Source organism: Algibacter lectus (genome assembly GCF_900112395.1).
Lineage (GTDB): Bacteria > Bacteroidota > Bacteroidia > Flavobacteriales > Flavobacteriaceae > Algibacter > Algibacter lectus.
The window spans coordinates 576,715-634,385 of the sequence record NZ_FOLN01000002.1 but is presented as its reverse complement, the minus strand read 5'-3'; the positions used below and the strand labels follow the sequence as shown (position 1 = coordinate 634,385).

51 protein-coding genes and 1 pseudogene (2 of these 52 only partly in view) are annotated in these 57,671 nt (G+C 33.3%); 31 read left to right on the top strand and 21 right to left on the bottom strand.

Features of this window, described 5'->3' with window-relative positions:
- Positions 1–656, bottom strand: partial view of an MFS transporter gene (locus tag BM246_RS05755; protein ID WP_042494705.1) — the 5' portion only. 529 nt of this gene lie to the left of the window's left edge; 656 of the gene's 1,185 nt are visible here — the first part of the coding sequence; it begins with the start codon at positions 654–656; its stop codon lies off the left edge, out of view.
- 274 nt (positions 657–930) lie between these two features.
- Here BM246_RS05755 and BM246_RS05750 point away from each other — a divergent pair, with 274 nt between their 5' ends.
- Both BM246_RS05750 and ettA read left to right on the top strand, forming a co-directional pair.
- Entirely contained in the window at positions 931–1,113 is a 183-nt protein-coding gene (locus BM246_RS05750; protein ID WP_042494706.1) for a CAL67264 family membrane protein, read from the top strand.
- Positions 1,114–1,174: 61 nt separating this feature from the next.
- Positions 1,175–2,866, top strand: a complete 1,692-nt coding sequence (ettA, locus tag BM246_RS05745; protein ID WP_074936405.1) for an energy-dependent translational throttle protein EttA — start codon at positions 1,175–1,177, stop codon at positions 2,864–2,866.
- Between the two features lie 375 nt (positions 2,867–3,241).
- Here the strand turns inward: ettA and BM246_RS05740 are convergent, their stop codons facing one another.
- On the bottom strand, positions 3,242–3,439 hold the full coding sequence (locus BM246_RS05740; RefSeq protein WP_231961824.1) for a hypothetical protein: 198 nt from the start codon (positions 3,437–3,439) through the stop codon (positions 3,242–3,244).
- 372 nt (positions 3,440–3,811) lie between these two features.
- Between BM246_RS05740 and BM246_RS05735 the strand changes: the two genes are divergently transcribed.
- The 14 genes and pseudogenes from BM246_RS05735 (at position 3,812) to BM246_RS05675 (ending at position 16,022) form a co-directional block, all read left to right on the top strand.
- Positions 3,812–5,155: a coiled-coil domain-containing protein gene (locus BM246_RS05735; protein ID WP_042503782.1), complete on the top strand. Its 1,344-nt coding sequence runs from the start codon at positions 3,812–3,814 to the stop codon at positions 5,153–5,155.
- 213 nt (positions 5,156–5,368) lie between these two features.
- Positions 5,369–5,836, top strand: a complete 468-nt coding sequence (locus tag BM246_RS05730; RefSeq protein ID WP_074936401.1) for a hypothetical protein — start codon at positions 5,369–5,371, stop codon at positions 5,834–5,836.
- Positions 5,837–5,870: 34 nt separating this feature from the next.
- The gene (locus tag BM246_RS05725) at positions 5,871–6,935 is read left to right on the top strand and encodes a hypothetical protein (protein ID WP_074936399.1); all 1,065 of its coding nucleotides are present in this window, start codon (positions 5,871–5,873) and stop codon (positions 6,933–6,935) included.
- 91 nt (positions 6,936–7,026) lie between these two features.
- A complete protein-coding gene (locus tag BM246_RS05720) occupies positions 7,027–7,278 on the top strand; it encodes a four helix bundle protein (protein ID WP_317042974.1) in 252 nt (83 codons plus the stop codon).
- Positions 7,272–7,385, top strand: a pseudogene (locus tag BM246_RS20205) (four helix bundle protein); the annotation flags it as partial. The gene BM246_RS05720 and the pseudogene BM246_RS20205, both read left to right, overlap by 7 nt.
- A gap of 113 nt (positions 7,386–7,498) precedes the next feature.
- On the top strand, positions 7,499–9,460 hold the full coding sequence (locus BM246_RS05715; protein WP_074936397.1) for an AAA family ATPase: 1,962 nt from the start codon (positions 7,499–7,501) through the stop codon (positions 9,458–9,460).
- On the top strand, positions 9,450–10,037 hold the full coding sequence (locus BM246_RS05710) for an NUDIX domain-containing protein (RefSeq protein ID WP_074936395.1): 588 nt from the start codon (positions 9,450–9,452) through the stop codon (positions 10,035–10,037). The genes BM246_RS05715 and BM246_RS05710 overlap by 11 nt, the downstream gene beginning before the upstream one ends.
- Before the next feature lie 42 nt (positions 10,038–10,079).
- A complete protein-coding gene (locus tag BM246_RS05705; protein ID WP_074936392.1) occupies positions 10,080–10,541 on the top strand; it encodes a lipocalin-like domain-containing protein in 462 nt (153 codons plus the stop codon).
- Positions 10,542–10,627: 86 nt separating this feature from the next.
- On the top strand, positions 10,628–11,863 hold the full coding sequence (locus BM246_RS05700) for a DUF6638 family protein (RefSeq protein ID WP_074936390.1): 1,236 nt from the start codon (positions 10,628–10,630) through the stop codon (positions 11,861–11,863).
- Between the two features lie 82 nt (positions 11,864–11,945).
- Complete coding sequence (locus tag BM246_RS05695; protein ID WP_042503789.1) at positions 11,946–12,461, top strand: hypothetical protein; 516 nt, start codon at positions 11,946–11,948, stop codon at positions 12,459–12,461.
- A 50-nt stretch (positions 12,462–12,511) separates the two neighbouring features.
- Positions 12,512–12,925: a hypothetical protein gene (locus tag BM246_RS05690; protein WP_074936388.1), complete on the top strand. Its 414-nt coding sequence runs from the start codon at positions 12,512–12,514 to the stop codon at positions 12,923–12,925.
- A 57-nt stretch (positions 12,926–12,982) separates the two neighbouring features.
- Positions 12,983–14,698 carry a hypothetical protein gene (locus tag BM246_RS05685; protein ID WP_074936385.1) on the top strand — a complete coding sequence of 572 codons (1,716 nt, stop codon included), beginning with the start codon at positions 12,983–12,985 and terminating at the stop codon, positions 14,696–14,698.
- Between the two features lie 100 nt (positions 14,699–14,798).
- Positions 14,799–15,293 carry a hypothetical protein gene (locus tag BM246_RS05680; RefSeq protein ID WP_042494715.1) on the top strand — a complete coding sequence of 165 codons (495 nt, stop codon included), beginning with the start codon at positions 14,799–14,801 and terminating at the stop codon, positions 15,291–15,293.
- A 300-nt stretch (positions 15,294–15,593) separates the two neighbouring features.
- The gene (locus tag BM246_RS05675) at positions 15,594–16,022 is read left to right on the top strand and encodes an FKBP-type peptidyl-prolyl cis-trans isomerase (protein ID WP_074936382.1); all 429 of its coding nucleotides are present in this window, start codon (positions 15,594–15,596) and stop codon (positions 16,020–16,022) included.
- 289 nt (positions 16,023–16,311) lie between these two features.
- Here the strand turns inward: BM246_RS05675 and BM246_RS05670 are convergent, their stop codons facing one another.
- The 4 genes from BM246_RS05670 to BM246_RS19930 all read right to left on the bottom strand — a co-directional run bounded on the left by BM246_RS05670 (position 16,312) and on the right by BM246_RS19930 (position 23,158).
- Positions 16,312–17,505: a sensor histidine kinase gene (locus BM246_RS05670; protein ID WP_074936379.1), complete on the bottom strand. Its 1,194-nt coding sequence runs from the start codon at positions 17,503–17,505 to the stop codon at positions 16,312–16,314.
- Positions 17,506–17,672: 167 nt separating this feature from the next.
- The gene (locus BM246_RS05665; RefSeq protein ID WP_074936377.1) at positions 17,673–18,458 is read right to left on the bottom strand and encodes a TIGR02757 family protein; all 786 of its coding nucleotides are present in this window, start codon (positions 18,456–18,458) and stop codon (positions 17,673–17,675) included.
- Positions 18,459–18,726: 268 nt separating this feature from the next.
- Positions 18,727–21,849 (bottom strand): LamG-like jellyroll fold domain-containing protein, encoded by a 3,123-nt coding sequence (locus BM246_RS05660; RefSeq protein WP_074936375.1) that lies wholly within the window; start codon positions 21,847–21,849, stop codon positions 18,727–18,729.
- 232 nt (positions 21,850–22,081) lie between these two features.
- Complete coding sequence (locus BM246_RS19930; RefSeq protein ID WP_175489781.1) at positions 22,082–23,158, bottom strand: helix-turn-helix transcriptional regulator; 1,077 nt, start codon at positions 23,156–23,158, stop codon at positions 22,082–22,084.
- 137 nt (positions 23,159–23,295) lie between these two features.
- On the opposite strand from BM246_RS19930, the gene BM246_RS05650 reads away from it, so the two are divergent.
- Complete coding sequence (locus tag BM246_RS05650; protein WP_074936373.1) at positions 23,296–24,462, top strand: MFS transporter; 1,167 nt, start codon at positions 23,296–23,298, stop codon at positions 24,460–24,462.
- Here BM246_RS05650 and BM246_RS05645 read toward each other — a convergent pair.
- The gene (locus BM246_RS05645) at positions 24,459–25,121 is read right to left on the bottom strand and encodes an ABC transporter ATP-binding protein (protein WP_074936371.1); all 663 of its coding nucleotides are present in this window, start codon (positions 25,119–25,121) and stop codon (positions 24,459–24,461) included. The two genes, BM246_RS05650 and BM246_RS05645, sit on opposite strands and share 4 nt — an antisense overlap.
- Before the next feature lie 121 nt (positions 25,122–25,242).
- On the opposite strand from BM246_RS05645, the gene folE reads away from it, so the two are divergent.
- The 6 genes from folE (at position 25,243) to BM246_RS05620 (ending at position 29,694) form a co-directional block, all read left to right on the top strand.
- On the top strand, positions 25,243–25,830 hold the full coding sequence (gene folE / locus BM246_RS05640; protein ID WP_042494719.1) for a GTP cyclohydrolase I FolE: 588 nt from the start codon (positions 25,243–25,245) through the stop codon (positions 25,828–25,830).
- A gap of 56 nt (positions 25,831–25,886) precedes the next feature.
- Positions 25,887–26,165, top strand: coding sequence for a hypothetical protein (locus BM246_RS05635; RefSeq protein WP_074936369.1), 279 nt, complete (start codon positions 25,887–25,889; stop codon positions 26,163–26,165).
- Between the two features lie 199 nt (positions 26,166–26,364).
- A complete protein-coding gene (gene lpdA / locus BM246_RS05630) occupies positions 26,365–27,765 on the top strand; it encodes a dihydrolipoyl dehydrogenase (protein WP_074936367.1) in 1,401 nt (466 codons plus the stop codon).
- 335 nt (positions 27,766–28,100) lie between these two features.
- On the top strand, positions 28,101–28,685 hold the full coding sequence (locus BM246_RS05625; RefSeq protein WP_042494722.1) for an RNA polymerase sigma factor: 585 nt from the start codon (positions 28,101–28,103) through the stop codon (positions 28,683–28,685).
- The gene (locus BM246_RS19925; RefSeq protein WP_162857631.1) at positions 28,685–28,855 is read left to right on the top strand and encodes a hypothetical protein; all 171 of its coding nucleotides are present in this window, start codon (positions 28,685–28,687) and stop codon (positions 28,853–28,855) included. Before BM246_RS05625 ends, BM246_RS19925 begins: the two co-directional genes overlap by 1 nt.
- A 23-nt stretch (positions 28,856–28,878) precedes the next feature.
- The gene (locus BM246_RS05620) at positions 28,879–29,694 is read left to right on the top strand and encodes a mechanosensitive ion channel family protein (protein ID WP_074936365.1); all 816 of its coding nucleotides are present in this window, start codon (positions 28,879–28,881) and stop codon (positions 29,692–29,694) included.
- 162 nt (positions 29,695–29,856) lie between these two features.
- On the opposite strand, the gene BM246_RS05615 is transcribed toward BM246_RS05620, so the two are convergent.
- Complete coding sequence (locus tag BM246_RS05615) at positions 29,857–31,278, bottom strand: L-serine ammonia-lyase (protein WP_074936363.1); 1,422 nt, start codon at positions 31,276–31,278, stop codon at positions 29,857–29,859.
- Between the two features lie 420 nt (positions 31,279–31,698).
- Between BM246_RS05615 and dnaK the strand changes: the two genes are divergently transcribed.
- The 4 genes from dnaK to BM246_RS05590 all read left to right on the top strand — a co-directional run bounded on the left by dnaK (position 31,699) and on the right by BM246_RS05590 (position 36,673).
- Entirely contained in the window at positions 31,699–33,597 is a 1,899-nt protein-coding gene (dnaK, locus tag BM246_RS05605; protein WP_042494724.1) for a molecular chaperone DnaK, read from the top strand.
- A 165-nt stretch (positions 33,598–33,762) separates the two neighbouring features.
- Positions 33,763–34,272 (top strand): lipocalin family protein, encoded by a 510-nt coding sequence (locus BM246_RS05600; RefSeq protein WP_175489780.1) that lies wholly within the window; start codon positions 33,763–33,765, stop codon positions 34,270–34,272.
- A gap of 144 nt (positions 34,273–34,416) precedes the next feature.
- Positions 34,417–35,646, top strand: a complete 1,230-nt coding sequence (locus tag BM246_RS05595; RefSeq protein ID WP_074936356.1) for a class I SAM-dependent rRNA methyltransferase — start codon at positions 34,417–34,419, stop codon at positions 35,644–35,646.
- A gap of 79 nt (positions 35,647–35,725) precedes the next feature.
- Positions 35,726–36,673 (top strand): NAD(P)H-dependent flavin oxidoreductase, encoded by a 948-nt coding sequence (locus BM246_RS05590; protein WP_074936354.1) that lies wholly within the window; start codon positions 35,726–35,728, stop codon positions 36,671–36,673.
- A gap of 29 nt (positions 36,674–36,702) precedes the next feature.
- Here BM246_RS05590 and BM246_RS05585 read toward each other — a convergent pair whose 3' ends face one another.
- Both BM246_RS05585 and BM246_RS05580 read right to left on the bottom strand, forming a co-directional pair.
- Positions 36,703–37,830 carry a hypothetical protein gene (locus BM246_RS05585; RefSeq protein ID WP_074936352.1) on the bottom strand — a complete coding sequence of 376 codons (1,128 nt, stop codon included), beginning with the start codon at positions 37,828–37,830 and terminating at the stop codon, positions 36,703–36,705.
- A gap of 30 nt (positions 37,831–37,860) precedes the next feature.
- Complete coding sequence (locus tag BM246_RS05580) at positions 37,861–39,429, bottom strand: hypothetical protein (RefSeq protein ID WP_074936350.1); 1,569 nt, start codon at positions 39,427–39,429, stop codon at positions 37,861–37,863.
- 467 nt (positions 39,430–39,896) lie between these two features.
- Here BM246_RS05580 and BM246_RS05575 point away from each other — a divergent pair, with 467 nt between their 5' ends.
- Positions 39,897–41,657, top strand: a complete 1,761-nt coding sequence (locus tag BM246_RS05575) for a serine hydrolase (protein ID WP_074936347.1) — start codon at positions 39,897–39,899, stop codon at positions 41,655–41,657.
- Between the two features lie 143 nt (positions 41,658–41,800).
- Complete coding sequence (locus BM246_RS05570) at positions 41,801–42,787, top strand: aldo/keto reductase (RefSeq protein ID WP_074936344.1); 987 nt, start codon at positions 41,801–41,803, stop codon at positions 42,785–42,787.
- 417 nt (positions 42,788–43,204) lie between these two features.
- On the opposite strand, the gene uvrA is transcribed toward BM246_RS05570, so the two are convergent.
- A complete protein-coding gene (gene uvrA / locus BM246_RS05565) occupies positions 43,205–45,988 on the bottom strand; it encodes an excinuclease ABC subunit UvrA (protein WP_074936342.1) in 2,784 nt (927 codons plus the stop codon).
- Between the two features lie 234 nt (positions 45,989–46,222).
- Here uvrA and BM246_RS05560 point away from each other — a divergent pair, with 234 nt between their 5' ends.
- Positions 46,223–46,807: an RNA polymerase sigma factor gene (locus BM246_RS05560; protein WP_042495324.1), complete on the top strand. Its 585-nt coding sequence runs from the start codon at positions 46,223–46,225 to the stop codon at positions 46,805–46,807.
- 237 nt (positions 46,808–47,044) lie between these two features.
- Here the strand turns inward: BM246_RS05560 and BM246_RS05555 are convergent, their stop codons facing one another.
- From BM246_RS05555 to BM246_RS05525, 7 genes are all read right to left on the bottom strand, one after another.
- A complete protein-coding gene (locus BM246_RS05555) occupies positions 47,045–47,914 on the bottom strand; it encodes a hypothetical protein (protein ID WP_074936339.1) in 870 nt (289 codons plus the stop codon).
- Entirely contained in the window at positions 47,915–48,625 is a 711-nt protein-coding gene (locus BM246_RS05550; RefSeq protein WP_074936337.1) for a hypothetical protein, read from the bottom strand. It abuts the gene before it with no gap.
- Between the two features lie 84 nt (positions 48,626–48,709).
- Positions 48,710–50,275, bottom strand: coding sequence for a hypothetical protein (locus BM246_RS05545; protein WP_074936334.1), 1,566 nt, complete (start codon positions 50,273–50,275; stop codon positions 48,710–48,712).
- A gap of 30 nt (positions 50,276–50,305) precedes the next feature.
- Complete coding sequence (locus BM246_RS05540; protein WP_042494735.1) at positions 50,306–51,034, bottom strand: DUF6048 family protein; 729 nt, start codon at positions 51,032–51,034, stop codon at positions 50,306–50,308.
- Positions 51,000–51,551, bottom strand: coding sequence for a DUF6452 family protein (locus BM246_RS05535; protein ID WP_133965619.1), 552 nt, complete (start codon positions 51,549–51,551; stop codon positions 51,000–51,002). The genes BM246_RS05540 and BM246_RS05535 overlap by 35 nt, the downstream gene beginning before the upstream one ends.
- Positions 51,552–51,607: 56 nt before the next feature.
- The gene (gene rlmD, locus BM246_RS05530) at positions 51,608–53,020 is read right to left on the bottom strand and encodes a 23S rRNA (uracil(1939)-C(5))-methyltransferase RlmD (RefSeq protein ID WP_074936332.1); all 1,413 of its coding nucleotides are present in this window, start codon (positions 53,018–53,020) and stop codon (positions 51,608–51,610) included.
- Between the two features lie 221 nt (positions 53,021–53,241).
- Positions 53,242–54,411 carry a mechanosensitive ion channel gene (locus BM246_RS05525; protein ID WP_042503821.1) on the bottom strand — a complete coding sequence of 390 codons (1,170 nt, stop codon included), beginning with the start codon at positions 54,409–54,411 and terminating at the stop codon, positions 53,242–53,244.
- Positions 54,412–54,625: 214 nt separating this feature from the next.
- Here BM246_RS05525 and rocD point away from each other — a divergent pair, with 214 nt between their 5' ends.
- Positions 54,626–55,906 (top strand): ornithine--oxo-acid transaminase, encoded by a 1,281-nt coding sequence (gene rocD / locus BM246_RS05520; RefSeq protein WP_074936330.1) that lies wholly within the window; start codon positions 54,626–54,628, stop codon positions 55,904–55,906.
- Positions 55,907–55,979: 73 nt separating this feature from the next.
- On the opposite strand, the gene BM246_RS05515 is transcribed toward rocD, so the two are convergent.
- From BM246_RS05515 to BM246_RS05505, 3 genes are all read right to left on the bottom strand, one after another.
- The gene (locus BM246_RS05515) at positions 55,980–56,306 is read right to left on the bottom strand and encodes a CCC motif membrane protein (protein WP_042503824.1); all 327 of its coding nucleotides are present in this window, start codon (positions 56,304–56,306) and stop codon (positions 55,980–55,982) included.
- A gap of 9 nt (positions 56,307–56,315) precedes the next feature.
- Positions 56,316–56,600, bottom strand: a complete 285-nt coding sequence (locus BM246_RS05510) for a DUF2752 domain-containing protein (RefSeq protein ID WP_074936328.1) — start codon at positions 56,598–56,600, stop codon at positions 56,316–56,318.
- Positions 56,601–56,704: 104 nt separating this feature from the next.
- A protein-coding gene (locus BM246_RS05505; RefSeq protein WP_074936326.1) for a T9SS type A sorting domain-containing protein crosses the window boundary here: on the bottom strand, positions 56,705–57,671 show its 3' portion. The gene runs 872 nt beyond the window's last position; 967 of the gene's 1,839 nt are visible here — the last part of the coding sequence; the start codon falls outside the window, past its right edge; it ends in the stop codon at positions 56,705–56,707.

The window sequence follows — 57,671 nt, the reverse complement described above, 5'->3', positions numbered from 1 at the left end:
TACCAAGCAAAGAAGCCTCCAGTACCTATGGTTGTTAGTAATATAATAAGCCATAGTTCTAAACGCTTAAAGATTTTAAACTCTTTAATAAAACTATTTTCTGAAGATTGTTTTAAAGTAGGCATCCAAAATTTAACTGCTAAAACAGCCAAAACACCAACAATACCAACCATTAAAAAAGAAACATTCCAGTTAAAATGCTTACCTAAATACGTTCCTAACGGAACTCCTAATAAGTTCGCAAAGGTTAAACCACTAAACATTATGGCGATGCCTTGTGCTTCCTTTCCTTTTTTAGATAATTTCCCGGCAACTACAGCTCCAATTCCAAAGAATGCACCATGTGGTAAGCCTGATAAAAAACGTAAGACTATAAAAGAATTATATCCAGTTGCGAAAGATGATAAGGTGTTAAATGCTGTAAACCATAGCATTAAAAGCAATAGCACTTTGTGTGCCGGCCATTTGCTACCTAAACCGGTAAGTGTTGGCGCACCAACAACTACACCTAAAGCATAAGCCGAAATAAAATGTCCGGCCATAGGGATACTAATATCAAAAGAGGTTGCTATATCGGGTAATATACCCATAATTACAAATTCGGTAAGGCCAATTCCGAATCCGCCAATAGCTAAAGAAAGTAGGGCTTTGTTCATTCAATTAGATTTTAATCAACTGCAAAAATAGGAGTTACAAGCGGTGTTGATTATGGTTTTATTATTAAATAAAAGTTAATTGAGAAGTGTTTAATATAATTGGTGAAAAGTGATTAAAAGAATAAGAAAGGCGTTCGTGTTTTGCTTTATTCTTATATTTCTAATTCATACATGAATAAGTAATCTTTAAAAAATATAATGAATAGAACTTTAGTTTTACTGGTAAAAATCCGATATTTGCCTTTAGACTAACCATCAATACAAGAGAAAGAATATGGCAATGAATAAAAACACGGTTTTAGCTTGGGCTACAATCATAATGATTTTCGTAGGATTAGGTTTAATAGCATTAGGCGCTTTTCGATATGATGATGTTGCTGGCTGGGGTTTTGCAGCTGTAGGTTTCGGCTTTTTTGCTGTGGCTTGGGTGTTTAACGCGCTAAAAGGACGTGTTTAAATTTAGAATTTAAACACAATAATTAAAATCTTAAACCATTTTAAATAGATAATTACAAAAAATGAGTGACGATAAAAAAATAATATTTTCAATGTCTGGTTTAACCAAGACATTTCCGGGTGCAAATACACCTGTATTAAAAAACATTTATTTAAGTTTCTTTTACGGAGCTAAAATTGGAATTTTAGGTCTTAACGGATCGGGGAAATCGACTTTGTTAAAAATTATCGCCGGTGTCGATAAAAACTATCAAGGTGATGTTACGTTTCTTCAAGATTATTCAGTTGGGTATTTAGAACAAGAACCACAATTAGATGATGATAAAACTGTAATAGAAGTTGTGCGTGAAGGTGCTGCCGAAACGGTTGCTATTCTTGATGAGTACAACAAAATTAATGATCAGTTTGGTTTAGAAGAAGTATATTCTGATGCTGATAAAATGGAGAAATTGATGAACCGCCAAGCGGAACTTCAAGACCAAATCGATGCGTCTAACGCTTGGGAATTAGATACTAAATTAGAAATTGCTATGGATGCGTTACGTACTCCAGACGGCGATAAAAAAATTGGTGTATTATCGGGTGGAGAAAAGCGTCGTGTAGCATTATGTCGTTTACTTTTACAAGAACCAGATGTATTACTTTTAGATGAGCCTACCAACCACTTAGATGCAGAATCTGTACATTGGTTAGAGCATCATTTGGCACAATATAAGGGTACTGTAATTGCTGTAACGCACGATAGATACTTTTTGGATAACGTAGCAGGTTGGATTTTAGAACTAGATAGAGGTGAAGGTATTCCATGGAAAGGAAACTACTCATCTTGGTTAGATCAAAAATCTAAACGTATGGCTCAAGAAAGCAAAACAGCTTCTAAACGTCAAAAAACGTTAGAACGTGAGCTAGAATGGGTACGTCAAGGAGCAAAAGGGCGCCAAACGAAGCAGAAAGCGCGTTTAAATAATTACGACAAATTAATGAGTCAAGATCAAAAACAACTTGACGAAAAATTAGAAATATACATCCCGAACGGACCTCGTTTAGGTACCAATGTTATCGAAGCTTCTGGTGTTGCCAAAGGTTACGATGATAAGTTGTTGTATGATAATTTAAACTTCAACCTACCTCAAGCTGGTATAGTTGGTGTTATTGGGCCAAATGGTGCTGGTAAAACCACTATTTTTAGAATGATTATGGGTGAGGAAACTCCAGATAAAGGTGAGTTTAAAGTTGGAGACACGGCTAAGTTGGCTTATGTAGATCAAAAACACTCTAATATAGATCCAGAAAAAACAATTTGGCAAAACTTTAGTGATGAGCAAGAATTGGTAATGATGGGCGGAAAGGAAGTGAATTCTAGAGCTTATTTAAGTCGATTTAATTTCTCTGGTGGTGAGCAAAACAAGAAGGTGAAATTACTTTCAGGTGGAGAGCGTAATCGTTTGCATTTAGCTATGACGCTTAAAGAAGAAGGAAACGTATTGCTTCTTGATGAGCCAACCAATGATTTAGATGTAAATACATTAAGAGCTTTAGAAGAAGGTTTAGAAAACTTTGCAGGTTGTGCTGTTGTTATTAGTCACGACCGTTGGTTTTTAGATCGTATCTGTACACATATCTTAGCTTTTGAAGGCGATTCGCAAGTCTATTTCTTCGAAGGTAGTTTCTCTGATTATGAGGAAAATAAAAAGAAACGTCTTGGTGGAGATTTAATGCCAAAACGAATTAAGTACAAAAAACTAGTTAGATAATTTTTCTACAGTATAAAATTAAAAAAAACGCCCACTGAAAAGTGGGTGTTTTTTTATGATAAATTCTATGTAAATGGTTTTTTTTTAAGCGTGTTCTGCGTTTGTTTTTAACGCCCTCAATTCCGTTTCTAGTAGAGAGTTTTTCTTTTTTAATTTATATACCTTGTATAGGTTTAATGTAAATAAAACTAACATTGTAATAAATGCGATAGAGAGAATTGAAATTAGAGTGTTTAAGCTATTTAGGTGCTCTGTTGTATTCTGCATATTATGGGGTTTACGAATTATAAATTCATGGGTTTATATTTTCTAAAAAAACAGTTTGTTTTCTTTGTAATCTAAAAACGCTTAAAATAATATTAGTATTCAAAACAGCTATTTTTTATCGTACATGTGGCTTTGTGTAAAATCTTTGTAAGGCTTATCTTTTTCATCTTCTATTTGAGGATTCATGGCTTCTAAGCGCTCATTCTCCTTCTGTAGCAAATAAGATTTTCTCACACCAAGGCATAGCAGTGCGGCAAAAAAGATAAGTACAATAGTAAGTATAGTTGCGATTGCAGATTGGGACACAAGTACAATTGTTAACGATACTATATGTAGTTGAAAATTCAACATGTTTTTCGTAAAGTATAATTAATAGCTCACCAAAGATAATGTTTTTTTTATAAGGTTTTTCCTCTATTTAATTATTATTCACAACTTTATCAAAGTTTTTTACTACAAAAAGGAGTTTCTATTTGTCTTTACAGTAGGGGTTTAAACTAAAAATATAAAAGGAGGTGTAACATTTTTTTAAAGTGATAGACTTATATTTTGTAGGAATTAAAAGTGAAATTTAAACACCAAAAGAACTATATTTTGGTTTTACTTTTACAACTCACAAATTTTACCGAAATTGCTTACGCAAAAAAAATGTTTAATCTTAAATAATAAAGTATCAGTATGTCCGACGATTTTGATTTATTAGAAACCTCTTCCAACGAAAAAACAGAAAAAGTAGATGTCAATTGGGGAAAAGCCATAGACACCATGAAATCTAAATTGTCTCAAGAGGATGACCCAGAAGTGCGTCAAAAAATTCTAAACGCCACCTTGGACGATGTTGTTCATATGGCAGAAAAAGACCGTTCTACACTTTTAGATGCTATTAAAGATTTAACAGATTATCAAGATGAAGTTGGTATTATGTTCGAAAAATTTTCAGCATTAAATCCAACAGAACAAAAAGTAATCGACGATGCTCAAAAAGCATTAGAGCGTGCTAGAATAGAGTTAGAGGATGCCGAAAATAAGGCAGACACTTGGTGGAATAATCTATGGGGACGTAAAAGCAAAATTAAAAAAGAACAAGCCGAATATAAAGAAGCCGAGAAAGTACGTGCAGGAGCCGATAATAAGGCAAAAGCTATGTTTCAAGAGCGTATAGAAAGTGCCGATATACAAACACTTTTAAGTGAGTTGTCATACAAATCTCAAGCTGCTGTAACACGTTTAAAAAATCGTGAAGTAGAAATTAAAGAGGTTGAAGAAAAACTAAAAGATGCTATTGTAGAAGCTTCTAAAAACCATACTAAAGCTTTAGAGAAAAAGAAAGAAGTAGAAGGAAAGCTAGAAGAGCAGTACGCTTTATTAAAACAAGCGCGCCAAGAACTAGAAGATATTGCCGATAAACAATCTACTGAGTATTCTGAGGCTATTGGTAAAATGACGGCTTTAGAGCAAAAAGTAGAAGAGTTAGAAGGTCTTAAAAACGCTTATACTACGCTAGCTGCCAGTAAAGATAGTTTTGTGCACAAGCATAATTTAACAATAAAAGTATTAACGTCTTTACGTAGCAACTTGCAAACGCATCGTGCAAAATTAAAGTCGGATACCGAAGAACGTCTTAAATATTACGATGGTTATGTTGTGGCTTTAAAAGCTAGAACCGATCAAGAATTTGCTGCAATTCTAGAGCATTTAGGTGTAAAAACCGATGAGCATATTGGCCAAACCTTAGCATCTATGCATACTGCAAGTGCTAAAGCGCGTCAAGATATGATGGACAATATACCTGTTCACGAAAAAGTTATGCAAGGTGTTTACAGCAGTTATGCAGAGGCTTTACAAGAAATTCGTGCTAAAGATGGTGAAATTCAAAAAAACTTTGCAGAGCGTTATGGTATCGACATGAAAGAAATTTTCGAAGATTATTACAAAGCAGATGCAAATGCACCACAAGGTGATGGTGGCGAACCAGCAGGAAAGCCAAAACCAGAAGCTACCGAAGACGATTTGCTAAGCTAAAAAAGTAAAGAACAAAACACTTATAAAAAAGTGGGCGTTCCTTTTTACAACACTGCAAGGTTTTTTTAGTAAACCTTGCAGTATCATAAAAAGTCAGGCTTTCACTACGCGCTCCCTCCTAAGGTCGAGGAGCTCAAACAGGCCGTTCAATCCTTAACGCAGGATTATATCAAAGGCCAGTTTTTAAAACAGATGTTACTTTAAAATAGCCAAATGAAATCATTACAAATCATCATTGTTTTATCTGCTTTTATCACCTTAACATCTTTTAAAACTAAAGCTGCTTTTCAACCTAGAACAAACCATACAATAACAAGTATCAACCAAAATCAGGATGATAAGGACTTTATTGGTAAGTGGATTCAAAATAGTTATTCACCAGCCGCTAAAAAATATAGAGCTAGTTCTATTCTCGAAATTGATTTCAAAAAAGATTATACTGCTCATTTTTTAATTTCCAAAGGCGATGAAATTAAAACGATTATAGGGGCTTGGAGTACTAGAGAAACCGAGAATTCCATTAAAATTATGGGGCCAAACGCCAATTTAGAAAATGGGGTTATTCTTGAATATTTAAGAAACGGAAAAGATTTAAGTGTAATTCACCTATCCAGAAGCATAAAGGCAGGAAAGGTGTTATTAAAAACAGGCGATGTTATTTTCGAAAGAACATCAAAATAAACAATCTGTAAAGATTCATATTTAATTAAAATAAATGTCAATAAACCAAATAGTTACACCATTAGACTCTGCCATTCTCGATTCCAAGGAGCAGTATGTCTTTTATCATAAAATGGTCGACTTTGTTTTTAAAGAACTTATAGTGGCCGTGCAAAGGCAAAAACTTTGTAATGAGCAAGAAGTTCAGTTATTCAAGCAATATTCAGATTTACTATTATATTCCATCGAAGCCATGCGTATTAAATATATGTATGACGATGAAGATAATATGAAAGTCGATTTAACCGAGTCTGGTTTTCCAAATTATTTAGAATTCCGGTATCTGTTTAACGATCTAGAATTGCGCCAAGAATATTTAGAAAAGCTAACACCAATAGCAACTTTAAAAGAAGATTTTTTAAACACTCTAATGCACAAAAAACAACCAATTTCTAAACGAAAGTTGTTTCAAGCGGCATCTATTGTGTATTATTCATCAGTAAAGAAAGAATATATTTTTAATCGTTTTGTACAAGGCAAAATATTGGGCGCACCGCAGAACTCGATAGCAGACTTATTAATAAGCTGGTCGTTTTTTGATGTGTCGTTAAACAGACCGTTTATCTGTTTTATGTACTTTAATTATGATGGTAGCCGAATAAACGATTACAAGGATGAAATTTACGAGGTCTTAAAAAACACATCAGATCGTAAAATGTCGTTAGATACTATGGCGTATACCATAGATAGGAAATTGCCTAAAGTATCTCCTAAACTTATAAAGCGTGTTGATTTGGGACCTATACACAACGTATTTGCAAAAGATGAAAACTTAGTAACCCATACTATTTTAGAATCTATTGCTAAAAAGGAAATTCCCTTAGAGTCTTATGCCATTTCTTTAGAAATAGACGAAGTTGCATCTGGAAGTGAATTTAAAGAAGGTAGTTTTTTTAGCAAGCAAACCCTCCAAAAATGGGATACGGTATTTAAGCAGAAATACATTTTTGCACCACACCGTATTATTCAATTATTATACAATAAAACGCCAGAGTTGTTAGACGGATTAGCGAAAGCACCGTTTGAAGTCTCGGGTTTAAAAATAGATATTAAAAAGTAGAAAAGTACTCAGTTGCAGTATTCAGTAGGCAGTCATAGCGTATTTGAATGTGAAGGAGGAAAAAAGTATAAAGTAGAAGAATTGAAATAAAATGAGTTTTAAAACATTATTGGCTTATCAAAAAGGATTCGATTTAGCGATGGAAATATTTCATCTCACTAAAAGCTTTCCTAATTCTGAGCAATATGCTTTAATTTCTCAAATAGTCAGATCAAGTCGATCGGTATGTTCAAATATTGCTGAGGGTTATAGAAAACGCCAGTATGAAAACATTATAAAAGTAAACTATCCGATGCGGATAGTGAAAATTCCGAAACACAATTATGGCTCGATTTTGCATTAGCTTGCGATTATATTTCAAAAGAAAAAAGACAAGAATTACAATATAAAAATGAAGAAATAGGGAAACTCATTAATTACATGATGAAAAACCCAGAAAAGTTTAACTAAAAAAAGCAGAGAATATTTAAAGAAAGATTAGATACCAATACGTTAATACAGAGAACTGTTTTACTGAGTATTAGTGACTGATTACTGAAAACTGAATACTGCAAACTAAAAAAATGGAACACAACTCAACTTTCCCGATAAAACTTACCGAACTCGATATGCTTCGCGACGAGGCTTCATCATACTTAAAAAGTGTGCAATGGGAGCAAGGCTCAAGAGCTAAAAATAAAGATAAGGATGCTAAAGACGAATCTATTTTACTCTATTTATCTAGAGCAAATAGCGGTTCTTCGGTAGATATTACCTCGGTTTCTAAAACGATTTTAGCCTTAAAAAAGCGATTATTACCCGATTCTGTGGCGCTTCCTATTCATTTAAATCAAACCCTTTATGCAGTGCAGGAAGGGATTACTTTGGGTATTTGGATTAAGGATAGTTATTATGATGCTTCAGGATTATCTAGTTTAAACGAAAATAAATCGGCTTTAGATTCTAACGGAAAACGTGAGTTCGAAAGTAAAATGCATACTGCAACGGCGTTCATGTTGTTTTCTACAGCTTATAAAATTCTAAACGATTTAAAACCTTTTGCTTCAGACGATTTATCGGTTATGAAACAGAAATTTGCCGGTATTCCGGAGGTTTCATTGTTATCACCTTTAAAAGGAATTGCGTGTAGTTTGTTTTATTTTGATAAATACCTTGGACACCCGGAAATTGTAAAGTCTGATAAAGATGTTATCGATTTTACAGTGGTATATTTTGAGGCTTTAATTGGCGAAATTCAACTTAGAAAAAGTAGTTTAGAGTATACGGAAACCATTGAAGATAGAACGTATAAACTCGAAAAATCGGAGTTTGCTATATCTGGCTGGAATAATGTGTTTTCGGGAACTGCCAAAAGTATTGAATTCAACAAAATAAAATTTGAACAAATTGTAGGTAACCGCGATGCGAAGCACTTTGCCCGTCGTTTAACAGAGCGTATGCTGAGTTACGATTTTACGGCAAAAAAGAATCCGTTTCAGGAACTTGGAGGGTTTATGCCCGTTTTTATGGGCTACGGAATTCCTGGTACAGGAAAAAGTATGCTTATTGCAGCTATTGCAACACGCTTAAAAGAGCATTGTGATAATTTAGAAATCCCGTTTTTGTTTCACCCTATGCCAGATACTTTAATTTCAACATTCCAAGGTGGATCGGCAGAAAAAATGGTAGAGTGGATGAAACCGATGCAAGATCCTACAAAATTGATTTTCGCACCTATTGATGATGCCGAAAACAATTTACAAGAGCGTACAGCTCAAGGCGTATCTGCAGGTGTAAAAGAAGTTATTGGCGTGTTTTTACGTTATACAGAAGGCGCTTATGCCGTAAATTACGGTAACAGTTCTATTGGTTTGTTTACCAATTTACCCGAAATGTTAGATAAAGCCGTGATTTCTCGTGTACAAGGTCGTTTTAAAATTGATGGAGCCCGAACGGAGCACGATTTTTTAGATCAAGATTACATTTGGTGGAATAAATTAAACCAATCTTTACCCGATTTTGTAAACATGGAAAATCCTGAGAGTTATAAGTATTTAAGCGATCAAGGGCTTTCAAAAAATATGGGTGAAATATTAAACACATCTAGTAAACCTAGTGAAGCTAGAGTGCATGCTATTTGCGATAAGGTGGAAGCTAAATTTAAAAGTAACGAGCATTTGTTTTATGCCAATTTGTATCAAGAAATGCAAAAGGCTTTCCCGTTCTTTTCATCTCGTGATGTTAGAAATATTCAATCTGCTATTTCTTTACGTCTTACCGATTTTGATTTAGAAGAAAGCTGGTTTGAAAACCCTGAAACTTATTTCAAACAAGATTATGACACTAAGTTTAATATGCTTCAGGAAGTGATGAAAGGGAATATGAAAGGTTTAGATTTCTCTGAAATTAGACGTCAGGAAGTAGTACGTTATTTAGATAACGTTGCCACTATTGCCGATACCGATTTTAAGCGCAAAGTTGACGCTAGAGTAAACCAATTAAATATAGAAACAGCAGCAAGAAAAACTTTTGAAAATGGCATCTAATAGATTAAAAAATATAAAAAGCACGTTGCTTTCTGATAATTATTATATCCTGAAAAAACTAAGCTTCGACTATTTAATGTCTAACGGTACTTGGGTTAACCAAATGCGCGAAGTTTACGATAGAGGAGATGGCGCAGGAATTTTACTTTACAATACCGAAAAGCAAACGGTTATTTTAACCAAACAGTTTAGAATGCCTACATATCAAAACGATAATGAGGATGGCTTTTTGGTAGAAATTACTGCTGGTATGTTGGATAAAGACAATCCGGAAGACTGTATTATTAGAGAAACCGAAGAAGAAGTAGGTTACCGTATAAATAAAGTAACAAAAGTTTACGAAGCCTATACGTCGCCTGGTGTAATGACCGAGAAAATGCACTTTTTTATTGCGGAGTATACCGATGATATGAAAGTGAGCGAAGGTGGTGGCTTAGAAGCAGAAACCGAAGATATTGAAGTGCTAGAATTACCCATTAAAGAAGCGATAGAGATGCTTAATAATGGTGAAATTCAAGATATGCGCACTATTGTTTTGTTGCAGTATGCTATTATTAATGGATTGGGTAAAAGGTAAAAAAACTTGACTATTATTAAATTTAAATACAAGAAAAAAAATATGAAAACAAATACATTATTATTTACAGCACTAATTTCAATTTTAACTTTTAGTTCATGCAACGATGACGAAGACTCATCAACCGATCCTGATTTTTCTAATTTAATAGTTGGAATATGGGAAATAGATAAGCAATCATTAAATGACAATATTCTAGATTTTGAAGATGAGTGTCAGGCTATTGAGACAACAGAATTTAAAATGGATGGTACTTTTTATATAACAGAATTGGATCCAGTAGGAGAAGATTGTGTGGAGGCTAACCCATCTCTAGGAAATTGGACTATTCAGAATTCGACAATTACGATGAACTACTCTCAAGTTGGAGATTTAACTGTAGACGAAACTTATATTTTTGAGATTTTAGAATTGTCGGATTCTAATTTAAAAATAAAAACTGATTCAGTTGATATCGACGGCGATGGAGAAGCGGATGATTTTGAATTACAATTTGTAAAATAAAATATTCTAAAAATTTATTAATATTTCGGAACCTCAAAAAAGTGTACTAAGAGTCGTAATAAGCTCAACGTATTAAAATAAAACAAATGCAAAAATTACTAGAAGCGAATTTATATCGAAGCGAACTCATTTCAGTGAGCGGTAAACTCGTCGAGCGTTACAATAAATGTTTGGTAAAGCTTGGTTTTTCGGAAACCAAATTAAAGTCTTTTCAAATTGATGGTATTGGTTGGAGTCCGCAAGTAGCAGAAGAAAAGGGTGAAATAAATTACCTGAATAACGGTGAGGCGAATCCACATGGTATTATAATTTCACCTTTACAAAAAGGGAAACCGGTGTATTTACCGTTTCATACGTTCGATAGAGAGCTCATGAAATTTGTATTTAAAAATCATGGTGATAAAATTAAAGATATCACTAGAGATTGCGCTATTTGTTTAGATTTCGATCAAGGTATTGATGCGTTTTACGAGCCTTTAGATGTTTTAAAGTACAAAACGATCAACATCCATTTTCATTTAATTAACGATTTGCTTAACGTTCAAAAACAGCAACGCGAACTGGTTAAAACTTTCAATAGGGATCAGAATTTTATAGACGAAAATATTCAGGCTGCTTTATTACAATCCGCAAAGAAGCATGGCGATTTACGCGAACGCGATTTAGATTTACACGAACTTGAATATTCCACAAGTTCGTTTTATACGCGTGCTTTTGGAGGTGTTTATGTATTGCGAGATTTTATTACGCCTATTGTTGTTTTTGAAGATGAAACTTGGCATAAGGAAGCTATAAAAGATACTAATTACGATGTTTTAATATTCCATATTTCGCAACCCGAACTTATGGCTAAGCTTCGTGATCACGTTATTATAGAATGCAATTTAGACGAGGTTGTAAAGGACAAACGTTACGAACGTGTAAAAAAATATGAGATGGCCACGTATTTAAAAGATACGCAACACCCTATAAAAGATATTTTAAACGATCCGATTTTATATAAAAGTTATTTAAATAAACTCGACATTAAAGCTCGTAAAAAAGTAATGAGTGTAGAGCGTTATTTAGAAAAGCTGGAAACGAGTAATCAATATAAAATTTCCGATATTGTAGATTCTAAAATGTACGAAGCACTGCACCAACCGCATTCGTCTTTATCTGCCAAACATCAAGATTTAATTTGGATGCTATTGGTAAATATTTCGCCCAAAGATGTATTGTTTATGTATTGGTTCGATAAAGAAGCATTTTACAGTAGTTTTGAAACTTGGGATGAATCCTTAAAAGATTGGGCTATAGAAACTATTAGTAACAACATTTAAAACAAATAGACTAACACTATAAATAAGCTTGTTCTTTTTCCGCGAAAGCGATATAAAATAGCATAAAAACAAACAAAACATCATGACATTAGAACTTATAATCTTTATTGCAGCTGTCCTTTTCGGAATTTTTATTTACTGGAGAGAATCTAGAAATAATGGACTTTATCGTTTTTTTAATAAGGTTATAAACTCGAAAGCTCTACAAATGAAACCTGAGGATAAAACGGGTTTTGTGTACAAGCAATCGTTTTTGTTGCGCTTGGTTTTTGTTGGTTTTCTGTTTTTAATAGGTATTGTAATTGTTCGTTTTTTAATTCCGATAGATGTAGCTACAATTTCTATATTTGCTTCTATGATAGTAGGTACCATAATTGGGACTTATTTGGCTAATTTCATTTTTAAATCTAGTGAAGTTATTGAAGAGCAAACGGATTCGCTTGAAGATATTATGCAAGACACTATTGAAAAAGGAAAGGATTTTATTGAAGATTTAACGAGTAAAGATGATCTCGAAATAGAAACTGTAAAACGAGAGCAGCCAAAAGTTGAAGAAAAAAGTGCACGTGAGAGATTGAAAGATAAAGGGCTTTTGTAATATTTTTTGTTTTGAAAAACGAAACTTATATTATTTAAATAAAAGGAATTGTGATTAACGAGAAAGATACATTACTTAGAGAAATTCAACGTCTAACATTGCTCTTAAAAACATTAATTAGTAAAGTTGTAGACATTGAACCTAACGACATTGATGTTGCTGTTGAGGAAACTGATACGGTTTTAAAAAGTACTTTTGATTTATCTTTAAATGCTATTTCTATAATGCCTAATGATGATTTTAAAAGCGTAATTAAAGATCTAAATGAAGAACACGTTGAAAGATTAACAGAGCTTATTTTTGAAGTTTTGAAAAAGGCAAAGCAAATGGATAAAACAACTGGTTTTAACACCATAGAATTGATTAAAAAAAATATACTTTTGATTAACTTTTTAGATGAAAACTCCGATACGTTTTCAATGGAAAGAATGGCAATGAAAAACGTATTGCAGCAAGGTTTATAATGGTTTCGCGCTAAGTGTAAACCAAAACAAAAAGAATAAAAATTTTACAATATAGAAATGATTAAAAATTATTGGAATAAAGGAAAAAAGCAAAAAACAGTAACCGTAATTGGTTTTTTAGTTTTACTTATTTTATTATTTGTTTTACGAGACGATTACCAACCGGCTTTACTATTTGTTAGAAAATACATTTTTGTTATTCTGCTTAGTGCTGTGGTTTTATTTTTTGGTTTGCGCAAGTTTAGAAACTCGGTAAGTACAGGTGGTAGATTAGGTATGCTGGTTGTTTTAATAATATTTTTCGGAATATTATATGTGGTTGGATGGCAGTTTAAAATGTACGAATACATGAAAACTTACAACGTTTACAATAACTTAAACCGCATTGAAATTAACGAGTTGCCGCTAACACAAAACGAGCGTATACAACCTATGCGCAACGTGTATTCTATGGCGAATGAAAGTGTGGGTGAAACTAAAGATGTTTCATTACCGCATTTGGTTCGTGTTGGAACCGAAAATAAATGGACTATGGCCATACAACCCACTGAGAAATACAGATGGCAAGGTATGACGGATAATACGGAAGAGGTGTTCGCTGTGTCTAGTACAACGCCATTTCCTCGTTTTTCTAGTGAAAATCGTATTCCTGTAACATTTTCTATTGGCGAGTCTTTAAAATTTAGCCGTAACACTTACAATGCCGTAGTGCAACGTTTTAATATTTTCCAATTATTTACCATGGAACCTAGTGATACCTATTACATGAAAAATGATGCTGGTAAATGGGTAGAAGTAGTGAGTTTAATAAAATGGAAAGGTTTTTTGTTTCCTTACCCAACTTATGGAGGTGTTATGGTTATAGATAGTGGAGAGCACGATTTTAACGATTACATTGAGCGTATTTTAATTGGGAAAGGAACTTATATTAGTGCCGAGGAGATGAAAAATCATCCTTACTTAATTGGCCAAAATACCTTAGCCGAAAAGGTATCACGTTTACAGGCCGAATCTTTAAAATTCTTGGGTGGTTTTAGCGATCCGTTACCATGGAATATGGAAACAGCTGTTAAGATCCCGAATTTAGCCGATGATCAAAACAAACAACCTTTTGTAACCGATTTTGATTTCTCTGATACTAATACAAACGCTTACAGCGGCCTTTATCATTGGTTTGGTTTAGAGCCTGTAGGGAATGAACGTACCAGTTTATCGTATAGTGTTTTTGTGCCTGCAGATGGTAGTAATGCTTTTTATTATTACGATCATGCATCTAAAAAACAAGGTTATGCCGGAGTTTCTGCTATGCCTTTGAAGGTTATTGAGTCGCGTAAGGAATTCGATTGGTCGGTAAATAAACCTGTTGAGTTTCGTCCTTATATCAAAGATATCGCAGGACGTCGTAGAATGTTTTTCTTAGGTACTATATCGGCAATTCGTGAAGATTCTAATAATTTTGATGGTTCTGCAACTCCAGATTTGGCATTAGTAGATAGTGAATATCGCGATGTTGTTTGGATTGATGTAAAACACCCGAGTCAATGGGATAAAACAGTTTACGATCAGCTAAATGAAGCTTGGCGTTCTAGTGAAGGTATTGGTAAGTATTTTCTAGAAGAAACTAAGCAAATTGATGCTGTACAACAACCAACAGATTCTATAAAACCAGTTTCTACAGACGAGTTGCTAAAACAACTTCAGGAAGAGAAAAAGGTATTAGAAATTGAAAAATTAAAGAAAGAAATAGATTCGCTAAAAGCGGCTTCTAAATAGAACTTTAAAAACCTTTCAGATTACTTATTCTGGAAGGTTTTTTTTGATTAAAACTGTAACATTTTATTCTAAACATCTACCTATATATTAAAGATATATTATGGGAGGATACATGGGTTTAGGCTTACAGCAGTGGATTTATTCTAGAGATCCGCAAAAAAAGATGTTCAAGAAGCAACCTTTGAAATCTTTTACGGCGTTACCCAAATATTCACGAACATTTAAGTTACAGGTTAATAGAAAAGAGAACAAAAAACTAAACGGATTGATAACAGTTCTTTTTGTTTTTTGCACTTTACTGCTGTCCGTTTTTACAATTAAACATTTTATAGATTATTCCGATAAGCATACACAAGCTGTTATCAATATCACAAAGAAAAAAGATTTAGAAACTTTTTCTTTTCTTGTAAATTCGGGTGAAAATCGGTTGTTAAATAATCATCCTCTTGGTGCGTATTCTGAGTTTAAATTGGCTTATAAAGTAAATCCAGAAAGCGAAAGGTTAAATCAATTATTAATTGAAACATTAAGCATACTTTGTGTTGATAATAATGAGTTTTGTAAAGAATTAGACCATACTTTGGAATTTCAATAAAGATTGAAAGTGCATTTTTAATGATTTTTTTAAATCATAACTGACACATTTACTGATTATTTAATTTTTAATCACCATTATTTCTAAAATTATTTAAAAACCATCGAGTATTGCTACCAAAGGGCTGCAAGCTGTTTTTTTTGAATAATAATTTAACAAATCATGAGTTTTTTAATATTCATTCTCACTTTTTGGCTTTTGGCTTGGTTTTGGTGGCTACAGGCCTAGAAAGTTTAAACTAAAATATTTGCTGCGTAAGAATTATGTAAAGAATATTTTTAAAAAATTAAGTATTATAGTATGAGTCAAGTAAAAGAGAATAACACGGTAAAAGTAAATTACACAGGTAAATTAACAGACGGACAAGTTTTTGATAGTTCAGTAGGAAAAGAGCCGATAGAGTTTACTTTAGGACAAGGACAACTAATTCCTGGTTTTGAAAAAGGGTTAATCGATATGAAACTGAATGAGAAAAAAACCATTACAATTGCTAAAGAAGAGGCATATGGGGAAATTAACCCGAATTTAATTCAAGAGGTTCAAAAATCAGAACTTCCTCAGGAAATGGCTCCAGAAGTAGGTATGGGCTTAGTGTCTAAATCTCCAGATGGACAAGAATTTAATTTAGTTGTTGTAGAAGTTAAAGACGAATCTATTGTTGTAGATGGAAATCATCCTTTAGCTGGTAAAGATCTTGTTTTCGATCTTGAAGTTTTAGAGATTAAATAAATACAAACATTTATTTTATAAAAGCCCGGCCATGTTTACTTAAAAACGTTAAGTAAACATGGCCGGGTTTTACTTTTGTAGAAAACTTTAATTTGGGCGTTACCCGAAAAGGGTCGGGCTTTACGTTACAAATCCTCGCAAGCCCAATTCCATTGGTCTTACTGTGGGTTTTTCACTGCAATCCCTAACGCAGTTATTTGCGAGCTACATTTTACGTAATAAAGTCTTTTTTGTATCTGTAGCGCTTCTTTTTTTTCTTAAAATAAATGTATCAGATTTACGATTAGCTTTATTTTGCGATACTAAAAGTAAAGATGCTTCCTATATTTAACTCAGATTTTAGAGTAATGGTACCTCCTAATTTTTCAACTAAATTCTTCACAGTAAACAAACCAATACCAGTTCCTTTTTTACCTTTAACATCGACTTGGTTGTTATTGTTAAATAGTTTAAAAACTTGGTCTTGTTGTGCTTCAGCAATGCCATTACCATTATCTTTAATTGTAAAAGTATAATTATTTTTGTTTTCAGAAAACCCTAAAATAACTTCAGGATTTGGTTTATTGTTATACTTTAAAGCATTGTCCACCAAATTAATTAATACCTGTGTTACAGCAGCTTTTACTATAAAAACACTATCTGCGTAATTACTGAATTTTAATTGTTTATCATTTAATAAATGAATGCGTTGTACTTCTTCAAAAACAGAATTTAATGTTGCGTATTCTTTATCAGCATTCAGTAACTCGTTCGCCTTATAATGAATAAGTATACCATCTATATAGTCTTTCAATGACTCAGCAGATTCTTCAATAAAACTGATATATTCAATAGACTCTTCAGAAAACGTATTGGCTTCATCTTCTTTTAAAAAAGTAGTTAAAGACATGATGTTAGCCAAAGGCGATTTTAAATCATGAGATACATGGCTTGCAAATCTTCCAAGTTCATTATTTCTGTCCGTTAATTCTTGTTTAGACTCTGCAAGTAATCTATTATTTAATCTTAAATCGAATAGATTTAAAACTTGCTTGGCAATAGTAATTAATGCCTTTTTTTGTGTTTCTGTTAGTTTCCTAGGTACATGGTCGTATATACATAAAGTACCTAACGCAAGGCCTTCTTTAGTAATTAACGGTACACCGGCATAAAAAATAGCATTTACGCCAGCGACTAGCGGGTTGTCTTTAAAGCGTATATCTTCTCGAGCATCTTCAACAATAAAAATATCATCTTGCAATATCGCATGCCCGCAAAAAGAAATATTTCGAGGAGATTCTTGGATGTCGATACCATGATGTGATTTTAAAAAATTACGATCAGAGTCGAGTAATGTAATTAGCGATATAGGAACTTCGCAAATAGTAGCCACTAAACTCGTTATGTTATCGAAATCACTTTCAGGGAGTGTATCTAGTAGTTTATATCTATTAATTTGCGCAAGGCGTTCTCTTTCATTTTTAGGGAAATCTGGTGCTATCATTTTAAGGGAATCTTTAGGGGCTTAAAGTATTTTCGAAACACGAAAATACTTAGAATTTAGTATTATTAATGCTAAAAAAATAATAAAACAGTTAAAATAGAAGGTAAAAGTATTGTGTTATTATTAAATTCTTAAACCGTTCAATTATTCATATAAAAAAATAGAAGCTAAAATCCTTCAAAAACGCCTAAACCAAAAAGTGCAAAATCGTATTTTACGGGGTCGGTTTTATCTAGTTTTCTTAAGTTAGTATCTAATTCCAAAAGTGCTTTGGCATCATTTTGTTTTCTATCTAACAGGCCAAGTTTACGTGCAACATTTCCGGAATGTACATCTAAAGGGCAAGATAGTAGGGCAGGCGATAGGTTTTTCCAAATACCGAAATCTACACCAGTGTTATCGTTTCTTACCATCCAGCGTAAAAACATGTTAATACGTTTGGCAGCCGATTTTCTTAACGGATCGCTTACATGTTTTTCAGTTCGTTTTAAATGATCAATTTCAAAAAAAGTACGTTTAAACTCAGAGATAGAAGTCTGTAAAAAAGCACTATCGGCATGTTTTGCAAAAACAGCTTCCAAACCATTATGGTTTTTGTAGATATGCTGTAGCGATTTTATAAATTGAACACAATCGTCACCATTAAAAGTGCGATGTACAAAAGGAAGTAGTTTTTCTAGATCACCTTCTGTATGGTTTATAATAAAATCGTAAGGAGAATGGTCTAGAAGTGTCATTAACTTATTAGCGTTATTAATAATGCTTTTTCGGTTTCCCCAAGCAATAGTTGCGGCTAGAAACCCTGCGATTTCAATATCTTCCTTTTTAGAGAATTGATGAGGAATTTGAATTGGATCACTATCAATAAATTTGGGACTATTAAATTCGTAAACCTTAGCGTCTAAAAACTCTTTAAGTTCTTGTTGGTTTAACCTTTTTGATTGCTCTTTCATAATAAAGCAAAAATACTATAAAAACGAGTTGTTTTATAATTTATAGAGCTTGATAGTATAGGTTTATGTTTTATAAAGGATGTTAAGGTTACAAATGATTTTTTGTGCTTATGGCTGTGGTTTTACTTCAAGATTGTATTAACTTAAAAAAAAGAAACGGCTGTACATAAAAATACAGCCGTTCTAGTAAAGGAAACATTCTTAGTTTATATAACTAGCAAATAAAGTAATTGCTCAAAACTATAGAGTTGGTTTTCTGTAAACTTTATTATTGCTTAATAACTTTTTTTATTGTGGTACCTTCGGTTGTAATTATTTTAAACATATATACTCCAGAAGGATACTTCGTAATATCGATGCTGTTTGTAATACTTTCTAGAGTTTCGTTATTGATAATTTTACCTGTAAGATCTAATACTTGTAATTTTGCAGTGGTTAAATTATCAACATCAATAGTAATAGTGTTAGTTGCAGGGTTTGGGTATATTTTTAATTTATTGCTAATATCAAAATTATTAGAGCTAAGCGTCGATTCTACGGTTACTACAATTTCTGTTTTTTCACTTTCGCAACCGTTGTCATTTGTGCTGGAAACCCAGTACGAGGTAGAACCTGCTGTTGTGGTACCTGGAGTAGGTGCTGTTGTTGTTCCTGTTCCATTAGTTTCAGTAGTGTACCATAATAAAGCCGTACCATTTGAGCCTGTTGTAGCTGTTAATGGTGACGCAGTATCACCTTGGTTATAAGTCACTGGTGTAGTAACTGTCGCTTCAGAAGGTATTATTGAACCTGTTGTTACTGGAGAACTAGCTAACCAATTTGAAGTTGTGCCTGTTAAATCAAAATTTGTTAATGTTCCATTATTTGTACCTGTTACATCTATAGCTGTAGTCTCTGAAGTATTCGTTGATGAGTCGGCACCTTGATTAAAATTATAGTAGGCTACTAATCCTGTTTCAGTACCTTGTAATTCACAATTTTTACTTCCGTTAATTTGTTCTGCTGTTCTGGCAATATTCCAAATACGAACTTCGTCTAATGATGCATCTAATCCTCTATTTGTATCTTGAGGATCTCTCCCTATGTTTACATTAAAATTAGAGTTACCAATATTACCCATTGCAATATTAGTTGAAGCAATCTCAATACCATCAATGTAAATTTTTGATGTCGTACCATTATACACCCCTGCAATATGAAACCAAGTATCTAGAGTAATTGTATTATCTGGAGTAGTTAATTCATGCCACCCAGAATTTGCTACAACAAAATTAACGGCACCATTACCACCAGCTCTTAGCATATAACCACTAGAAGTTGGTGCTGCTTTATTAATAATATTACCTAACCAATGTTCTGAACCAAAAGTATTGAATTTCACATAGGCCTCTAAGGTAATTGTGTTTCCAGTAATTTGTAAGCTTGGGTCGTTACCGCAATCTACATAGTCATTCAAACTACCAAAATTAAGATGTGTTGCAGGTAGTACTACTGTAACTACAATTTCTGTTCTTTCACTTTCACATCCATTTGCATTAACGCTAGAAACCCAGTAAGAGGTAGAGCCAACTGTTGTAGTATCTGGTGTAGGAGCTGTTGTTGTTCCTGTACCTCCCGTTTCAGTAGTGTACCAAAATAAATCTGTACCATTTGTACCTGTTGTAGCTGTTAACGGTGATGCGGTATCACCTTGCTTATATGTTACTGGTGTAGTAACTGTAGCCTCAGAAGGTATTATTGAACCTGTAGTTACTGGAGAGTTAGCTAACCAGTTTGAAGTTGTGCTTGTTAAATCAAAATTTGTTAATGTTCCATTGTTTGCACCTGTTGCATCTATAGCTGTAGTCTCCGAAGTGTTAGTTGCTGAATTGGCACCTTGATTAAAATTATAGTAGGCTATTAAACCTGTTTCAGTACCTTGTAATTCGCAATTTTTACTTCCGTTAATTTGTTCTGCTGTTCGTGCAACATTCCAAATGCGAAGATCCTCTAAATTTCCATTAAAAAAATCACGACTATTTCTTTTCCCTATTTGAAGAATTCCATTTCCATTATATGTTGCTACTCCTGTATCCTCCCCAACCAAAATACCGTCTTGATATACTTGTCTTGTACTATTAATTACGTCGTAAACACAAGACCAGTGGTGCCAAGCATTATCAGAAACATAATTAGTAGCTGGTATATTTATATCATTGTACCAAAAAGCAAATGTAAAATCATTGGTGTCTCTAAACCCAATATGTAATAGACCGTTATTCACCTCATATCCTTGGGTTAATACCATACTATTCACATCACTTGAAGCACGTTTAGCATAAAATTCAACTGTAAATGATGAGTTAGCTATATTTATTCCTGAAGGCACTTCAACATAATCATTAACACCATCAAAATTTAAATGTGTTCCAGGTAATGCTACTGTAACTACAATTTCTGCTCTTTCACTTTCACAACCATTTGCATTAACGCTAGAAACATAGTAAGTAGTATTTCCAAGCGTTGTAGTTGAAGGTGTTGGCGCATTTACTGATCCAGTTCCTCCCGTTGCATCTGTATACCATAATAAACTTATACCATTTGTACCTGGTGTTGCAGTTAATGCTGTTGCTGTGTCATCTTGTGCATATGCTATTGGTGAAACAACATCTGGTGGAGATGAAAGTGAGGTTATTGGTGAACCAGCCAACCAATTTGAAGATGTTCCAGTTAAAGCAAAATTCGTTAACGTTCCATTATTACCATTTCCCGTTATATCAGTTAAATTAGTTACATTAGTATTTTCGCCTGCATCAATACCTTTATTAAATTGGTAATAGGCTACTAAACCCGGTTCATTACATTGTATTTCGCTACTTTTTGCATTATTAATTTCTGTAGCAGTTCTGATTACATTCCAAATACGTAATTCATCTATAGAACCACTAAAGTGTGAATTATTAAAACCTCCAACAATTAATGAGCCCATTGGAACTGTATATACACCGAATGAACCTGAATTATCTAAAACACCATCAATATATAAGTTACCTTGACCATTTGTGTTTATTGAGCTTGTAGAAAATGCTACATGATGCCAAGTATTATCGTCAACATTTTGATTAGATGTAAGAATAAAACCTCCGTAGCCATGTCGACCTGTTGTATAAGTTAGCTTTCCATTAGTTACTGCTAAATAACTACTGTCATAACCAGAAATACTAAATAAAATTATTCCGTCAGTATCTGTTTTTATCCAAGCTTCAATTGTAAAATCGGTAACAGAGCTATATGTGTTTGTTAGTGATACTGAATCATCTACACCATCAAAATTTAAATAGTCTGCCTGACTTTGTGCTTTAACATAATTGATACTTAAAAAGAGTAGAATAAAAAAATAAAATTTTTTCATAAGATTTGGTTTAAATTATTTTTAAGGGTTGTTAAAGCCGCAAAGTTATAGGCTCGATTATTTTTTGAGTAGCCCATTCGGACAAAACGATAGTCCATTAAGACATTTAAACGGATTTAAGTAGCACTTTGTCGGTGGTTTTGATTTTTTTTAAATAGTCGAATTCACTCTTCTGTGCCTCTTAAAATAAGGGGTAGTTAGTCTTTGAGAAGTTTTAAGATTAAATGATTTTTTATTCCAATTTACTAACTGAACGCAATTCTGAAGGGAGTTTTCCGTGCTTTTTCTTGAAAGTAGCGCTAAATTTACTAGAACTATCATAACCCACTTCCTTAGCTATATGCTTTATTTGCATAGTTGTATTAAGGACGAGCTGCATAGCTAGTTCCATTTTTTTATCAATATTATATTGAAGTATTGATGTTCCGTAAACCGACTTGAAATCCGCTTTTAGTTTAGAAGAAGACATATTGAATGCTTTGGCAAGTGCATCAATTCCTATAAAAGGTTTGGATAATTTTGTTGAAATCATCGATTCGCACTTTGCGATAGCTTTGTAATCTACAGAGCTTTTTTCTTGGTAATTATCAGTTCTAGTATCTGTAAAAACATTTTTAAAAAATGTAGTTATTATACTTAATGTTTGTGCTTTTAATATTGTAGAGTTAAAAGCATCATTATTAAATGTTTTGAAGGTTTGCAGTATATCATGCGACAATTCTTCGGCATTAGGGACAATATCTTGATAAGAAATAAACCCTTTGCTTGAATCTAAAAATTTTTTAAATGGAATTTTACGGTCCAATATGTCTAGTGGAACGTGTTTTTCTAACCAGCTAGGACTTATGTAATAGATGTAAAACTGGCATTTTGATCCTTTATAAAAACAAGCACCTACATCGGTTCCTGGTTTTTTAAAACTCCAGAATTTGTTTTGAAAAGGGACTTTGTCTATAAATACATTTTGAAGTTTAACCTCGCTTTCAAATACAGTAAAAGTTATTGAATAGTGATCGCTAGGAATTCCATTGGCGTAATTAGATTTAATAACGGTATCATACTTAAACTTTAAATTAGTGATAGTGAGCCATAAACCCTCTTCAATTTGTCTATAATGCATTTCTCCATTAATAAATGGATTGTTTCTGTAAACTACCTGCTCTTCAGCAGCATGCTTACTTCCCGGTGTTTTTATAGTTGACTCTATGAATAATTCGGGTGTGTTTGCTAAATAAGGAAATTCAAAAAAACCATCTTTATAGAACCTGAAATTAGGCTTGATAAGTTGATACCATTTCGATAAGTTCATATTTTTATCTAATTACTATTTAATTTTAAGTTAATAGGGATATGCTTTATAAAATTAGCAAAAATATTGTAATAAGTTGACTTTTCATCCGTCTTACTAGCCAATTAAAAACTAAATTCGTTTTCTTATTTATTTTAATGAAGCCAGCCAAGTATATTTTACCAATTATTGTTTTTTCTCAATTTTGTTGCACCTCATTGTGGTTTGCTACAAATGGAGTTATTGAAGATTTAGTAACTAACTTTAATTTAAATAGTTTGGCTTTAGGGCATCTTTCATCAGCTGTGCAATTTGGTTTTATTATCGGAACCTTTTTATTTGCACTTTTAACCATTACCGATCGCTTTGCACCTTCAAAAGTATTTTTTATAAGTGCTGTTCTGGCGGCTGTTTTTAATGTTTTAATTGTTTTAGAAAATCATAATCTTTGGAGTTTAGTAATGCTTCGGTTTTTTACAGGTTTTTTTCTAGCTGGTATTTATCCCGTAGGAATGAAAATTGCTGCCGATTATTACAATAAAGGCCTCGGGAAATCTTTAGGGTTTTTGGTTGGCGCCTTAGTTTTAGGAACTGCTTTCCCTCACGTTTTAAAAGGCTTTGGAAGCGGTTTTTTATGGCAAGACATCATTTATACAACAACTGCTTTGGCTGTGCTAGGAGGTGGTGTTATGTTTGCTTTTGTACCAAATGGAGCTTATAGGAAATCGGCAGCTAAATTTGATGTTTCGGTGCTATTTAACGTGTTTAAAGTGCGCGAGTTTAGAAAGGCGGCATTTGGATATTTTGGCCACATGTGGGAACTGTATACCTTTTGGGCTTTTGTTCCCGTACTTTTAAGTGCTTATGTGGAGTATCACCGAAGCGTAACGTTTAACATTCCATTACTAAGTTTTATAATTATAGCTTCTGGAGGAATTGCTTGTGTAATTTCGGGCTATTTATCTCAAATGTTTGGAATCAAAAAGGTAGGAGCCATGGCATTAACACTTTCTGGTATTTGCTGTTTAGTATCTCCGTTATTTTTTAGTTTAGAATCGGAAATTAGCTTTATAATATTTTTGGTGTTTTGGGGTATGGTTGTCGTGGCCGACTCTCCATTATTTTCAACCTTAGTCGCGCAAAATGTTAATGCAGAACATAAAGGCACGGCATTGACTATTGTTAACTCTATTGGGTTTGCTGTAACCATTGTAAGTATTCAATTGGCTAGCAGTTTAATAGATGTTATGGCTGTAAAATATTTGTTTTTGTTTATTGCTATTGGCCCCGTTTTAGGTCTTGTTGGGCTTTTAAAGAGATCTTAACTCACAATATTACCATCTACCATAGTTAATTTTCTATCTGCAAGATTAGCAAGTTCTTCATTATGGGTTACAATCACGAAGGTTTGCCCGAATTGATCTCTTAATTTAAAGAATAAACTATGTAAATTCTCAGCAGATTCACTATCTAAATTCCCCGAAGGTTCATCTGCAAAAATTAAAGCAGGACTATTAATAAGGGCTCTTGCGACAGCAACACGTTGTTGTTCCCCTCCAGATAATTCATTTGGCTTGTGGTTATAACGATGTGATAAGCCAAGGAAATCTAACAACTCCTTAGCGCGTTTTTCGGCATCTTTTTTATTAGTTCCTTTAATAAAAGCAGGTAAACAAACGTTTTCTATGGCTGTAAATTCAGGTAGTAATTGATGAAACTGAAAAATAAACCCAATATGCTCGTTTCTAAATTTAGCTAAAGCCTTATCGTTAAGTTCGCCAATATTGATGTTGTTTATAATTAATTCAAAATCGGCAACAGGTGATGCCTTATCTAAGGTTCCTAAAATTTGTAAAAGAGTTGTTTTACCCGCACCCGAAGCTCCTACAATAGATACTACTTCGCTAGGTTTAATATGTATGTCAACGCCTTTTAAAACTTGTAAATCGTCGTAGAATTTCTGAATGTTTTTTGCTTTAATCATCTCAATAAAATATAGGCGTGAAATTACTACTTTAAGTTATACCGTACAATTTTGAATCAATTTTATTGTATAGTCCATTTTTAGACTTATATTTATTTTCGAAATTAAATTATAGTACAAGATGCCTTACAGAAAGCTAGAAGAATACAACATGCAGGTTACCGATGATGTTAAAAATAGATATCGAAACATCATTGAAGATTTAGGTGAAGATACCGAGCGGGAAGGCTTAGTAAAAACTCCAGAACGGGCAGCAAAAGCTATGCAGTTTTTAACACAAGGTTACGATCAAGATCCTGTAGAAATATTAAAAGGCGCTATGTTTAAGGAGTCTTATAATGAAATGGTTATTGTAAAAGATATCGAGTTGTATTCACTTTGCGAGCATCATATTTTACCTTTTTTTGGAAAAGCACATATTGCTTATATTCCAAACGGACACATTGTTGGCTTAAGTAAATTACCGAGAATTGTAGATGTTTTTGCCAGACGATTACAAGTGCAAGAGCGTTTAACAGAACAAATTTTAGACTGTATAAACGATACTTTAAAGCCTCAAGGTGTAGCTGTAGTAATAGAAGCGTCACATATGTGTATGATGATGCGTGGTGTGCAAAAACAAAACTCTATAACTACAACATCTGGATTTAGAGGTCAATTTGAGAAAATTGAAACTAGAAACGAATTCTTAAAATTAATAGGGAAGTAGGCAAAAAATAATTTTGGTATGTTTCTTGTTTATCCAAAAGTATAAATTACTATTACATGAACAAATACAAAAAATTAGCAATTAGTATTGCCTTTGATGCTTTAGGCTATGTCTCTTTCGTAATCCCAGGTTTTGGAGAATTTACCGATGTGGTATGGGCTCCTGTTTCAGCTTGGTTAATGGCGAAGCTTTACAAAGGTAAACCAGGTAAAATTGCAGCCGTTATTTCTTTCTTAGAAGAAGCAGCGCCAGGTCTAGATGTTATACCAACATTCACGCTTATGTGGCTTTACACCTATGTCTACAAAGCAAAAGAAACAATTATTGAGGTTTAGAGAGATATTTCTAAATTGGTTAACCAATTCTGTGAATAATATAGCATTTAACCCTTTTTATAAGTGAATTTTAAATAATTAGGCTAAAGAAATAGAAGAATTATAATTCTATTTGATATGTTATTTTTTTTATTGACTTCCCATAAAACATTCGTATTTTTGATTTTCAAATTACAATGATAAATTTCAAAAAGATATTATGAATTCATACGATGTAGCCGTTATTGGCTCAGGTCCAGGAGGCTATGTAGCAGCAATTCGCTGTGCACAATTAGGAATGAAAACTGCAATTATTGAAAAATATAGTACCCTTGGAGGTACATGTTTAAATGTAGGTTGTATCCCGAGTAAGGCGCTTTTAGATTCTTCGCACCATTATGATGATGCTGTAAAACATTTTGAAGAGCACGGTATTGAAATTCCTGGTGAAATTAAAGTGAATTTAGAAAAAATGATAAGCCGCAAACAAGCTGTTGTAGATCAAACAACAGGCGGAATTGATTTTTTAATGAAGAAGAATAACATTGATGTTTATCAAGGTTTAGGAAGTTTTAAAGATGCTACGCATATCACAATTGCTGGTGAAGAAACTATCGAGATTGAAGCAAAAAATACCATTATTGCTACCGGAAGTAAACCATCTACATTACCATTTATCACTTTAGATAAAGAACGTGTAATTACATCTACAGAAGCTTTAAAATTAAAAGAAATTCCGAAACACCTAATCGTTATTGGTGGAGGAGTTATTGGTTTAGAATTAGGACAAGTTTACAAACGTCTTGGTGCAGAAGTAACTGTGGTAGAATATATGGACCGTATTATTCCGACAATGGATGCTGGTTTATCTAAAGAATTAAATAAAGTTTTAAAGAAACAAAAATTCAAAATTAACGCATCTCACAAAGTAAAATCTGTGGAACGTGTTGGCGATGAAGTTATCGTTAAAGCAGATAATAAAAAAGGAGAAGAAGTAGAGTTTAGAGGTGATTATTGTTTAGTATCTGTTGGACGTCATGCTTATACAGATGGTTTAAATGCCGAAGCTGCTGGTGTAAAATTAACAGATCGTGGTTTAGTAGATGTAAATGAGCATTTACAAACTAGTGCATCTAATATTTATGCTATTGGAGATGTTATTAAAGGTGCGATGTTAGCTCACAAAGCTGAAGAAGAAGGTGTTTTTGTAGCAGAAACTATTGCAGGGCAAAAACCACATATAGATTATAACTTAATTCCAGGTGTTGTTTACACATGGCCAGAGGTTGCTACTGTTGGTAAAACAGAAGAGCAATTAAAAGAAGCTGGCGTGGCATATAAAACAGGTCAATTTCCAATGCGTGCTTTAGGTAGAAGTAGAGCGAGTATGGATCTAGATGGTTTTGTAAAAGTTTTAGCCGATAAAACTACAGATGAAATTTTAGGAGTGCATATGGTTGGCGCTCGTGCTGCCGATATGATTGCTGAAGCTGTTGTTGCTATGGAGTATCGCGCTTCCGCGGAAGATGTATCTCGCATGTCTCACGCGCACCCAACATTTACAGAAGCTATCAAAGAAGCCGCCTTAGCTGCAACTGAAGATAGAGCATTACATATATAAATTTCAGTATTTAATTTAATATTGAATTATTGCTAACATTTTGAAGGCTGTCTAATTTCGATTAGCAGCCTTTTTTTTTATTTCTTATAAAAAAGAAGAGATAGAAAGTGTTATTTTCTTAAAATTGTGTTAAATTTACATTAAACAGTTAGAGCTTATTCCTTCAAAGATGAATTCCAAAAAACATTTATTTTTATTTTAAACTATAATCGTCTTCATTTTAGGTGATTACAGTCTTGTTTCGTGTTTTTAAAAAGAAATATGAAAAAGATTGTGACCTTTTAAATGTATGAGTGTCTTAACAATTGTAACCATTAAACTAGCGTAAGCTAAATTTGAAAACCCTACCAAAAATTAATAAAAAATCCGACGAGGATTTGATCAAAGGCATCGTTCAAAGCAACGATACGCTGCTTTTTGAAGTTCTATACGATAGGTATGCCACCTTAGTATATAACAAGTGTATGGGGTTTGCTAAAGATGAAGATGAAGCAAAAGATTTAACACAAGATGTATTTTTAAAGTTATTTGTTAAATTAGCAAGTTTTAAAGGAAATTCTAAATTTTCAACTTGGTTATATGCCTTCACTTATAATCATTGTGTAAATTATGTAACCCGAAATACAGCAAAAAAAATAGAAAAACAATCAGTAGATTATGCTGATGCAGAAAATGTAGAAAGCCTCTATGAAGAAGAGGAAGATGATAGTAGCTTTCTAAGTATGAAAGTTGATAAATTAAAAATAGCATTAGAGTTGATTTCTCCGGAGGAAAAAATGATTTTGCTTTTAAAATATCAAGACTCCTTAACTATAAAAGAAATTGAAGATGTTCTTGGAATAGGAGAAAGTGCAGTAAAAATGCGAATTAAACGAGCTAAGGATAAATTAGTGACCGTTTATAATAATAACCTTGGATAATGGAAAACCCGTTTTTAGACATAAATAAGCCATTAAAGGAAGTTCCACAAGAACTGAAGGCTAAGGTTATGAGCGATATTGCCATGGCCAAGTTAATAATGGAAATAGCCGAATTGTTTTCGTACAATTTATCCAGCGTGATAGAGCTTACCATGAGAAGTAGAAAATAAGTAACCAAAATACTCTAAATAAAATGAACCTTGTCGACAGCTTAAAAGCATCATTAAGTACAATTTGGGAAAGTATAGTAAGTGTATTACCTACTATCGCAGGAGCGATAATTGGTATAATCATTGGAATATTAATTATTAAACTAGTAGTTAATATTATAAGGAAGTCATTAAAATTTGTGAAGGCTGATAAGCTGGATGATAAATTAAATGAAATTGACTTATTTGGTGATAAGAAGATACAATTTAATGTTATTGATATTGTAGCGAAATTTGTTAAATGGATGCTTTACATTATTTTAATAATGATTGTTACAGATCTATTGAATTTAACAATGATCTCTGATGGTATTAAAAGTGTTATTGGTTATTTACCAAGATTAATTACGGCTCTAGCCATATTTGTTATTGGTTTATTGTTTGCGAATTTTGTTAAAAAATCTTTGCAATCGTTCTTTGAGTCTATGGAATTGTCTGGCGGTAAAATGATAAGTCAGTCAATATTTATGTTACTGCTTATATTTATTTCTATTACAGCTTTAAACCAAGCTGGTGTAGATACTGAAATAATTACAAGTAACATTACCATGATTTTGGCAGCCTTTTTATTAGCATTTGCTTTGGCTGTTGGATTAGGAGCGCAAAAAGTAGTAGGCGATTTGTTTAGAACGTTCTACACAAGAAAAATATACGAAGTTGGACAAATTATTGAGTTCAACGATATAAAAGGAGAAATAGAGTCTATCGATGGTATATCGGTAACCTTAAAAACAACAACAGGAAAAATAGTAATTCCTATTAAAGATATAGTGGAAAGTCAAGTAAGAGTGCAAGATTAACTTTAAGTTAGGGTTAAAATTTGGTTGGTTACTATTTTGTATTACGAACCACTTTCTACTGGTCTCTTCTCATTAATTTGGGAAGAGACTTTTTTTTTGATTAAAACTTAAGTGAAATTAAAAAGATGTCTTTTAGAAGAAAAAGAAGTAATTAAAATAGAATTAACAATCAGACATATTAACTCCAACAGCTAAGCCTCCTTCGCTGGTTTCTTTGTATTTAGAGTTCATGTCTTTTGCTGTTTCCCACATGGTGTTAACCACTTTGTCTAGAGGTACTTTTACGTTGTTTGGGTCGGTATCTAGAGCTAGTTCTGCAGCATTTATAGCTTTTATGGCTCCCATGGCATTACGTTCTATACAGGGTATTTGTACTAAACCTCCAATAGGATCACAGGTTAAACCTAAATGATGTTCCATAGCAATTTCGGCAGCTACTAAAACTTGTTCTGGTGAGCCACCAAGTAATTCTGTTAATGCTCCAGCAGCCATTGCAGATGATACTCCAATTTCAGCCTGACAACCGCCCATGGCAGCCGATATTGTGGCTCCTTTTTTAAAGACACTGCCAATTTCTCCAGCAACTAATAAGAATTTTTTAATATCCTCAAAGTTACCATCGTGATTTTCTATTACTAAATAATACATTAATACAGACGGAATTACACCAGCACTACCATTTGTAGGAGCTGTAACTACACGACCTAATGCCGCATTAACTTCGTTTACAGCTAATGCAAAACAGCTTACCCATTTTAATATTTGTCTAAATTTAACTTCGGTATTTCTAATGGAGTAAATCCATTCTACAGGATTTGAGTATGGAGATGATCCTTGTAAGCGTTTATGCATGTCAAATGCTCTACGGCGCACGTTTAAACCTCCAGGCAAATGCCCTTCGGTATGGCAGCCGGTATACATACATTCTAGCATGGTATCCCAAATGCGTTTTAACTCATAATCTATTTCTTCTTCTGTACGAATAGATTTTTCGTTTTCTAAAACAACTTCAGAAATGGGTTTATTTAAATCTTTGCAGAATTTTAATAATTCTGTTCCTTTATCAATAGGATAGGGAAAAGAACATTTTATTTCAAAATTCTTTTTAGCATTTTTACGTTCTTCTTTTACAACAAATCCGCCACCAATAGAGTAGAAGGTCGATTTCGCTCTTTTGCCATTGATTATAGCACTAAATGTGATGCCATTGGAATGAAATGGTAAAAACTTTTTATTGAAAACAATATTTGTTTCTGGTGTAAAATCTAATATTTTCTCGTTGTTAAAATGTATTTTTTGAGTTGCTTTTATATCTGCAATAGTGGTTTCTATAGTTTCTATAGGCAATGTTTCTGGGTCGGCACCGGTTAAACCAAGCATTACAGCATAGTCTGTAGCATGGCCTTTTCCAGTTAGGGATAATGATCCATATAAATCGACCTGAATAGTTTCAACCTTACTAAAAGTGCTGTTCGCTTTTAATTCGCTAATCCAGCGCTCGGCGGCACGCCAAGGCCCTAAGGTATGAGAACTTGATGGGCCAATGCCTATTTTTAGCATGTCGAAAACAGAGATACATTCCATAGTTACGAAAACGTTGTATTTGGAGACAAATATATATAATGTTTTAAGAGAAGGTTTAAATAATGTGTCAATTTTTTATAAACAAAATGTAAAACCATTGCAAATTGAAATTTATTGGATTGGCTTACTAAAGTTGGCAGATATATGCGCAAGGGATGGAACGGTTTGTTTGAGCTCCCGACCTAAGGAGGAGCGAGTAGTGAGAGCCCGATCCTTTTGGGATGCGCCCAAATATTTAAATTGACAGTAGGTGAATGACAGGTGACCGGCGTTTTGCTGCATATAACTAGGTCTGTAAAGTGATACGGCACCTGAAAATTAAAAATATGACACTGTGTCAGTTATTTTTGGTTGGCATAATGATTGACTTATACAACTCGAAATTAAAAATGAATTTTCAACACAATAAAAAAATATATTATGAGTAAAATTATTGGAATCGATTTAGGAACAACCAACTCTTGCGTTTCTGTGATGGAAGGTAACGAGCCAGTAGTTATTCCTAATGCAGAAGGAAAAAGAACAACGCCATCGGTAATCGCTTTTGTAGAAGGCGGTGAAATTAAAGTTGGTGATCCTGCAAAACGTCAGGCTGTAACTAACCCAACAAAAACGGTTTATTCTATTAAACGTTTTATGGGTAACAAATATTCTGAGTCTAAAAACGAAGCGGAACGTGTTCCTTACAAAGTAGTAAAAGGAGATAACGATACGCCTAGAGTTGATATTGATGGTCGTTTATATACACCACAAGAATTATCGGCTATGATTCTTCAAAAAATGAAGAAAACGGCAGAAGATTATTTAGGAACTGATGTTACTGAAGCGGTAATTACTGTACCTGCTTACTTTAACGATAGTCAACGTCAAGCAACTAAAGAAGCTGGTGAAATCGCTGGTTTAAAAGTTAGACGTATTATTAACGAACCAACCGCAGCTGCTTTAGCTTACGGTATGGACAAAAAAGGAACTGACCAAAAAATAGTAGTATTTGACTTTGGTGGAGGAACGCATGATGTATCTATCCTTGAATTAGGTGATGGTGTATTTGAAGTACTTTCTACAGATGGTGATACGCACTTAGGTGGTGATGATGTTGATGAGAAAATCATTGGTTGGTTAGCAGATGAATTTCAGGCTGAAGAAAACATGGATTTAAGAAAAGATCCAATGTCTTTACAACGTTTAAAAGAAGCTGCTGAAAAAGCTAAGATTGAGTTATCATCTTCTGCACAAACAGAAGTTAACTTACCTTATATTACAGCTACAGCGAGTGGACCAAAACACTTGGTACGTACGTTAACACGTTCTAAATTTGAGCAATTAATTGACGACTTAGTAAAACGTACTATTGAGCCATGTCAAACAGCTTTAAAAGCAGCAGGTTTATCTAAATCTGATATTGACGAGGTTATTTTAGTAGGTGGTTCTACACGTATTCCTGCAGTACAAGCGGCAGTTGAGAAATTCTTCGGAAAAGCACCAAGTAAAGGTGTAAACCCTGATGAAGTTGTTTCTTTAGGAGCTGGTATCCAAGGTGGTGTATTATCTGGAGATGTTAAAGATGTATTACTTTTAGATGTAACACCTTTATCTTTAGGTATTGAAACTATGGGTAATGTATTTACTAAATTAATTGAAGCAAATACTACAATACCAACTAAAAAATCGCAAGTATTTTCAACAGCGGCAGATAACCAGCCATCTGTAGAAATACATGTATTACAAGGTGAAAGAGCTATGGCTGCCGATAATAATACTATTGGACGTTTTCACTTAGATGATATTCCACCAGCACGTCGTGGTACACCGCAAATTGAGGTTACTTTCGATATCGATGCTAATGGTATCATTAAAGTATCAGCTACGGATAAAGGAACAAATAAAACACAAGATATTCGTATTGAAGCATCTTCTGGTTTAACTGAAGAAGAAATCCAAAAGATGAAAGCTGATGCTGAAGCAAATGCTGAAGCTGATAAAGCTGCAGCTGAAAATGCTCAGAAATTAAACGAAGCTGATTCTATGATTTTTCAAACAGAAAAACAATTAGAAGAGTTTGGTGATAAATTATCGGAAGATAAAAAACAACCAATCGTTGATGGTTTAGAAGAATTGAAAAAAGCTTACGAAACTAAAGATGTTGCTGTTATTACACCAGCTTTAGATAAAATAAACGAAGCTTGGAAAGTAGCAAGTGAAGAAATGTACAAAGCACAAGCCGATGCAGGTGGAGCACAACCAGGACCAGATGCTGGAGCAGACGCTCAAGCTGAAGGAAGTGATGTTGAAGATGTAGATTTCGAAGAAGTAAAATAAGCAGAAATTATATTTTGCTAAATCGAAATGAGTGAATATTGTATTCTGAATTTATTTAGAATTTTTATAAAACATTTCGTAAAAATTAAAAACGTAACCATTAGTTTGGTTGCGTTTTTTTTGTTTCTTAATATTGCCGAATTATTTAATATACAAAAACAGACTATGAAAAAATTAAGTGTTTTATTTATTGCGTTTACAATGGTTTTATTGTCATGCTCAAATGATGATACAGCGTCTACTTCTGCAGAATTAACAGGAGCGTGGAATGGCCAAGCCATTAGCTACAACGGAACTATAATTACAGAAGTTTTAGGAGAATCTATAGAGTCTACTTATGTAGCGCAAGGTTATGATATCGATTTTACCATGACCTTTACAGAAATGCCTAATAACGTTGTTGGAGAAGGTAATTATAGTTTAGAATTAGTTTCAACTACGCTAGGGCAGAGTCAAACACAAAATTTTGAAGATCTTTCATTTGAAAATAATAGTACTTGGACTAGAGATGGTAACCAATTATTGCTAACAGATGGTACGGAAACTGTTGCTTACCAAATTACAGAGTTAACAGAAAATAAGCTAGTTCTTACAGCAAATAGCCTAGAAGCTATACCAAATGCAAGTGCAAGCGGTATCACAGAAATTAAAATAGAAATTATTCTAACAAGATAGAACTATAATACTTTTATTTTAAGCGCGATCATTAATTTGGTTGCGCTTTTTTTATTTTCAATTAATAAGAAGTATTTTATTTTCACTTGCATATTTTACTTTTTATCCAAAAGAAAACGAGTACTTTTACAGTAAATTTTAAGCATGCTATTTTCTTCAAAAATAAAATCTAATTATAATCCAAAAAGATTAGCTGTAAAACTAAACGCTAAAGGCGAACAGTTTGTGGTTCAGGGGCATCCATGGGTGTTCTCAGATAATATTACCAAAGTAAATGATAATGCGAAATCGGGAGATTTAGCTATTATTTTTGGTAAAAACAAAAACCGAGTTGTGGGTTTAGGTTTGTATGATGCTAATTCGCCAATTCGAATTAAAATGCTACACAGTAGTACAGAAAAAGCAGAAATTAATGCCGCTTTTTTTAAGCATAAGATTAGTAAAGCTTTTAGTAAACGTCAATCGTTATTAAAAACAAATACAAACAGTTACCGTTTGTTGTTTGGCGAAAATGATGGTTTCCCTGGCTTAATTGCCGATGTTTATGCATCTGTTTTGGTCGTGAAAATATATTCTGAAATTTGGTTACCTTATATAGAAACTATTATTCCGGATTTGCAAGAAATCTCAGATTGTAAAACAGTTGTTATTAGGCTAAGTCGAAGTTTAGAAAATTCTAAAAAACATAAACTAGAAAATGGTGATGTGGTTTTTGGAACTTTAAAAGATGAAGTTGTTAAGTTTGTTGAGCACGACGTAAACTTTTCTGCTAACGTTATTAAAGGACACAAAACAGGTTATTTCTTAGACCATCGTGCCAATAGAAAACAAGTAGGCGAGTTGAGTAGAGGTAAAACGGTACTAGATGTTTTTTCTTATGCCGGTGGGTTTTCAGTACATGCACTTTCTAACGGCGCCAAAGAAGTTACTAGTTTAGACATAAGTAAACAAGCTTTAGAAATAGCCCTCGAAAATGGTAAGCTAAACAAATTTAAAGGGAAACACCACACTATAGCTGGCGATGCTTTTTTAGAATTGAAAAAATTAATAAAAGATAAGGTTACTTTTGATGTGGTTGTTATAGATCCGCCAAGTTTTGCAAAACAGGCTTCGGAAATAGAACTAGCCAAAAAGAAATATGCGCAATTAGCGGAATTAGGTGAAAAACTTACAGCCAAAAATGGTATGCTTGTTTTAGCGTCTTGTTCTTCTCGTGTTCTTGCTCAAGAATTTTATGATATTAATAGTGACGTGTTAGCCTCTATAAAACGTAATTATAAAATCCTTTCAAAAACTCAGCATGATACAGATCATCCTGTAGGATTTCCAGAGGGAGCTTATTTAAAAACGGTTTATTATCGATTTATAGATTAGGTGTTGGTAATTGAGGAAATAGAATAAATGTTATGCGTGCATAATATTTTACTATATTTGTATAAATCAATACAGCCAAATGGAAACTAAGCTCACCACACTACTTAATATAAAACACCCAATAATTCAGGCACCAATGTTTCTGGTATCTAATACCGCTATGGTTATCGAAGCCATGAAAAGTGGTATTGCTGGATGTATTCCTGCTCTAAATTACCGAACGCTAGAAGAGCTAAAAGCAGCCATTCAGGAATTAAAAGCAGCTAAAGTGGAAGGTGGATCTTTTGGTTTTAATTTAATAGTGAATAAATCGAACATAAAGTATAAAGAACAACTGCGCGTACTTTGCGAGGAAGGTTGCGATTTCATAATAACATCTTTAGGAAGTCCAGAAGAAACTATAAACCAAGCTCACAAAGCTGGTATTAAAGTATTTTGTGATGTAACAGATTTACATTTTGCTAAAAAAGTAGAGGGTTTAAAAGCAGATGCTGCTATAGCTGTAAATAATGAAGCTGGCGGACATAGAGGTAAATTATCTCCCGAAGCACTGATAAAAGAATTAAAATCCAATTTAAATATCCCGGTAATATCTGCTGGCGGTGTAGGCTGTAAAGCTGATATTGATAAAATGATAAGTTATGGTGCCGATGGAGTTTCGGTTGGAAGCCCATTTATAGCCTCAGTAGAAGCAGGTGTAACAGAAGAGTACAAACAAGCCTGTGTAGATTATGGAGCGGAAGATATTGTAATGACAGAGCGTATTTCTGGAACACCATGTACCGTAATAAACACACCTTATGTTCAAAAAATTGGAACAAAATCAACTTGGATAGAATCTGTTTTAAATAAAAGTAAAACCTTGAAAAAATGGGTGAAAATGATTCGTTTTTCTATCGGAATGAAAGCAACCGAAAAAGCAGCCACTAAAGCGACTTATAAAACCGTTTGGGTTGCGGGGCCAAGTATATCGCATACCAATGCTATATTACCCATAAAGGCCATCGTAGAAAAACTAACCAATTAAAAATGATATTAAAGTATTAATACAAGATTTTAGCGTTTCCCGATACCAGTTACTAATTGAAAAGTTAATCCCCAGTTTTTGTTAATCAGTTTTCCATAATTGTAAAAATGATTTAACCTTAATCGAGTATGTGGAGAAACTACATAAGATAAACTGTTTACAAGGTTTCCTTTAGTTTCTCTGTCGCTACTATTATTAGGTAGGTTTAATAATATAGCGTTAGATGTATTAATAACAAAAACACCTTTAATATAAAGCTCTATATTGTTTTGTAGTGCTAAATCTATACTGTTATCCCGGTTTTGGTAAAAATTAGGTCCACCATGCAGTTGTGATTCAAACTTAAGTTTTTCACCTAATTTTTTCACAACGTCTGCACCAATTCTTGTTAAGTAACGTTCGTTAATACCATCTCCAGTTTTTCCAGTCATGGCAATTAAACCATATTCAAAAGATTTGAATAAAGGTGAACCTATACGTGCAGTACCTAACCAAGAGCCGTTAAAATTTGGATTTATAAATTCTACAGCACTTCTATTTATTTTTTGAGCATCCGTAAGGTTTGGTGCATAGCTAACCAATGGATCTCTTAATAATCCTCCAGAATAAAAGCCAGCTTCAAAATCAAGTTTTTCAGAAATTGCTGTTTTAAAAGTAGCTCCTAAATCTTGAGTGAATCCTAAATCGAGACTCAGGCTATTTGCTATAAAAGATGTTACGGGATCTATTTTGGGGTTATGTCCAAATTTTATATTAGAATAGCCTACAAAAAAGCTTGTTCTATCCCATTTTGTTCCAAAAGATAACCCTACATTTTGTAATTTTAATTGATAATTAAGTGAGGTTTTATCATTTAAACTTCCTAAGAAATCTAAAGATATTTGAGATTTAAAACTGGTTAAAGCGACGTTTCTTATATAGCCTTTTTGTTGTAAGCGTTGGTTTTTTGTAAAATATTGATAAACCAATCTATTCTTTGGTCCAGACGTTGATAAGTCAAAATTTGAAGTATCTCCATCCAAATATCCAAAATGGATATTAGCTTGTAAATAATGAAATCGGTGGTCTTGCTTAGAGCGTTTTAAAGAGCTTTGTGCATATGTAGATGAAAGTAAGAAACAAAAAATAAGAGTAAGCGTATAAATATATTTTTTCATTATAGTAAAATTTGGACTAGGTGTATACTATTAGTAATTGTAAAGTTGGTTTCTAATACGTACTTTTTCTCTTAATTCATTAGGTAATTTTACGCGACCCATCCATAAAGGCAGAATACGCTCGTAGGATATTAAATAAATATCGAGCACATCTTTTTCTAAAGTAGGGTAGGTTAGGTACACTTTACTCAGTCCTTTTTTAAAATTATCAACCCATTTACCGGTATGCTTATCCGTTAAAAGTAAAGACTGCTCATAAGCCTTTGGCATTAAATCACTATCAAAATTTATTGTAGGTTGCGCAGGGTTATAGCGGCGACCTTTTGGATAAACATTAAATCCATAATGAAGGCCATAAAGTTTTTGTTCCTGTATCATTGCTAAATCTACATTTGTTATGGTAAGCGTAAATGGAGCCCATTTTCCTGTAATTTGTATCTCACTTAAGCATTCGGTATCCTTTATATCAATAGCACTTATAGATATGTTGTCTAGGTGTTTTAACCAATTCATATCAAAGGTTAACGGCGTTTTATTAGAGTAGAAACCTTCATCTCTAAATTGGGCTAATTTTATAGGTTGCTTTTCCGGATCTAAAATACTTTTATACGTTTCCTTAGAAATACTCGCTAAGTTATTATTAAGGAATAAGCCGTATTCAATTTTATAATGTTCTTCCATATCCAATAGTTCAATTGGTCTTTCAGACTTATAGCCTATCTCGAGCATTTCTGTTTTCCATACTTTTTTTATCGGATTTCTTAAAGCATCAAAATCAATAACAATATTTTGCGATTGTTCAGATAGTGTATCATAATTAAAACCCGTTAAATCAACATCTTTTAAATCAATGTTAGGGTTTTTAAGGGCGATTAAATGTTTGTAAAAAGACTTATCGAGTAAAAACCAAGAGTGCGCTAAAATTTTCGATTGGTTAAAATTGATGTTATTATGAAGGCGACTATCGAAATCTGAAAAATCCTCCGTATTCAAGTTAAATTCCCATTTACCTCCAGAAAGGCAACCATTTGTAATACCTGTTCTGTACACTCTATTTAGTGCATTTTTATCTTCAATTGAAGTTGTTTCTGGAGTAATAATACTAAATTCATTAAACTCTTTTCTTAAGCTAACCCCGTATCTATTAAACTCCTCTAAAAGTAATTCAGGATACAAATGTTGGCCGTTAGAATTAAATTTAGGAACAATTCTAAGTAAATCAAAATCAGAAACAATTACTTTATTTCCTTTGCCGTCCATAAAAGTAAAGTCAACAATAACAGTACCTTCCGGCATGGTGTTATGTAATTTTAGCTCTACAGTATTAAAATGCATAGCCAAACTATCTTTTGCATAAACACGATCTTTTTCCCAAGCATCAAAAGCATAATCCTCACTTGGGCTAATGGCATTTATAGTCATAATACCGTTTGGAGAAGCATCAAAATAAGTTTTTATTGCATTTGGAGCTTCGCTTAAAAGTGTGCCATTATAGTTGGCCCATTTATAGGAATAGCAACCTGTTAGAATGAATATTAATAAAAAGGAAAAAGTTTTAAAAAAGAGAATTCTCGCTTTTTTGTTTCGAGGAGTAAACATACTGCAATTTAATTTTTCGGATCGCAAGTTACGATAAACAAATGAAAACAAAACGGTTATAATTAGTAGTAGGTCGAATAGTATGCTTCTTTTTAATTTTGGCGCAACCCGAAAAGGGTCGGGCTATCCGCTACAAGTCCGCGTAGCAACAATTACCATTGTTACTACTGTGGGCTTTTCACTACTATCCCTTGCGCATAGTTTGCAACTGTGGTTTATAAAGCTATGTTTATTGTTTTTATTAAGTTCTGCTTATGCTTTTCGCTAACACAAAATAGCTACTAATTTAACCTAGCTTATCAAAGCGATTATATACTTTTTGTATTTGTAAACTTCAATCATTTTTTAATTTAAAGAGTTTATTTTGAAATTTACTGTAACTTATAGGTGTTATTAATCGTCATACATTAATAATCATAATAAGTTCAATCAATCAATCAATCAATCAATCAATCAAAAAACATCTTATGAAATCACAATCAAAATTTTTAAGCCTAAAAAAGGTTTTCCTGGCATTAGCGGTATTGTTAGTTTGTCATGTTACGTTTGCACAAACCAAGGCAGATAAAATAGACCAACTTATAAGTAAATATGTTGAGTACGGTAAGTTTAATGGTTCTGTTTTAGTAGCAAATAAAGGAGAGGTTATTTTTAAAAAGGGTTACGGAATGGCAAATATGGAATGGGATATGCCAAATGCACCCAATACAAAACACCGTCTAGGTTCCATAACTAAGCAGTTTACAGCAATGCTTATTTTACAATTGGCTCAAGATGGAAAGCTAGATTTACAAGCCCCAATAACCTCTTATCTTCCAGATTATCCAAAAGAAACGGGAAACATAATCACGATACATCATTTATTAACGCATACGTCGGGCATTCCAAATTACACCTCTTTTCCTGGGTTTATGGAAGATGAAAGTCGAAACCCATACACTCCAGAAGGGTTTATTGAAAAATTTCAAGATAAAAATTTAGACTTTAAACCGGGAGAACGTTTCAGTTATAGTAATTCTGGATATTTTTTATTAGGTGTTATTGCTGAAAAATTAACAGGTAAAAGCTATGAGGTTTTATTAAGCGAAAAGATTTTTAAACCATTAGATATGCATGCTACAGGTTTTGATAACCACAGCTATATTTTAAAAAATAGAGCAACAGGTTACGAGAAAAATGCAGGTAGTTATAAAAACTCGAAGTATTTAGATATGTCTATTCCTTATGCGGCAGGTTCGATGTATTCAACAGCCGAAGATTTATATTTATGGGATCAAGCATTGTACACAAATAAACTGCTATCCAAAAAATATATGGAACTCTATTTTAAACCTCAAATTTCTGCTTGGGGCAACAGTCATTACGCTTACGGTTGGGGTGTTGGTTACAGTAAAATGGGGACTTCTACAGATAGTATTTATGCTATTCAGCATGGAGGAGGAATTAACGGATTTAATACCAATATACTTAGAACACCTTCAGATAAATCATTAATAGTTCTTTTAAATAATACAGGAGGCGCTCCACTTAGTAACATAACAAATGCTATTTTGGGTATTATAAATAACAAAACGTATAGCATGCCTAAAAAATCGGTAGCAGATGCTATGCTAACCGTTATAGAAGCAAAAGGTATCGATGCGGGAATTACTCATTACAATGAAATTAAAGACTCCGAACTTTATAATTTAGAAGAAAGTGACTTAAATGCTATGGGATACCAACTGATGGGGTCTAACAATATAGAAGCCTCGGTTAAAGTATTTGAGTTAATTGTTAATGAATTTCCAAAATCGTCGAATGCTTATGATAGCTATGCTGAAGCTTTAATGACTTCCGGTAAAAAAGACTTAGCTATTACAAATTATAAAAAATCGGTCACGTTAAATCCAGCCAATCAAAACGGCATAGATTTTTTAAAAAAATTAGGAGAAGATGTAAGCGATTTGTTAAAAGATGTTGAAGTGCCAGAAGCTATTTTAGAAACCTACATTGGTAATTATCAACTTATGCCTGGGTTTATTCTTGCTGTTACTCGAGAAGGCAGTCAACTTAAAACTCAAGCAACAGGACAACCCGTGTTTGATGTGTTTCCTAAATTTGAAAACGTATTTTATTTAAAAGTAGTTACCGCACAGCTAACTTTTAATAAAGGTAGTTCTGGAAACATAGAAAGTGTAACGCTATTGCAAGGTGGACGAGAAATTACAGGTAAACGCATAAACTAATAATATACTCTTTATTAAAAATTAAAAACACCTTTCATGATGTCATGAAAGGTGTTTTTTTTTAATTAAAGTTTCAAAGAAAGGTTGTGTTAAAATCGTTTTAATTTTTTCGACAGTTCTCTTTTTAAGCATAACTTTACGGTATGCAAAAAAGAGAATTAGGAATACACGGATTTAAAGTTAGTGAAGTTGGTTTAGGCTGTTGGCAATTAGGAGCAGATTGGGGAGAAGGACTATCTCAAGAAGCTGGCTTCGAGATTTTAAATGAAGCCGTAAAAAGCGGCATCACCTTTTTTGATACCGCAGATGTTTATGGTAACGGAAAAAGTGAAACCTTAATTGGTGAATTTCTAAAAACAACCCAAACACCAATACGTGTAGCAACTAAATTTGGTCGCGCAGACAATGCATACCCAAATAAATATACCAAAGCCATTTTACGCCAAAGTGTAGAAGCTTCTATAGCACGTTTAGGTGTCGAAGCTTTAGATTTACTACAACTCCATTGCATCCCAATTCAATATTTAAAAGACGGTGATGTTTTTGATTGGTTACGCGAATTAAAAGCAGAAGGACTTATAAAACATTTTGGTGCTAGCGTAGAAACCGTGGAAGAAGGTTTAATTTGCCTTAAGCAAGAAGGCTTACTTTCACTACAAGTAATATTCAATATATTCAGACAAAAACTGGTTACGGATTTGTTGCCACAAGCTCAGGTTAAAGGTGTTGGTATTATTGTACGTTTACCTTTGGCAAGCGGATTATTATCGGGTAAATTTACAAAAGACACGGTTTTTCCAGAAAACGACCATCGTAATTACAATAAAAACGGAGAAGCCTTTAACGTGGGCGAAACCTTTGCAGGTCTGCCATTTCAAAAAGGTATAGAATTTGTAGAAACTATAAAAAAAGATATTCTACCAAGCCACCTATCCATGGTGCAATTGGCCTTGCGTTGGTTGCTCGATCATGAGGCGGTGAGTACTATTATTCCGGGCGCGAGCTCGCCAAAACATGTTATTTCTAATGCGGAAGCTTCAACTTTAGAAGCATTGTCACAAGAGGTTCAGGAGGCGTTAATCGATTTATACAAAACACAAATTCATCAAGAAATTCGTGGTGGATATTAGTAATAATTATACCTGATATACATTTTTTGTAACTCAGCTATAGTAATTCATTCTGTATATATAAATTATTTTGGCGCAACCCGAAATGGGTCGGGCTTTTCGTTGCAAGTCCTCGCACTTCCTTCGTCAGGCTGTGGGCTTTACTCTGCAATCCCTTGCGCATAGTTTGCAGCGATAGTTCGTATAGCTGTGCTTCTTGTTTTGGAAAAGTATTGTTTTGTTTTTGATACAGTGTATTCAGTTATCTAAATGAGTACTGAATACCGCGACTGAAAATTGCCTACTTAAAAAATGGTTCACTTCACCGCGTTAGGGATAGAACGGCATGTTTGAAATCCTTTTTGTTTTCCTTAAAAAAACAAAAAGATTGAGTAGTGATAGCCCGACCCTTTTTCGGGTAACGCCCAAAAAATAAATCTAAATTTTCTCAGCTAAATACTTTCCAATTTCCGAAGTTTTAATTTTTATAATTTCTTCGGGAGTTCCTACAGCAACAAGGTTTCCACCGGTTTCACCACCTTTAGGTCCTAAATCGATAATAAAATCGGCACACTTAATAAGCTCTATATTATGTTCGACAACAATAATAGAATGTCCGTTTTCAATTAAAGCATTAAAAGATTTTAATAGTTTTTGAATATCGTGAAAATGCAGTCCCGTTGTAGGTTCATCGAAAATAAAGAGTGCCTTTTCTTTTTTGTTGCCTTTACCCAAAAATGACGCTAGTTTAATACGCTGGGCCTCGCCACCAGAAAGGGTAGAGGAGCTTTGCCCAAGGGTTACATAGCCCAAACCTACATCTTGCAGCGGTTGGAGTTTGTTCTTAATTTTAGCCTGATCGTTAGCCTCGAAAAAAGCCACGGCATCGTCAATAGTTAGGTTTAAAATATCGTCTATATTTTTATCTGCAAAGGTAACTTCGAGCACTTCTTTTTTAAAGCGTTTGCCTTTACAGGTTTCGCACTCTAGGTGCACATCGGCCATAAATTGCATTTCTATAGTCACTTCGCCTTCACCTTTACAGGTTTCGCAACGTCCACCATCTACATTAAACGAAAAGTGTTTGGCTTGATAGTTTCTAATAACACTTAATTTCTGCTTCGAAAATAAGGCACGAATATCATCGTAAGCTTTTATATAAGTAACCGGATTGGATCGAGATGAACGCCCAATAGGGTTTTGATCTACAAATTCAATTTGTTTTATGTTTGCAAAATTGCCTTCTAAACTAGAAAATTGTCCGGGTTTGTCACCAAAATCGGTTAGCTTTTTCTGTAAAGCTGGGTGTAATATTTTTTTAACGAGCGTACTTTTTCCGCTACCAGAAACACCTGTAACTACAGTTAACATACCTAATGGAAAGCGAACATCTATGTTTTTAAGGTTATTTTCGCGAGCTCCTTTTATATCGACGTAGTATTTAGATTGACGGCGTTTTTTAGGAACTTCAATTTTTAAAGTCTCGTTTAAGTATTGAGCTGTTAACGAGTCGGAAGCCAAAATAGCATCGTAATCACCTTGCGCAACAACGTGTCCGCCAAAGGTTCCTGCCTCAGGACCAATATCGATAATGCTATCGGCAGCCTTCATGATATCTTCGTCGTGCTCTACAACAATTACGGTATTACCTAAATCGCGTAGGGACTTTAAAACCATTATTAAACGTTCGGTATCTTTTGGGTGCAAGCCTATGCTAGGCTCATCTAAAATATACATAGAGCCCACTAAACTACTACCTAAAGAGGTTGCTAAATTTATACGCTGACTTTCCCCACCAGAAAGTGTGTTCGATTTTCTATTTATGGTTAAGTAATCGAGACCAACGTTGGCTAAAAACTCTAAACGGTTATTAATTTCTTTCAATAAACGTTTAGCAATAGTGGTGTCGTGCTCGTTTAATTCTAGGTTATTGAAAAATTCGGCTAATTGATCTAAGGGTTTTTCTACTAAATCGGAAATGCTAGCGCTGCCTACTTTTACATAGTTAGCTTCTACGCGTAAACGTTTGCCATTACAGGTTTTACATTTAGTTTTTCCGCGGTAACGGGATAACATCACGCGGTTTTGAATTTTATATGCTTTAGATTCTAACTCTGCAAAAAAGCCGTTTAAACCTTCGAAATGTTTATTACCATCCCAAATAAGTTGTTGCTGTTTTTCGGTAAGTTCGAAATAAGGTTTATGTATTGGAAAATCAAATTTATGCGAGTTGTTTACCAATTGGTCTTTATACCAACTCATAGACTCACCACGCCAAGGGAAAATGGCGCTTTCGTAAACCGATAAAGCGGTGTTTGGAATAACTAAATCTTCGTCAATACCAACAATATCTCCATAACCTTCGCATGTTGGACAGGCTCCGTAAGGATTGTTAAAACTGAATAAATGCACATTAGGCTCTAAGAAGTTTAAGCCATCCAACTCAAATTTATTGCTAAAAGTACGTTGTTTATTATCCTTTAAAGTTTCGATGGTACATTCGCCTTTACCTTCAAAAAATGCAGTTTGTATGGCATCGGCTAAGCGGTTGTAAAAATCTTCTTCGTGCTTAGTAATAATACGATCTACAACTAATAAAATTTTGTCTTTTTTACCAATTTTTGTAGCGTCGTCTATTCTAACAACGTCTTCATTAATTTTTATTCTAGCGTAACCTTGTTGATTTAGAGCCTTTAATTTATCTTCTATAGTTCGTCCTTCTTCTAAATGAATAGGAGCGAGGAGTAGCATTTTTTCGCGTTCAGGAAATGTTTTTAAGTAATTTAAAACATCGGTAACCGTATCTTTTTTAACTTCATCTCCAGAAACTGGTGATATTGTTTTACCTATTCTGGCAAATAATAATTTGAGATAATCGTAAATTTCGGTTGTAGTACCTACTGTAGATCTTGGGTTGGTAGAGTTTACCTTTTGCTCGATGGCTATGGCTGGCGCAATACCTTTTATATAGTCTACTTTTGGTTTGTTTAGACGCCCTAAAAACTGGCGCGCATAACTAGATAAACTTTCTACATAGCGACGTTGGCCTTCCGCGTAAAGCGTATCGAAGGCTAAACTCGATTTTCCAGAGCCTGAAAGCCCCGTAATAACCACCAATTTGTTTCTTGGTATAACAACATCGATATTTTTTAGGTTGTGTAATTTGGCACCTTTTATAATGATGTTTTGTTTTGGATCAACTTCGGAAAGATTAGTAGTCATAGGCTTTTGTATGCAAATTTCACAAAGATAATATAAGTCTGTGAGCATAAAAAATAGAATGACTAGTAAAGAAATGTTAAAAAAAAATAATTAATTTTTGTTTTTTAGGAACGATTCTTGTTATCTTTGAATCAGCTAATTAATTATAAATCAACACCTGCCTATCGCATAACATTACTTTAAAAATTTTAATTTTTGAGAAAACCCAGTTTTCTTTACCATAAAGTAATGATTATGAAACACGAACCTACTACAGATGCTATTTTAGTTAGTAACTACATTAAAGGCGATGAATGTGCTTTAGAAGTACTTATAAAAAGGCACAAGCAAAGAATTTACAGTTTTATTTATTCGAAAGTATATGATGGCGATGTTGCCGACGATATTTTTCAGGATACTTTTATTAAGGTTATTAAAACCTTAAAACGAGGAGCTTACAATGAAGAAGGCAAATTTTTACCTTGGGTAATGCGTATTGCGCATAACTTGGTAATCGACTTTTTTAGAAAGAACAGCCGTATGCCTAAATTTGATAACACAGGTGAATTTAGTATTTTTTCGGTGCTTAGTGATAGCAGTTTAAATGCTGAAAAAGCAATTATTAAGGAACAGGTTGAGAACGATGTGCGCCGTTTGGTGGATGAGCTTCCGGAAGATCAACGTGATGTGCTTTTAATGCGTATTTATAATGATATGAGTTTTAAAGAAATATCTGAAAGAACAGGCGTTAGCATCAATACAGCTTTAGGAAGAATGCGCTATGCTTTAATAAACCTACGTAAAATAATTGAGAAGCATAACATTGTTTTAACCGATTAGTTTTACTAAATACAATAAAGTGAATTTTGCTGCGTTTACTATTTAAATTAACTTTAATTTGAAAGAAATGGAAAAAATTTACTCTAAGAAATCTATTGGAAACCCAGAAAAACTTGAGCCCAAGGAGGAGACTATTAATTTTCTTCTCAACTATTCCAAAGCGCTTAAAGTTGTGAAATATAACAATCTGGAGTTTGAAACGCTCTTAAATTAAAAAAATAAAAAAAACGTCTGAAATTATATTTCAGACGTTTTTTTATTTATTGTATATTGAAATTGTAGCACTCTTAAATTCCATAACGTTAAGGTTTGTAGAGCCGTAATGTTTTCATTTTTAGAACCAACTACGAGCTCGTCTTTAAATGATTTGATGAATTTAGTCCATAAGTTTCCTTTGGAGTCGTTTAGCAAAAAGTAAAAACCACTATCACCAATTTTCTTTCCTGAGGATGTTAAAATGAGTTCGCCGTTTTCTCCAACACTTGGACTTAAAATGACTGTAGCGTTTCCGTTTGGTAAAGGAAATATGGCTTTAATACACGTTTGTCCTGATGGTATTACGCAAGTTTCATAAACACCTGAATACACTACTTCTCCTGATGTTTTAAAAGTTCTAAGCCATATAGTGCGTTTAACTTTTTTTGTTTTAGCATCTAACAAATGAATTATATCACTTTTTAATGATTTTGAATCCTCGATATTCTCAATAGGAACGTTTAGCTGTTCAATACGATTACTAAATAATAATCTCAATAATATGCCGAATACTTTAAAAAAAGGATTCCACTTTACTTTTAAATCGAAATCGTAATTACTTGTGTTTTCGTAGAAATCAATGACGTTTTTAGATAATTTATGTTGTGCTTCACTAGATAAATTTAGCTGATTTATAGATGATAATATTCCTTTATCATTTTCTTTCTCATCTATTGTTAGTTGCTCGTTTTTAGCTAGTTGCTTAATAAATTTCACACCAATGCCTTTTGTGGTTCCAAAAGGACCCAAAAGCCATTCATATTGATTCTTGGTGATTTTTTTTCCAAATAATATGACCCATTGTTGGGTAATTAAATCTTGTAAGTTTTGTTTTAAAATAGCAATTCCCATTTAATTCTTTTTAAGATTAGGAATATAATTCTCTTTGTTTTTCCAAGAGCCAAATTCAGAAATAGGTTTAAAACGTAAAGTTGTAAATTCAAAATGAAAATCTTTTCGTTCCCGCTCTTTCATGGCGTCTGAATGTCTTTTTGGTTTAGGCATGGCACTATGGCCGTGAACCATATTGGTCATTTCCTCTTCTGTTTTCCAAATAGAAAAGGTAGAAACTGTATTAGGAAACCTTACTGAGGCTAATGAAAGTAAAGTACCTTCGTGGTCACGAACTAATTTTTCAACAGGTCTTCCCCAATGCAAAAATCTTGGAATTGCTAAGGGTTTCATTCTAGCAATTGTAACGGCCACAACAGGAGATAGCTCGCTTTCTAATGTTGCTTTCCGTTCAGGGATTTTGAATCCGCTTATCTTTCCCCATTCCCTCATAAACTCTAACCGAACGTGCCAACCTTTAGCCAGGAGTTTACCAAGTTTTTCTTTTTTTAAATAATCTTCAAGAGCTTCTTCGTTTTCCCATTGTGCAAAAATAGCGACCTGTTTTATAAGAAATCTGGAAGTAGAAATAATTGGAGAGCCTAATGTCATTGCTGTCATGTATTCAGAATGAATTAGTCCTTTAGTGTTTCTTTTAATAGGGGCTGAGAGCAAGCCTTTTATCGCCAATATAAATGGAATTCTAACAAGGTGATAAGAGAATATGCTCATATATTTAATTGAATAGAGTTGAGTTTTGTTATGTGTTTTAAATTATAAAAAACATTTGAATAACTATTAAAAACAATGAAGTTCTTATTCTTCCTCAGGAAATGTAATATGCTGGTATGCTCCAATATCTGCAGAGGTAGTTCTGTTTACTCCTAAAATATCGGTTGGTACTTGTGCCGCAAACGTGGCATTAGCTTGGTTTATAGCTTCGGAATTGGCTCCAATTATAAATTCATTTAAATCGGTATCTTTAAAATCGGGTGTTTTATTAAAGATGTTATTTTCAAAGTGATTAGTATCCGTTAGGTTGTATACTTCATCTGAGAAGAAGTTGCTATCATCTTGAAAACGCAATAAACAATTGGTGAATTTAAAGTTGAATGCAACGGTTTCGTCTTCTATTTGTTCTAATAAAAATTCAGGATTATCATTGCCGTAAATAATACAGTTGTTAAAATTTGCTTCACCTAAATCGGCTAGGGTAGCATTGTTATCTTCATCTAAAACAAAATTATTTAAAAGCACAGAAGGTAATTGTCTAAAGCCGTTATCCCAATAATTTACAATAGTAGCATGTGTAAAATTGTATCTGCCACCAATAGTTCCAGCAAAAGAAGATTGTCCGGCATTATTAATTACAACATTTTCTCCAGCAATAGAGGTGTTTCTGCCCATAATACCAAAACTACCTGAATTATAAATTTGAGAGTTTGTTATGTTTAATTTGTGGTTTGTAGCGTTTGGGTCTCCATCGCATAAAATACCAACGTTGGCATTTTTAATAGTGGCGTAATTGATAATATTGTCTATACTACCATCAAAAAGCCAAATGGTTCCCCATTGCCCTGGAGTTTCAGAAAAGTCAGGTTCCAATCGGTCGCCTTCAAAAATAACTTGATTTTCTAATGTTTCTTTGTCGTTACTTAAAGCTCCATTCACTTTTAAAGAAGCTCCGTTAGTTACTAATAGTCCTGATTCCGAATGAAAATATATACGCGCACCGGCATCTATAGTTAAGGTTTCATTGTTTGGTACTGCAGCAAAACCATAGATAACGTAAGGCTTATCGTTTGTGAAATTAAGTTCGTTTGGTAATAATTCTCGACCTTGTAAATCGGTTTCTACAGTTTCTCCATCAACGTTAAGAGTTAATGTTTCAACTACTTTTGTGGTATTATCACGATTAGGATATATAAAAATGGCATCTTGAATAAGGGTAACCAATTCTACTTTTTGTTGTTTTGTTCCGCTATCAAATTCTATAGCATCGGTGTATAAAAATTGGCCTGATGTTGCAGCTTCATTTTCAATATCAACGGTAGTTTCTATAAAAATATAAAGACTGTCTTTTGCTAGTAGCTCAACGTTTTCGAAAGATTTACCAGCAATACCATCTACGCTTAAGCGGTAATTAGAAGTTTCACCTAAAGTTAATTTTACCGAAGGAATAGATATATCGCTATCACTTTTATTATAAACTTTTAAATTATATGTACTAGAACCAATTTTTGAAAAAACAGTATCTAAGTATACCGTATCTCTCGAAAATGTTAGATTCCCCGTGCTTGGAGAAAACTCAAAATCTTTACGACAAGAGCTCCAAAGCATTAAAAAACCTATGGTGAATATAAAGTAAAAGGAACGTTTCATTCTAGTGGTATTAAACGCGTTAAAAATATACTAGTTGTCTTTTTTGTAAAGTGGAATGCGGTAAGATAATGTATAGCCAAAACCTACGCCAATACTATTGCTATCGTATGTTTTGTTGAAACCAGGAATGTAAACATTTTGAAAATTGTCTGGTTCTGTTTCTGTTACTAAAAATTTTAGTTGCACGTTTACGCCAGCATATAAATTATTGAATAGTTCAATTTTCATACCTAAAAGGACTTCTGCCCAAACAGCAGTTAAATCGTTAAACTCTTGTAAATCGCTAGATGAATATTGTGGCAGCCAATATTGGTTGGTGTTATATATGGTGTAGCTGTTAAGTTCTTGACTAAAGGAGCTAAAGCCTAAACGAAACCCTGTGTAAACCATATTATCCATATCTAGCCAGTTATCGTACATATTGTAATCGAAACCTGCTTTAATATAACTTCCTTTGGAGGTAATATCTAAATAATCTGTTATTGTGTTTTTGTTATCAAATCCAATTTCAGCTGCAGCATAAAGATCTTTTTTTAGTCTATAGTCGGCCACTATTTCAAAGCCACTATAGTTATCTTCAGCAAAAGAACGTGCTAGTTTACTAATATCTCCACCTATACGAATACCGTATTTTTGTTTGATTTTAGTAGAGTCGGTAACTGTTTCCGGGATACTATCGTTTTGTGCATTTACAGACACACAAAATATTAATAGCATTACGCTATTAATGAAATAAGTTAAAGTGTGTTTCTGTTTCATCTTCTACAGATTGATTTGAATTTAGGGGTTGTATGGATTCTATCCAATTATCTTCATCACTTTCTATTTGTACCGTTACGTTTTCATAAATAGTTTTGTAACCACAAGCTCGCGATACAAAAACTTCGGTACGGCTATAGTTTATGGTAATAATATCTATGTTTGATTCATCGGAGAGAAAATCGTCTGTATCATCATCTGGGGTATCATTATCGTCTAGAACATAATTGTTAATAAGCGCATACTGTGTTGTATTATCGGTAGTTTTTAACGGAAGTACCAATTGGTTGCTTGTTACTATTTCATACCCCGATAAAACTTCATCATTATCAACACCAATTACTACTAATTTAAAAACATTTTTACTGCTATCTTCGTCGGTATAATCTAAAAGATCGATAATTAAATTAGGTGTTGTAGGTGTAATAGCCGGACAAATATCATCACGTTCACAACTTATAGTTATCCCCACAATTAATATCATTATGGGGATAAAAAGAATTTTAAAATATTTCATACTTTATTACAATGTATTCCTAAAATTAAAAGAAAAACGAACGCTTAAATTCTAAATTATCGTTTTTCTAAAAGCACTACGTTTTCCACGTGAAATGTTTGTGGAAACATATCTACAGCTTGTGTTTTAACTACCTTGTATTGCTCGTCCATTAAGGCTAAATCTCTAGCCTGTGTAGCACTGTTACAGCTTACATAAACTACTTTTGCCGGAGCAATATTTAATATTTGTTGTACTACATCTTTATGCATACCATCACGAGGTGGATCGGTAATTATAATATCTGGAGTACCGTTGGCTTCAATAAAATCGGCATTAAAAACATTTTTCATGTCGCCTACAAAGAACTCAACGTTGTTTATGTTATTAAATTGTGCATTTTCTTTTGCTGCGGTAATTGCATCTGGCACAGCTTCTACACCAACTACTTTTTTAGCTTGCTTGGCAACAAACTGAGCAATGGTTCCGGTTCCGGTATATAAATCGTAAACAAGCTCATTACCAGTTAGTCCTGCAAAATCTCTAGTGATTTTATAAAGCTCGTAAGCTTGCTCGGAGTTGGTTTGGTAAAATGATTTGGCATTAATTTTAAATTTTAAGCCTTCCATTTCTTCAAAGATATGATCGTTGCCTTTGTAGCAAATCACTTCTTGATCGTAAATAGTATCATTTGCTTTCCCGTTAATAACGTACTGTAATGATGTAATTTCCGGGAACGTTTCACCTAAATAATCTAATATTAGTTCACGTTTCTCTTTATCTTCTTTAAAGAATTGGATCATTACCATAATATCACCAGTACTAGATGTTCTAATCATCATGGTACGTAATAATCCGGTTTGGTTTCTTGTATTAAAGAATTCTAAATTATTCTCAAGCGCGAATGCTTTAACGGCATTTCTAATAGCGTTAGAAGGATCGGCTTGTAGGTGACATTTTTTTACATCTAAAATTTTGTCCCACATACCAGGAATATGAAATCCTAAAGCATTTCGGTCTCCTAAATCTTCATCCGATTGCACTTCTTCTAGAGTTAACCATCGGCTATCACTAAATGAGAATTCCATTTTATTTCTATAGAAATACTGATTTTCAGCACCAAAAATAGGAGTAACTTCTGGTAATTCTATATGCCCAATACGGGTTAAATTATTTGTAACTTCTTTTTGTTTGTAAAACAGCTGATGCTCGTAAGCCATATCTTGCCATTTACAACCACCGCAAGTGCCAAAATGCTCGCAAGCAGGCGTGGTTCTTTTATCCGATAGTTTATGAAATACCGTAGCTTTACCTTCATAATACGCTTTACGCTTTTTAAAGGTTTGCACATCTACCACATCGCCAGGTACAGCATTAGGTAAAAAAATAACTTTTCCGTCGGGTGCTTTGGCTATGGTTTTTCCTTTAGCTCCGGCATCAATTACTTCAACGTTTTCAAAAACTTGTTTTCTTGTTTTTCTTCTAGACATGCTGCAAAAATACTAATAGCCAGAAATAAATTTCATATTATTTTCAATTACTTTAATGGAATTTTAATTTCAACTAGAATATAAGATGGTTTTTAGGTGAAGAAGGCGAGGAGAAGCTTAATAATCTCTAATTTTTTAGAATGAAATAAGAAAATATTCTACATAAAAAAAAGCTGCTCGGTAAATTACTGAACAGCTTTTAATTTTTTGAGGGCGATAAACTATTTTTTATTGAATTTGTTAAGTATTTTATCCATTTGTTTTCCTGCAGCTTCACGTCCACCAAGTCCGAAAGATAGTATGATAGTTAGTGCAACTGTACCTAAAGAAATACCAAAGGCAAGATTGATAATTTCATCAGCAAGTCCCATAGTTCTTAATCCGATGGCTAAGAAAATGGCAATAATGGCAATTCTAATGATAGATGCAACAAAAGCGTTATCATCATTTTTTGCAAAGTTATTGGCAGCAACAGAAGCTATCCAGTTTCCAATGGCTAAAATAATAAGTCCGAAAATTATTTTACCAGAATAGTTTGTAATAGTATATAAAATATCGGTTAAATAGCCGAATTCTAATTTGTCTACAGCGGTTGTAAGTCCAAATAAAATAATAAAGTAATACACTAAGTTCCCAATAATGGCTACTAGGTTAGTGTTTCCTGTAACTGCACCTAAACCAGCTTTGTTGAAAAAGTTGTTCAAATTCATACTGTTAAGTAGGTCTTTTATAAGTTCACTTAAAAAACGACCACCAACTACAAATAAGATAATAATAATTGCAGCTAAAATTACTTTTGGAATAGCACTAAAGAAATCCTTTAACATCGTTGTTGCAGGTTCCGAGATGGCATCCATATTAAGGATATTAAATGCTGAAATTAATAACGGAATAAAAATAAAGATGAACACAATTTTTTTAATCACGTTAACAATATCAATGTTTTCTGGTAATTTTAATTTTGGAGTTAGTTTTTGAATAGAATCTCCAGAAAGTTCAACTAATTCAGATACTATAGTTGCTAGCATGTAACCAATATAGCAAACTAAACCAGCACCAATAATATTTGGAATAAACCCAGTGAATTCGTCTAGCATATTTTTTAAAGGGTCGAGTACACTACTCATTCCTAATTTTTCTAAAGCCAAAGTGAAAACAAAAATCATTACTAAAAAGTAAACCAGTTTGCTTATAAAGCCTGAAATTCCAATTTTGGAATTTTTCATTTTATTGTCGATTCCCGTTTTGCTAAGTAATTTAAAAATAACTCGTTTTAGTAATCCGGCAATAAACCAACCTATAATGATGATAATTAAAGCGCTTAAAGCACTTGATAAATTTCCACCTATAGATTGTGAAAGTTGTTCTAATACATTTGTTAAATAGTCCATAATTTTTTGTTATTGATTAAGTAATAGTTACTACTTGGACACATTAAATATTAAAAAGACACATTTTAATTGAATATTTCATAAATTTGGCATTCCTAGGGATGATTTCTCTCCCACGCTGAATTTTCGAAACTTCGAAAGGATAAAGGTAGAGAAGGAATGGTTATTTTATAATATCCATTTTTTTGGATATAAACGTTTAAATTTTTTTAAAATGGCTGTTTTAGACCAATTAACTTCGCAACAAGCGATAGATTTAGAAAACAAGTATGGTGCACACAATTACCATCCACTACCAGTAGTGTTGAGTAGAGGAGAAGGTGTGTATGTATGGGATGTAGAGGGTAAGAAATATTACGATTTCTTGTCTGCCTACTCAGCAGTAAACCAAGGGCATTGTCATCCAAAAATTGTTGGAGCCATGACAGAGCAAGCGCAAACATTAACCTTAACCTCTAGAGCATTTTATAATGATGTGCTTGGTAAGTTTGAAAAATACGCTACTGAAACCTTTAATTACGATAAGTTATTACCAATGAATACGGGTGCAGAAGCTGTAGAAACAGCTTTGAAACTATGTAGAAAGTGGGCTTACGAAGTAAAAGGTATTGATGAGAATGAAGCTGAAATTGTAGTTTGTGAAAATAATTTTCATGGGCGTACCACAACCATTATTTCTTTTAGTAACGATCCTGTAGCTAGAAAGAACTTTGGCCCTTATACGAAAGGATTCATTAAAATTGAATACGATAACCTAAAAGCGCTAGAAGATGTTTTAGTAAATAATAAAAGCGTCGCTGGTTTTCTTGTAGAACCAATTCAAGGTGAAGCAGGAGTTTATGTGCCAAGCGAAGGTTATTTAGCTTCAGCAAAAGCACTTTGTGAAAAGCACAATGTTTTATTTATTGCAGATGAAGTGCAAACAGGTATTGCAAGAACAGGGCGTTTATTAGCAACTTGTGGAAACTGCAGTTGTGCAGATAAACATTGTTCTGGAACTCCTGAAGTAAAAGCTGATATTTTAATATTAGGAAAAGCCTTGTCTGGAGGTGCATACCCTGTATCTGCGGTTTTAGCTAATAACGAAATTATGAATGTTATAAAGCCAGGGAATCACGGTAGTACTTTTGGAGGAAATCCAATTGCAGCGGCCGTTGGTATCGCAGCTTTAGATGTTATTAAAGATGAAGAATTAGCTAATAATGCTTTTGAGTTAGGTGAATTGTTTCGATCGGAATTGTCTAAATTTATAGAAACAAGTTCTATAGTAAATGGTGTTAGAGGAAAAGGTCTTCTAAATGCTATTTTAATAAACGATACAGAAGAAAGTGATACGGCTTGGAATATATGTATAGCTTTACGCGATAATGGTTTATTAGCCAAACCAACACATGGTAATATTATTCGTTTTGCACCACCATTGGTGATGACGAAGGAACAATTATTAGATTGTGTTTCAATTATAACAAAAACACTATCTCAATTTGAAAAATAATTGTTTTAGTAATTAATGAAATAAAAAAAGCGACCTATGGGTCGCTTTTTTATTTGTAATAAATCAATAATAATTATTGATTTTGGTATTGTTCCATAATCTCTTGAGATTGCATCATAACTTGATCCCAACCCACCGTAGCAATTTGGTAAATAGTAGATATTAGGTATAGTACGTTTATTATAAGTATAACCAAGGCTACTATTTTTGCAGTATTCATCGCTTTTACGCTTGCAGGATCGTACTTCTCTGGGTTTGCTTTTGCTGCATTTAATTTACTATTTGCAATAAAAAAGGCAATACCAGCCAATATAAAGCCGAAGCCTCCAATACAGCAGCATAATAGTCCGATAATTGCTAATACATATACTAGCGTTGGGTTCAGTTTTTCTTGTTCCATGTGTTAATTTTAATTAATTATTTTAATAAAATAGCTTGTTACAATAGTCACGATTGTTGCTATAGCTAATATTGTTGTGATAATATTTGAGTTCTTAAATTTAAAGACCATATTACTTCCTATGTAAATAAAAAGAAATATTAAAGGGTATATAGCAGGATACATTTTAAAAGCAGCAACAAAGTCACCCTGAAAAATTAATGAAATAGAGCGCTGTATACCGCAGCCCATACATTCTACACCAAATAGTTTTTTATTAAGGCATGGAAGCATGTATTTTTCTAGAGATTGCATGTTTTATTTGTTCTAAGTATGCTAAAATAATAAAAGCCAACTAACAAAAAAATGCTTTATGGATTTTTTGTTAGTTGGCTTTTTTTAACCAGTATTAAAATGGTTTAATTAATAATTATCTTTTTATTGAATGTTGTGTTGTTATCTAGTGTTGCTTTTACAATATAAACACCTGTACTAAGTTGTTTTGTAGAAAGCTCGTAAGCATTAGAAATGTCATTAGGTCTCTCTGTTATTACTTGTTTTCCTGAAACATCATATACCAAAATAGATTTTATATCTAAATTCGAAGGATTTAAAACCTTAAGTATATCTGTTGTGTTATTTTGAATAGCGTCCATGCTATCCACAAGATGTTCTTCGGTAGCTAATGTAACGTCTGCTCTAAACGTAACTTCAAAACGTTCCGTGTAATTTCCTGCATCGAGGTTTACACTAAAGTCTTGACTTTGTAAATTAACATATAGGTCAGTTGTTTTGTCATGAATGAAAATTGGTAAATCTGAATCGAAATTTTGAACATCTGCGATTTTAATGTTTACTGGCATATCATTAGCTACCGTAATATGTAAAGGTATTTTCATTGCTTCATTAAAAGGTAGTGCTTGAGCGAGATAAGCTTCATTTTCCAAGAGCCAGTAAGCATCAGATCCAAGCTTATCATTTTCGTTTTGTTTAATTTCTAATCCACGATCAAAACTTTCAGTAGCGCGATCATTAAAAGTCTCAACTAGTTGTCTTGAGTAAAGGTTGTTAAAGCTAATATTTAATCTAAAGCGTTTCGTGTCCTCAGCTACAGTTGTGAAAATTGAATTTTCAGTTTTTTTCCCTTTGGAGTTAGCCGATTTGAAAAAAGCACTATTTCCGCCAGATTCTTTTTCATAAACACGATGACTATTTTTTGCTTTCAAGGTTCCACTAGCATTAGCTAAAATCTTAAATCCTTGTCCAATAGGAATATAACGTTCAGGTATTTTGCCTGTATTGGTTGTGCCACTATTTCCAGCTTCAGTACCGTCTGTATTATAAGTTTTAAAGACAGCTGGAACAATAGTAGGGGCGAAAGAAAAC

Excerpts from the sequence above, each read along its gene's own strand:
- BM246_RS05720 (WP_317042974.1), top strand. The coding sequence starts at position 7,027 with ATGAGTTTTAAAACATTATTGGCTTATCAAAAAGGATTCGATTTAGCG.
- BM246_RS05515 (WP_042503824.1), bottom strand. The coding sequence starts at position 56,306 with ATGGAACAAGAAAAACTGAACCCAACGCTAGTATATGTATTAGCAATT.
- BM246_RS05660 (WP_074936375.1), bottom strand. The coding sequence starts at position 21,849 with ATGAAAAAATTTTATTTTTTTATTCTACTCTTTTTAAGTATCAATTAT.
- dnaK (WP_042494724.1), top strand. The coding sequence starts at position 31,699 with ATGAGTAAAATTATTGGAATCGATTTAGGAACAACCAACTCTTGCGTT.
- BM246_RS05670 (WP_074936379.1), bottom strand. The coding sequence starts at position 17,505 with ATGATAGCACCAGATTTCCCTAAAAATGAAAGAGAACGCCTTGCGCAA.
- BM246_RS05715 (WP_074936397.1), top strand. The coding sequence starts at position 7,499 with ATGGAACACAACTCAACTTTCCCGATAAAACTTACCGAACTCGATATG.
- BM246_RS05580 (WP_074936350.1), bottom strand. The coding sequence starts at position 39,429 with ATGTTTACTCCTCGAAACAAAAAAGCGAGAATTCTCTTTTTTAAAACT.
- BM246_RS05585 (WP_074936352.1), bottom strand. The coding sequence starts at position 37,830 with ATGAAAAAATATATTTATACGCTTACTCTTATTTTTTGTTTCTTACTT.
- BM246_RS05730 (WP_074936401.1), top strand. The coding sequence starts at position 5,369 with ATGAAATCATTACAAATCATCATTGTTTTATCTGCTTTTATCACCTTA.
- BM246_RS05525 (WP_042503821.1), bottom strand. The coding sequence starts at position 54,411 with ATGGACTATTTAACAAATGTATTAGAACAACTTTCACAATCTATAGGT.
- BM246_RS05595 (WP_074936356.1), top strand. The coding sequence starts at position 34,417 with ATGCTATTTTCTTCAAAAATAAAATCTAATTATAATCCAAAAAGATTA.
- BM246_RS05570 (WP_074936344.1), top strand. The coding sequence starts at position 41,801 with ATGCAAAAAAGAGAATTAGGAATACACGGATTTAAAGTTAGTGAAGTT.
- BM246_RS05650 (WP_074936373.1), top strand. The coding sequence starts at position 23,296 with ATGAAGCCAGCCAAGTATATTTTACCAATTATTGTTTTTTCTCAATTT.
- BM246_RS05705 (WP_074936392.1), top strand. The coding sequence starts at position 10,080 with ATGAAAACAAATACATTATTATTTACAGCACTAATTTCAATTTTAACT.
- BM246_RS05555 (WP_074936339.1), bottom strand. The coding sequence starts at position 47,914 with ATGGGAATTGCTATTTTAAAACAAAACTTACAAGATTTAATTACCCAA.
- BM246_RS05510 (WP_074936328.1), bottom strand. The coding sequence starts at position 56,600 with ATGCAATCTCTAGAAAAATACATGCTTCCATGCCTTAATAAAAAACTA.
- folE (WP_042494719.1), top strand. The coding sequence starts at position 25,243 with ATGCCTTACAGAAAGCTAGAAGAATACAACATGCAGGTTACCGATGAT.
- BM246_RS05635 (WP_074936369.1), top strand. The coding sequence starts at position 25,887 with ATGAACAAATACAAAAAATTAGCAATTAGTATTGCCTTTGATGCTTTA.
- BM246_RS05560 (WP_042495324.1), top strand. The coding sequence starts at position 46,223 with ATGAAACACGAACCTACTACAGATGCTATTTTAGTTAGTAACTACATT.
- BM246_RS05665 (WP_074936377.1), bottom strand. The coding sequence starts at position 18,458 with ATGAAAGAGCAATCAAAAAGGTTAAACCAACAAGAACTTAAAGAGTTT.
- BM246_RS05680 (WP_042494715.1), top strand. The coding sequence starts at position 14,799 with ATGGGAGGATACATGGGTTTAGGCTTACAGCAGTGGATTTATTCTAGA.
- BM246_RS05735 (WP_042503782.1), top strand. The coding sequence starts at position 3,812 with ATGTCCGACGATTTTGATTTATTAGAAACCTCTTCCAACGAAAAAACA.
- BM246_RS05545 (WP_074936334.1), bottom strand. The coding sequence starts at position 50,275 with ATGAAACGTTCCTTTTACTTTATATTCACCATAGGTTTTTTAATGCTT.
- BM246_RS19930 (WP_175489781.1), bottom strand. The coding sequence starts at position 23,158 with ATGAACTTATCGAAATGGTATCAACTTATCAAGCCTAATTTCAGGTTC.
- uvrA (WP_074936342.1), bottom strand. The coding sequence starts at position 45,988 with ATGACTACTAATCTTTCCGAAGTTGATCCAAAACAAAACATCATTATA.
- BM246_RS05600 (WP_175489780.1), top strand. The coding sequence starts at position 33,763 with ATGAAAAAATTAAGTGTTTTATTTATTGCGTTTACAATGGTTTTATTG.
- BM246_RS05620 (WP_074936365.1), top strand. The coding sequence starts at position 28,879 with ATGAACCTTGTCGACAGCTTAAAAGCATCATTAAGTACAATTTGGGAA.
- BM246_RS05540 (WP_042494735.1), bottom strand. The coding sequence starts at position 51,034 with ATGAAACAGAAACACACTTTAACTTATTTCATTAATAGCGTAATGCTA.
- BM246_RS05550 (WP_074936337.1), bottom strand. The coding sequence starts at position 48,625 with ATGAGCATATTCTCTTATCACCTTGTTAGAATTCCATTTATATTGGCG.
- rocD (WP_074936330.1), top strand. The coding sequence starts at position 54,626 with ATGGCTGTTTTAGACCAATTAACTTCGCAACAAGCGATAGATTTAGAA.
- BM246_RS05590 (WP_074936354.1), top strand. The coding sequence starts at position 35,726 with ATGGAAACTAAGCTCACCACACTACTTAATATAAAACACCCAATAATT.
- BM246_RS05750 (WP_042494706.1), top strand. The coding sequence starts at position 931 with ATGGCAATGAATAAAAACACGGTTTTAGCTTGGGCTACAATCATAATG.
- BM246_RS05645 (WP_074936371.1), bottom strand. The coding sequence starts at position 25,121 with ATGATTAAAGCAAAAAACATTCAGAAATTCTACGACGATTTACAAGTT.
- rlmD (WP_074936332.1), bottom strand. The coding sequence starts at position 53,020 with ATGTCTAGAAGAAAAACAAGAAAACAAGTTTTTGAAAACGTTGAAGTA.
- ettA (WP_074936405.1), top strand. The coding sequence starts at position 1,175 with ATGAGTGACGATAAAAAAATAATATTTTCAATGTCTGGTTTAACCAAG.
- lpdA (WP_074936367.1), top strand. The coding sequence starts at position 26,365 with ATGAATTCATACGATGTAGCCGTTATTGGCTCAGGTCCAGGAGGCTAT.
- BM246_RS05675 (WP_074936382.1), top strand. The coding sequence starts at position 15,594 with ATGAGTCAAGTAAAAGAGAATAACACGGTAAAAGTAAATTACACAGGT.
- BM246_RS05685 (WP_074936385.1), top strand. The coding sequence starts at position 12,983 with ATGATTAAAAATTATTGGAATAAAGGAAAAAAGCAAAAAACAGTAACC.
- BM246_RS05725 (WP_074936399.1), top strand. The coding sequence starts at position 5,871 with ATGTCAATAAACCAAATAGTTACACCATTAGACTCTGCCATTCTCGAT.
- BM246_RS05535 (WP_133965619.1), bottom strand. The coding sequence starts at position 51,551 with ATGAAATATTTTAAAATTCTTTTTATCCCCATAATGATATTAATTGTG.
- BM246_RS05695 (WP_042503789.1), top strand. The coding sequence starts at position 11,946 with ATGACATTAGAACTTATAATCTTTATTGCAGCTGTCCTTTTCGGAATT.
- BM246_RS05700 (WP_074936390.1), top strand. The coding sequence starts at position 10,628 with ATGCAAAAATTACTAGAAGCGAATTTATATCGAAGCGAACTCATTTCA.
- BM246_RS05710 (WP_074936395.1), top strand. The coding sequence starts at position 9,450 with ATGGCATCTAATAGATTAAAAAATATAAAAAGCACGTTGCTTTCTGAT.
- BM246_RS19925 (WP_162857631.1), top strand. The coding sequence starts at position 28,685 with ATGGAAAACCCGTTTTTAGACATAAATAAGCCATTAAAGGAAGTTCCA.
- BM246_RS05575 (WP_074936347.1), top strand. The coding sequence starts at position 39,897 with ATGAAATCACAATCAAAATTTTTAAGCCTAAAAAAGGTTTTCCTGGCA.
- BM246_RS05615 (WP_074936363.1), bottom strand. The coding sequence starts at position 31,278 with ATGGAATGTATCTCTGTTTTCGACATGCTAAAAATAGGCATTGGCCCA.